This window comes from Colwellia sp. MB02u-9, assembly GCF_014077085.1.
Classification (GTDB): Bacteria; Pseudomonadota; Gammaproteobacteria; order Enterobacterales; family Alteromonadaceae; genus Cognaticolwellia.
Window position 1 is genome coordinate 57672 of sequence record NZ_JACGVF010000100.1, and the last position, 57671, is coordinate 115342.

Consider the following 57671-nt stretch of genomic DNA (forward strand, 5'->3'; position numbering starts at 1 on the left):
CCGCCAGGACCTGCACCTAAAACTACTACTTGAGTTTTAATATCGTTACTCATGCTAACCTCAAAAATTTATGTGTTTATTGCTGGTGTTGCCAGCCTATATTTGCCGAGCTTTTATTAACAGCATTAACCATTAATATTTTCAGCATATTACTCTATTGTACTTGTTTGCGATCTTACTTAAAGCGCACAAAGATCGCCATCTTTAAATCAGTAAATATGTGCAAAAAATGGGTAAAGTGAAAATTAATTACTTTACCCACTTTATCTTATCTCACTGACTTATTCAGGTAACTTATAAAATGAGTTTTCTGATGTCACTCATTACGCCCGCTAGGTGCACAGTAAACCGCGCCGCTAACGCGCCGTCAATTACACGATGGTCGTAGGACATAGACAATGGCAACATTAACTTAGGCTCAAAGTCTTTACCATTCCACTTAGGTTTCATTTCTGATTTAGAAACACCTAAAATTGCTACTTCTGGCGCGTTAACAATTGGCGTAAATGCTGTACCACCAATACCGCCAAGGCTTGAAATAGTAAAACAACCGCCTTGCATATCATTTGCTTTTAGCTTGCCGTCACGTGCTTTCATGCTGATTTCAAGTAATTCACGTGATAACTGGTGAATACCTTTTTGATCAACATCACGTACCACGGGCACAACCAAGCCATTAGGTGTATCAACTGCCACACCAATGTGAATATACTTTTTAAGGATCAAGCTTTCACCATCGGCACTCAAACTAGAGTTAAATACTGGGAAAGTACGCAGTGCATCTGCCGCCGCTTTTAAAATAAACACCAGTGGCGTAATTTTAAAACCCAGCTTTTGCTTTTCACAAATAACGTTTTGCTCTTTGCGGAACGCTTCAACATTCGTGATATCAGCTTCATCAAATTGGGTTACATGTGGAATAGTGACCCAGTTACGATGTAAAAATGGTCCAGAGATTTTCTGAATACGTGTTAGTGCTTTTGTTTCAACTTCACCAAACTTAGAGAAATCAATTTGTTTCGCGCTAACAACTTGTAAACCACCTTCTCCAGACGCTACTGAACTACCCGCATTTGCTTTTGGACGAGACAATTCATATTTAACATATGACTGCACATCTTCTTTTAAAATACGCTTTTTACGACCAGTACCTTTAACTAATGATAAATCAACACCAAATTCACGTGCTAAACGACGAATTGAAGGTGAAGTATAAATAGCACCCGCATTGGTTAGACCCACTTGTGGATGATGTGGCACTGGCGCTGGCTTTTTAGCCGCAGGTGCTGCTACAGGAGCGGCCACTGGAGCCGCTACTGGCTCTGCTACAGGCTCATCAACATCAACAGGTGCACCCGATGCACCCGATGAAGTTTCAAGTTTAATAACAATAGAGCCTTGCTTAACTTTATCACCGGTATTAATGAAAACTTCTTTTACCGTCCCGGCATGCGGTGACGGTACATCCATAGTCGCTTTATCAGTTTCTAGGGTGATCAAGCCATCTTCAGCTTCAATAACATCACCAACAGCCACCAAAACTTCAATAACGTCAACTTCACCATCTTCACCAATATCAGGTACTAGGATGTCGATAACTTCACTACTGGCAGCCGCAACAGGCGCTTTTTCTGGCGTTGGCTCGGCTGCAGGTGCTTCTTCTTTTGCTGCTTCAGCTTCTGGCTCAGCTGCAACTTCTGCTGGTGCTTCCGTCGATGCTGTTGCCGTACCTTTCATCTCGGCAATCACATCACCTTCTTTGATCTTATCGCCCACTTTAACTGACAGGGCAACAAGTTCACCAGCAAACGGAGCTGGAATATCCATTGAGGCTTTATCTGTTTCAACGGTAATAATACCTTCGTCAGCCTCTAAACTATCGCCGACTGCAAAGCATATTTCGATAACTTCTACTTCATCGCCACCGACATCTGGGACTAGAATTTTTTCAATATCAGACATTTGTTAATTCCTTATCTAGTCTTAATTACGCGTAAAGCGGGTTAAGTTTGTCAGCGTTAATATTAAAGCGTTTAATCGCTTCACTTACCACAGCGTGTTTAATATCACCACGGTTAGCCAATTCATAAAGTGCAGCAACAACAATGTAGTTTTGATCCACTTCAAAATGTTGACGCAAATTATCACGGCTGTCACTACGACCAAAACCGTCAGTACCTAGAACACGATACTCAGTATTGATATAAGCACGTACTTGATCAGAATAGTTTTTAACATAATCAGTTGCGGCAATCGCTGGGCCTTTATCGCTCGTAATCACCTTAGAGATATAGGCTGTTTGTTGCTTACTTTCTGGGTGTAACATATTCCAGCGCGTTACTGCTTGGCCTTCACGGGCTAATTCATTAAACGAAGTTACTGAATAAACGTCACTTGATACACCATAGTCTGCTGACAAAATTTGTGCGGCTTGACGCACTTTTTGTAAAATAGTACCTGAGCCCATTAATTGCACATTCGCTTTAGCTTTTTTAGCTTCAACGCGTTCAAGTTGGTAAATACCTTTAATGATTTCATCTTCAACCGTTTTGTTTTCTGGCATAGCCGGATGTTGATAGTTTTCATTCATTAGCGTTAAGTAGAAGAAAATATTTTCATTTTCTTCATACATACGACGTAAACCTTCACGCACAATAACGGCAATTTCATAACCGTAAGTTGGATCGTAAGTCACACAGTTAGGAATTAAACCCGCTTGTACGTGTGAATGACCATCTTGATGTTGTAAACCTTCACCATTAAGCGTGGTTCTACCGGCAGTAGCACCTAATAAGAAACCGCGCGTTTGGCTATCAGCCGCAGCCCATGCTAAATCACCCACACGTTGGAAACCAAACATTGAGTAGTAAATGTAGAATGGAATAGTAGTCGCGTTACAGGTTGAATAAGAAGTACCTGAAGCAACCCAAGACGCCATAGCACCTAGCTCGTTAATCCCTTCTTGTAACACTTGGCCTTTCTTGTCTTCACGGTAATAAGCGACTTGGTCAGCATCTTGTGGCACATATTTTTGACCTTCGCTAGCATAAATACCTACTTGGCGGAATAAACCTTCCATACCAAAAGTACGCGCTTCGTCAGGAATAATAGGCACAATACGCTTACCAATTTTCTTGTCTTTTAATAAGCTGTTAAGTACCCGAACAAAAGTCATGGTTGAAGATACTTCACGTTCACCTGAGCCTTTTAAAATCGGCTCAAATATTTTTAATGCTGGAATATCAAGTGACTCTTCGGCTTGCTGACGACGTGCAGGTAATGAACCGCCTAAGGCTTCTCGGCGTGCTTTCATGTACTGAAATTCTTCACTTTCTTCTGAGAACTTGAAAAAAGGTAAATCAGCAATATTTTCATCACTAACTGGAATATTGAAACGATCACGGTAATGCTTAAGCGAATCAAGGTCCATTTTCTTCACGTTATGGGCAATATTTAAGGCTTCACCTGAAGCACCTAAACCAAAACCTTTAACCGTTTTAGCTAAGATAACGGTTGGGCGACCCTTAGTGTTTTGGGCTTTTTTATAAGCCGCATAAACTTTCACTGGATCATGACCACCGCGGTTTAAACGGTAAATATCTTCATCTGACATATTCGCCACTAGTGCAGCAGTTTCAGGGTATTTATTGAAGAAGTTCTCCCGGGTGTATTTACCGCCTTTGGCTTTACAGTTTTGGTATTCACCGTCAACGGTTTCACTCATTAACTGTAATAATTTACCTGAAGTGTCACGGGCAATTAACGCATCCCAGTAAGAACCCCAAATAACTTTTACCACTTCCCAGCCTGCGCCGCGAAATGTGCCTTCAAGCTCTTGAATAATTTTACCGTTACCACGAACAGGGCCATCTAAGCGCTGTAAGTTACAGTTAATAATAAAGGTTAAATTATCTAAACCTTCACGTGTTGCTAAACCAATAGCTCCTAGTGATTCAGGCTCATCTGTTTCACCGTCACCTAGGAAACAATAAACCCGTTGGTCTGAACAGTCTTTAATACCACGGTCAGTTAAATATTTAAGAAAACGTGCGGTATAAATAGCTTGTAGTGGACCTAAGCCCATTGAAACCGTAGGAAACTGCCAAAAGTCTGGCATTAAATGCGGATGAGGATATGACGATAAGCCTTTGCCATCACACTCTTGGCGGAAATTATTCATTTGCTCTTCGGTTAATCGTCCTTCCATAAAAGCACGAGCATAAATACCTGGAGAGATATGACCTTGGGCAAAAATAAAGTCGCCACCATCTTTTTCAGAAGCGGCTTTAAAGAAATGGTTAAAGCCAACATCGTATAACATAGCAGAAGACGCAAAGCTGCCAATATGGCCACCTAGGTCTAAATCTTTTTTAGAGGCACGTAATACCAACACTAACGCATTCCAACGAATAGCAGCACGAATACGTGCCTCTATGGTTTGGTCAGCCGGCATATGCGGCTCTAACCCTGGAGGAATGGTGTTTACATAAGCCGTTTTGGCGTCAAACGGTAAATGTGTACCGCTACGACGGGCTCTATCGATTAACTTTTCAAGTAGAAAATGAGCGCGTTCCGGCCCTTCGTTTTCTAACACAGACTCCATTGATTCTAACCATTCTTGGGTTTCCATTGAATCAATATCTAGATTTGGGAGCTCAGACATAATTACTTAGTCTCCAGTTGTTGTTTGTTAAGTAAATTGAGTGGTTTAAAGATAGCTGTTATTAAACAGATAACGTTAATTCGTAGTAATTTTTTATCACACCTATACCGTTCAAGTAATAAATCATGCACTTGGCAAGCATTCATTTTTTAATTGCTGACAGTTTTCGGTCGTTTCATTCTGCGTATTGAGCGTTCCATACGACTATTTTCCTGCGACATTTTTAATAGCACTTCTTCAATGAAGGCTAAATGGCGATGGCTAGCTCCCCAAGCAATTTGGGGCTTGCCACTGACAATCGCACTCATTAAACGTGTACGATAATCAGATATCTGGCTAAACACGTCAGGTCGCTTAGCCAATATAGTTAAATTCTTCTCAATGTTGTCAATCAACAATGGCGCCATACTCTGGGCTAAATGCAGAATAACCGCATTGTGGCTCGCGGCGCATATAGCAATGTAAAAACCAAAAACCGCTTCAGCTTCAAGCCGGTAATTGTCATCCAATTGCGCGGTGCCAATACTGTCATGTTTCCGCTGAATTTCTTCAAAATCAGCTTGAGTACCACGCATAGCCGCATAATAGGCTGACATACCCTCAATACCATGGCGAAACTCTAATAAATCAAATTGCGATTCTTTATTGTTCGCCATTAGGGCAAATAGTGGGTCTGACAGTCCGCTTAAAATCTTATCACTAACATAAGTGCCGCCACCTTGACGACGAGTGACTAAATTTTTTGCTTCTAACTTTTGCATGGCTTCACGTAACGAAGGACGGGAAACATCAAACTGTTTAGCCAGTTCTCGCTCTGCTGGTAATTTTTCGCCCGGCTTCACACTACCTTCTAGGATCATAGTCTCAAGCTGAGCCAAAATAATATCTGACAACTTAGCTTGCTTTACCGGCTTTTTAATACTCGGAATTGACATATAAAATCCTTTGTTATTGCACTATTAGGTATCTAAAGCCACTGGCTTTACTTCCAAATACCTTGGTCAATTGGTCTTACCAATTTGATAATTTCGAATATAATGTAACAAATGCCTTTAGCGTTGTAAACACTGTGGGTGATTTATAATCAATTACGCGACTTAAGTAGTTTCGTGATACCGGTGTAGCAGCGTGAATAAACGATTTCGATTTCACTTTGTGGAAATGAAAATTATAATAGGTAGTTTTATGTTCTAAGCGGTAAGTTTTGAGCTGTCAGCTATCAGTAACAAGAGTGTAGCTATATGGGTAGACGATTAAACTTGGCTTTGGTTTTAAGCTGACAGCTGAGCACTGACAGCTTAAAACTTTTCTCTTTTCTTTAATTAAATTTAAAGCTAAGAAATAATACCGGTTAAGGTTAATACCGCTATTACCGCTAGAAATAGTAACAAGGTACGTTTGGCTAATTTTACTAATAAACAAGGCCCTGCAGTATAGTCATCCGCGTCAACCATAAAGTCTTCCGACATTTGAGCAACACTTATTAAGACTTGGCTTGGCGTTTTTTCAAATTCAAATAAGTTATCTATCCAAGCCGGCATGGCTTTTGAGAAATGGCCAACAAACATATAACCAAAAGCAACTAGCCTAACCGGTAGCCAATCAACCCAAAATAATAATTGTTGCGTTGCTTTATCACCGTCATCGCCGTCGTCAATAGCCCGCTCTTCGCTATCTTCATCCTCAACATCCGCAGCAGAGCTTTCTGCGTTAACACTTTCATTTACCGTAGTTAATAGGCGATAAAACAATGCACCTGCCGCACCGAATAAAACGAAAAACAGCATAACCGCGATAAAGTAACGATAATTTAACCAAACCATTGTTTGGCCAAAGTCCATGTCAGCAATATTTTTATCTTGTTGTAGTTGCAAGTGATGCAACTCACAACTAGTTAATTCACCTTTAAAAGCTGATTGTAAATAGCTTTTATAAGCCTCGCGCGTTTTCATGCAGCCAAAGCAGACAATCAATATTAAGGTGGAGGCAATTAAATACAGTAAAGCGTTATCCACTTGTGCCAATAGAAAATGACAACCTAGTACAGGAATAAAAATTACTGCATAACTTAACAGTGCAGAATGTCGATAATTAGCCAGCAACTTAGTCTGTTTAATTACCGCCATATATCGTTGGTACAAGGTATTAAATTGCCAAGCACTTGACGACAAGTAACGCTCAGCAGCTAGTGCAATTAACAAACTAATTAAGCTCATTTTTAATTATCCTATGTTTTTAAAAAAATTTGGCTCTTCAGCTACGCTTTAGCTGTAAGTCTTAAGCTGTCAGCTATTAGTTACTCCCAACCCAAAGTTGGTATTTTTTTACTGACGGCTGACAGCTAACAGCTTCAAACTGACCGCTTTTGTATTAATAATGTTCTAAAACTTGGCCAATCAAACGCGGGCCCAGGGTCTGTTTTACGGCCCGGCGCAATGTCACAATGACCAACAATGTTATTTTCTAAGCCGGCATAAGTGCCGATCAAGCTATGACTCACGCGGCTAAGCTGTTGATATTGTACTTCAGTATAAGGAATATCGTCAGTACCTTCTAGCTCAATACCAATTGAAAAGTCATTACACTTTTCTCGACCTTGATAACACGACAGGCCAGCGTGCCAAGCTTTATCGTTAAACGAAACATATTGCACAATATTGCCGTCACGCTGAATAAGGCAATGCGCCGATACACGTAGGCGGTATATACTTTCAAAGTAAGGATCTATGCTTGGGTCTAAATTACCCAGAAAAAAATCAGTGATGTGGTCAGCGCCAAATTGCCCCGGTGGCAATGAAATATTGTGCACAACCAATAAACTCACGGCTTCATTTTCGGCTCTAGGCTCAAAGTGGCTCGACGGTTGAATTTCAACGCCACTGAGCCAACCCTTTTTAATGCTCAGTTCAGCGCTATTTTTTCGATCATTTGACAAAGATGACATACAATAATTCACCGATTGTTTATCCTGATACTATTACATAGTAAAGTGGACAACAGAACAAGATATACCAAACAGATTAACCTAAGAGTTGGACATAAATGACTGAAAATGACACAACAGCAAATTTTGGCAAAGGTTTTGTCTGGATAGCTTGGGTGCTTGGCATCGCCTTATTAGTTTTTATTTTTCAAGACTTGTTAGACGGACAATATAATCCCAATCAAGACCCTAAGCTTTCAATGCAAGCCAATGGTAAAGCCGCCGTTACCTTAGAACAAAACCGCCAAGGGCATTATGTAACCAACGGGGCCATTAATGGCCGCCAGGTTACCTTTTTACTTGATACTGGCGCAACACAAGTGTCAATTCCGGCCCATATTGCAGAAAACCTAGCCCTGCAAGCGCAAGGGCAACAACGTGTGCAAACCGCTAATGGCATTATTACCGTCTTTACCACGCAAATAAACGAGTTACGCATAGGTAATATTTATTTGTATGATATAGCAGCAAATATTAACCCCAGCATGGCGGCTGATGAAATTCTATTGGGCATGAGCGCGCTAAAAAGAGTAGAATTTAGCCAAACCGGAAAACAACTAATTTTACGAGAGCAGCTTTAAATGTTACCAGCCTCATTATTACACGACATCAGCAAAACCGTTACCTGGGCATTATGTGAAGACCTAGGCGTTAATACCTACCAAGAACTCGCCGCTAGCCGTGATATAACCGCCGAACTTATTCCGTTAGAAAACCAAGCGGTAGCTAACATTATTAGTCGCGATGCCTGTGTTATATGCGGCGTTGCTTGGGTAAATGAAGTGTTTAAACAACTTGATAACATTTACCACACCAGCACCAAAATCACTTGGTTTGTTAACGATGGCGAAAGCGTAAAAGCCAATACCACCTTATTTGAATTAACGGGTAATGCGCGTATTTTATTAACCGGTGAACGCACCGCCTTAAACTTTTTACAAAGCCTTTCAGGTACCGCAACCGTTACTAGCAGTTTTGTTAAACACTTGTCAGGCACCACCACTAAGCTACTTGATACCCGTAAAACCTTACCTGGTTTGCGTAGTGCACAAAAATACGCGGTAACTTGCGGTGGTGGGGTCAATCATAGAATTGGCTTGTTTGATGCCTTTTTAATTAAAGAAAATCACATTGCCGCTTGTGGCGGTATTGAAAAAGCCATCAAAACCGCACGCATCAACCATAGTGATAAAACAGTAGAAGTGGAAGTTGAGAACATTGAAGAGCTAACGCAAGCATTAAATGCCGGTAGCGATATCATTATGTTGGACAACTTTAGCCCGCAGATGATTGAACAAGCAGTGCAATTAACCGCAGACATATCGGCCGGTAAAACCAAGTTAGAAGTGTCGGGTAATATGACACTGGCAACATTAACAGATTATGCAAAATCAGGCGTCGACTTTATCTCGGTAGGGGCATTAACCAAACACGTACAGGCGGTTGATCTGTCAATGCGTTTTTGTTAAAACGAAAAAAAATAAAATAAAGTAAAGTTATTAGCTTTCAGTTCAAAGCGGTCAGTTTAAAACTAAAGCCAAGTTAATCGCTAGTGAATACCGCTAAGTCCTAATGACTGATAGCTGATAGCTGATAGCTGATAGCTTAAAAATATATTTATAAGTTATTAAATAGCGTTAAAATTAGTCATATAGCCTTAAAAAGACAAATATTTTAAAAAAAATTTCACAAGTAATTTACATTTAGTCTTTTTTACCGCAATATAAATTTAGCAAATATAATCAGATATGGAATTAATAATGAAAAAACTAAATACAATCAAAAAAGCACAAGGTTTTACCCTAATTGAATTAATGATCGTGGTCGCGATTATCGGTATTTTAGCCGCGGTAGCATTACCGGCTTATCAAACATATACTAAGAAAGCTAAATTTTCTGAAGTAATTCTTGCTTCATCAATCTACAAAACGGCTACTGAAGTAGCCGTTCAAACGAAATCAAAAATTGCAGGTACTCCACCAGTTGCGACAGCACTTGTTGTAACCGATTTAGATGCTGGCGAATTTGGTATCCCAGTAGCGAATGACCCCGGCGCAATTGCTGGTCCACACGTTGCATCTGCTGGCATGACAGACGGCGTAATCACTATTTCAGGTGCAACTACAGTTGATAGTGCTACTTATACCTTAACGGCGACTATAGCTAATGGTGGTGTTTCTTGGGTACAAGGTGGTACTTGTTTAACAAAAGCAATGTGTTAATCCTCACCTTAAGCTAATCATAAAAAGCTCCGTAAGGGGCTTTTTTTATCTTAAATTTTATAACAATTGTTTTTTTCCTTAACTAAATAGTTACACTGTAACTGTTGGTCATTACTGAGTTTTAGAGATTTATGAAAGGACTGCATCAACAATCTAGCCTACTCTCTGCGCTATCTAAGCATAACGTTGTTCCTACTGAAAAAGCAGGGAAAATTAGTGCTGACTTTATTCGGCAAAACAAGCCTTTTTTGCGCTATTTAGTTGAAGACAAAGAGATTAATGCTAAAGATATTGCTAGCACCTTATCGCGTAGTTTTGGTTGTCCATTAATCGACTTAGATCATTTTGATACCTCGATAATTCCTGATGGTATACGTAACGAAAAACTGATCCGTAAACACAACGCCCTGCCGTTATATTTACGTGGCAAAGTGTTATTTGTTGCTATGTCTGATCCCACTAACCTTGATGCCCTAGAAGAAATTCAGTTTAATACTGGCTATGCGACCGAGTTAGTCATTGCCAACGAAACCGCTTTAAGCAATTGCATTGAAAAACTATTAGAAGCCGACAGTGATGCGCTAGATATTTCTGATATCGACGCGAAAGAACTAGCTGGCATGGATGTTCAAGAAGAGCGAAAAGAAGAGGAAAACATTGGCCTTGGCGATAAAGAAGACGCGCCCATTGTGGTCTATATCAATAAAATACTGCTCGACGCCATTCGCAAAGGTGCGTCAGATTTACATTTTGAACCTTATGAAAAGTCTTACCGCATTCGTTTTCGTATTGACGGTATTTTAAACGAGGTGGCTAGGCCTCCAGTATCACTAGCCGCACGAATGGCCGCACGTTTAAAGGTGATGTCAAAATTAGATATTGCTGAACGTCGTGTGCCACAAGATGGCCGTATTAAATTAGCCTTATCTAAAAAGAAGTCGATTGATTTTCGTGTCAGCACCCTACCCACCATGTGGGGCGAAAAAGTGGTTATGCGTATTCTTGACTCGTCAAGTGCCATGTTAGGCATCGACATGCTAGGCTATGCGCCCAAGCAAAAGCAAATTTACATGGATGCCTTAGCACAACCACAAGGTATGATTTTAGTTACGGGGCCAACTGGCTCAGGTAAAACAGTTTCACTTTATACCGGCTTAAATATTTTAAACACCGAAGAGCGAAATATCTCTACCGCCGAAGATCCCGTTGAAATTAACCTTGAAGGCGTTAACCAAGTACAAATTAATACCCGCGCCGGTTTAACCTTTCCCAGTGCATTACGCTCATTTTTACGCCAAGATCCCGACATTGTCATGGTTGGTGAAATTCGTGATTTAGAAACCGCAGAAATTGCCATTAAAGCCGCGCAAACCGGTCACTTAGTCTTATCAACATTACATACTAACTCAGCCGCAGAAACCTTAACCCGTTTATTAAATATGGGTGTGCCGTCATACAACGTTGCTAGTTCTGTCACCATTATTATCGCTCAGCGATTGGCTCGACGATTATGTACCCAATGCAAAGCAGAAGAGCACATACCTGAAAGTGAACTGCTCGCTCAAGGTTTTTTACCTGAGCAAGTTAGCGAGATAAAATTATTTAAACCCGTGGGTTGCGATTTTTGCACCGGCGGCTATAAAGGTCGAGTGGGTATCTATGAAGTGATAAAAATTAGTGACATTACCGCGAACTTAATTATGAACGGCGCTAACTCCTTAGATATTGCCGCCCAATGCCAACGTGAAGGCTACAATAATTTACGCCAGTCAGGGCTTGAAAAAGCCGCTTTAGGGGTAACCAGTTTAGAAGAAGTTAATCGGGTAACCAACGCCTAAGCATTTTACTGCTACGCCACTTAACATTATAATATTACTGGTTGTTTGATAACGGTCAGCCTTATTTATTACCCCCTTAGCTAATAGATGCTGTTCGCTAACCTGCGATCCCTGGCTAAAAATTGCCAAGTGTAGCCAATAGCGATAAGCTCAATGTGACTATAACAATGATAAGAATTAACCTAGCGCTATGGCTAGCAATAAGCTAACCATAGCTAGGTAATAACTAGACAATAACTAAAGCATAACTAGACCATAACTAGACCATAACTAAACAATAAAAAAATTAGGTTAAGCCCATGGCTGTTTCTTCAACAGTAAAAGTAAAAAACAAAAAAACTAAAGTTAAAGCGCTTGATGTTTATAAATGGCAAGGGCTAAACCGCAAAGGTAAAAAAATCAATGGTGAGCTTAATGCCACCAGCATCTTAGAGCTTAAAGCCCAGCTGCGTAAGCAAGGTATAACCCCAGGTAAAATCAGCAAAAAAGCTAAACCTTTATTTGGGCTGGGCGGCGATAAAAAAATCATGCCGGTTGATATTGCCGTGCTTACTCGCCAAATTGCCACCATGTTATCGGCTGGCGTACCCTTAGTGCAAACCATTGAAATGATCGGCTCTGGCCACAACAATGGTAATATGCAAAAATTACTCGCCACTATAGGTCACAAATTACAGTCGGGTATCCCACTGTCTGAGTGCTTGCGTGAGCACCCAAAATATTTTGATGATTTATATTGTGATTTAGTTAACTCAGGCGAACAATCTGGTTCACTTGAAACTATCTATGAACGCATTGCGACCTATAAAGAAAAGGCAGAAGCACTAAAAGCAAAAATCAAAAAAGCCATGACTTATCCTATTTCTGTTTTAGTTATCGCTTTTATTGTTACCTCAGTTTTATTGATTTTTGTGGTGCCGGTATTCCAAGACATTTTTGCTAGTTTTGGTGCAGAACTACCCGGCTTTACGTTACTGGTTATTGCGATATCAGAATTTATGCAGGCATATTGGTATTTTGGTCTTGCCGGGCTATTTGTTGGCAGTTACTTCTTTAAAAAAGCCCATACCAATAGTCTGACTTTTCGCGATAGCGTTGATAGAAAAATATTAAAAATTCCTGTTATTGGTAGCGTGCTAAAAAAAGCAGCTGTTGCTCGTTATGCCAGAACCTTATCAACCACCTTTGCCGCTGGTGTACCTTTACCTGATGCGTTAGAGTCTGCTGCCGGCGCCTCAGGTAATGCGGTATTTCGTGAGGCTATTTTAGAGATTCGCGCTGAAGTCACCTCAGGTATGCAAATGAACTTAGCCATGCGCAATTGTGCTATTTTTCCTGATATGGTGGTGCAAATGGTCGCCATTGGTGAAGAGTCTGGCTCAGTTGACGATATGCTGGCGAAAGTGGCTACGGTTTATGAGCAAGAAGTTGACAATGCGGTGGACAATTTAACCACACTGCTTGAACCTATGATTATGGCGGTGCTAGGTGTGGTTATCGGGGGCTTAATTATTGCCATGTATTTACCTATTTTTCAAATTGGTATGGTGGTATAAGTTACCTTAAAGCACTGGCCATAGACATTGCTATAGACATTGCCATTTACTTAACACAATGAAATTAAAGCGATGCTTGTCATCGTTTTTTTGTTCACTTGGCATTATTTAATCAAAGCCATTAACATAAATCATCTACATTTTGAGGCCTATTCTTTTGACTGACTTTATTACACTAATGACCCACTCACCCGCATTTTTCTATGGTGTTGTCATCGTTTTTTCATTACTAATAGGGAGCTTTTTAAATGTGGTTATTTATCGCTTACCTAAAATACTAGAACAAGGTTGGAAAAGAGAATGTCGTGAATTTTTAGCTGATGAACTCGCTAAACCCGTCAAGCCGGTAGAAGCGATTATTACCCTGTCAACGCCAAGTTCTAGCTGCCCCTCTTGCCAACATAAAATTCGTTTTTACGAAAATATTCCTGTCATAAGTTGGTTATGTTTACGCGGTAAATGCAGTCAATGTCAGGAGAAAATAGCGCGGCGTTATCCGTTAATTGAATTAACTACTGCGCTATTAAGTGTGGTTATTGCCGCCCACTATGGCGTTACCTTCACCACACTTATGCTATTAGTATTAACTTGGGGCTTAATTTGTTTAACCTTAATTGATCTTGATCACATGCTATTACCTGATCAAATAACGCTGCCATTAATATGGCTAGGACTATTGGTTAACATTAATGGCAGTATTGTGCCATTAAACGAAGCGGTTATTGGCGCGGTTGCCGGTTACTTGAGCTTGTTTAGTATATTTTGGTTATTTAAGTTAATGACCGGCAAGGAAGGTATGGGCCATGGCGATTTTAAACTGGTGGCGCTTTTTGGTGCTTGGTTAGGCTGGCAGTTATTACCCTTACTGATTTTAATGGCCTCAGCCGTTGGCGCTGTTATTGGCATTAGCCTAATAGTATTTAAAAATCACCAGCGAGAGCAAGTGATCCCCTTTGGCCCCTATTTAGCGGTTGCAGGTTGGATAACGCTACTCTGGGGTAATGGCATTTGGTCTTGGTATTTAAGTACATTGACTTAACAAGCGCTCGAAGACAGGAAAAAGCTGTCAGTAAAAGAAGCTTTCAGTGAAAACAATCGCCTCTAGACGGTTAGGTGACACTGATAGCTGACAGCTTCAAACTTAAAGCTTAAACAGGAATTATTTATGTCTGAATTTATTGTAGGCTTAACCGGCGGCATTGGCAGTGGCAAGACCACCGTCAGTGATATTTTCGCCGAGTTAAACATCGACATTATCGATGCAGATATTGCCGCCCGTATTGTTGTGCAGCCCGGCAGTAAAGCACTATTAGCGATTAAAGCGCATTTCGGCGCTGACTATATTGCTGATAATGGCGAACTTAACCGAGCAAAACTGCGCAGCCGAATTTTTAGTCAGCCTCAAGATAAAGCTTGGTTAAATAATTTATTACACCCGTTAATTCGAGCAGAAATAGTCAGCCAAATAGCGCAGGCCAAAAGCAGCTATTGCCTATTAGTGGCGCCCTTGCTGCTAGAAAATAATTTACATAAAATGGTCAACCGCGTTTTAGTGGTTAATGTTGACGAAGCAAGCCAAGTTGAACGCACCCTAGCGCGTGATCCAAGTTCAGCGACAGAAATCAAGCGTATTATAGCGAGCCAAATGCCGAGTGAACAACGCCTAAGCTTTGCTGATGACATCATCAATAATCAGCATAAAAGTCTTGAAGATATTCGCCAACAGGTGATAATTTTAGATAAAAAATACCAGTTATTATCTGCTAGCACTTTCCACTCTAGCCTTGATAAGTAAGCCTTTGGGCAGTGTTTTTGATAAAAAAATTCGCCATTTTACCAAGCTGTGCGTACTATAAAGACATCACTCACTCATTTTCAAAAAAAGTTTCTAATTAATGACCGCTATACTGTATGAACATCCGCTCAATGAGCGTATTCGTAATTATTTAAAACTTGAGCAATTATTTGTCCAAGCTTCAGACTGCTTACAATACAATATGGCCACTAGTCACAGTGTGTTTTTTAATGCTTTATTTGCCATTTTAGATACCGTTGATCGTAATGATATACGTGGTGACTTGATTAAAGACTTAGAAAAACTAGAACAAAATTTAGTGCTTTGGTCACAAATTCCAGATATTAATAGCGCCGCGCTCGAAGATAACTTAAAACAAACGGTTGCCCTCTCCAGCCAATTAAAAGTCCCTAGCCCTAAGTGGTTGCAATTCAAAGATGATAAATTTTTGATGGCGTTAAAGCAGCGTTTCGCGATTCAGGGCGGCAGTTCGCGCTTTGATCTACCACAATTACAGTTTTGGTTAAGCCAACCAAGCGCTGAAGTTGAAGCACAATGTCGCCATTGGCTGTCGCTACTGGCACAAATTAGTGCCGCTTTATCACTGGTGCTAAAGTTTGTTCGTCAACGGACGCAGTTCAAGGAAGTAACAACCGATAGTGGCTTTTACCAAGACAATGGCGAAGGGTTAATATTATTACGTATCAAGATTGCGGATCATCTACCTTTTTATCCCATCATTAGTGGTAACCGTTTTCGCTACTCAATACGCTTTATGACGCCCTGCAATGAAAGCGGCCGTAAATACGCCAAGCAAACAACCCACTTCCAGTTGGCTCGGTGTAAATAAACAGAGTTAATAGTTTTAAGCTGTCAGCTATCAGTATCGACATAGTTGTTAGTTTTAAGCTGCTAGCTTTTAACTGACAGCTTAAAACTGAAAGCTTATCGCTTCCCCTAGCCGCTTAAGTAAAATTCTCTTATAATGACATAACAATTTTAAGTTAGTAGTAATTCTTATGACACTAAAAGTAGCTTGTCCCACTTGTAAAAAAGAAGTCATTTGGCAAGAAGAAAGTCAATATCGTCCATTTTGTTGTAAACGTTGCCAGTTAATCGATATTGGTGATTGGGCTGACGAGAATCATAAAATTAGCCAACCCGTGCAAGGTGCTGTTGAGTTAAATGAAGAGATGCTCGATGCTTTAGAAGCCGAATTTTTACAACATAACAAATTCTTTGTTGAACCTGAGTAATAGCCATTTGATTAATTAAGTGATCCCCTTTTTATCTGCAAAAATGGATAGATACCAGGCATAAAATTTAATAAGGCGTTATTCACCTTATTAAATTTATAACGCCGTAGCTTTGCATTTTAACTATTAAAAATGCACAGCTAATTAATCAACTTAGTAAAATATAGCTTACTTAACATAAGCGCTGTTAATGTTAATAGTGCCGCTATTGTTAGAGTGGATCAACGATAAAATATTATTGATAATTTTTTATCAGCTTTTCAATAATGGCTTGATTAGCCGCCGGAAAGTTTAAAGTAGCGAACTCGGCTAAACTAAACCAACCTGATTGCTGCCCTTCTAAAGCTTTTTCTTGGCCGTTAAAGTTATCAACAACAAATACGTCTAGTAACACTTTTTTATCGCCGTAATCATGGCTGATTTGCATTAATGGTGTACACGTCAGGGTTTCAATGGCGACTTCTTCTTTTAGCTCTCTGTGAAGCGCTTGATGAACAGTTTCATTTTCTTCAACTTTGCCACCGGGAAATTCCCACTTGCCACCCTGATGACTATCAGCTAATCGTTTAGTGAGAAAAAACTTATGATCTTGCTTGATCACCCCAACCGCCACATGCACAATTTTTGTCATTATTTATCCTAAATACCTATCTAATACTTATCTAATACTTATCTAATACTTATCTAATACTAGGTTAATTTATTATCTGCGCATTTTTAAACGCTGAAGTAAAAACTAGCTCATTTAATTAATCAAACGTGTATAAAAGATTATACCCGCTGCAGATACTTGCTAGCACATCATGTTGATCGCCAGCTTAATAGTTGACGGACTGAAGTCCGACCTACAAAAAAACGGCCCTACACCACATACCACCCGTAGATCCTATCAGCTGCACTTTAGTCCATTAAACTACAGGCTATTTCAACTGCATTGAAACACAAAACAACCATGCCTCAAAAATGAGCATGTCTGCACATTGTCACTCTTTCACCTGGCGTGCAAGCATACACTAATGCCGTGCAGCCATGGATCGGTAGTAACGGCCATGTGATTGTGACACACCCTCATCCTGAAAATAAAAATGCCAGTCAAGTGACTGGCATTTATCAACAATTTACTTGTTGAGTGCTTAGGTTAATTTACCGTGGCACTGCTTATATTTCTTACCTGAGTTACATGGGCAAGGTTCATTTCGACCCACACGTGGCAAGGTTGCTTGTTCTGGCGCTGAAGCTGATTCATGCTTAAACTCTTTGGGCAATTCATCGGCTTTTCTATGTTGCTCTTCAACAGCTTCAACATCAGATTCTGCTCTGATTTGTACCTTACTTAAGATACCAATAACGTCGTATTTTAAGTTATCAAGCAACTCAGCAAACAATTCAAACGACTCACGTTTAAATTCTTGTTTCGGGTTCTTTTGCGCGTAACCACGTAAATGAATACCTTGACGTAAATGATCCATCGCCGCTAGGTGCTCTTTCCAATGCGAGTCTAAGCTTTGCAACATAACAGCTTTTTCAAATTGACGTAAAACCTCAGCACCCACCATTTCTTCTTTGGCTGCATAACTGGCATCAACTGTATCTAAGATTTTTTCACGTAAAGTGTCTTCATGCAAATTACTGTCTTCTTCTAGCCATTTTGCAATAGGTAGTTCAAGCGTAAGTTCGCCTTTAAAGCGCTCTTCTAAGCCAGTAATATCCCACATTTCTTCTAACGATTGTGGCGGAATATGTTGGCCAATTAGGCCATTAACCACGTCAGCACGGATAGCGGTAATCACATCAGCAATATCGGCTTCATCCATTAATTCATTACGTTGTTCGTAAATAACTTTACGTTGATCATTTGAAACATCATCAAATTCAAGTAATTGCTTACGAATGTCAAAGTTACGACCTTCAACTTTACGCTGCGCGTTTTCAATACTCTTAGTTACCCAAGGGTGTTCAATAGCTTCGCCGTGCTCCATGCCAAGTTTACGCATCATGTTGCCGATACGCTCTGAAGCAAAAATTCGCATCAAACTATCTTCCATTGACAGGTAAAAACGTGTTGAACCCGCATCACCTTGGCGACCCGAACGACCACGCAATTGGTTATCAATACGACGAGATTCATGACGTTCTGTCGCAACAATGTGTAAACCACCGGCGGCTAATACTTTGTCATGCTCTACTTGCCAAGCCGCTTTAACTTCAGCAATTTTCTCTTCACTGGGATTATTTAGCTTTTCAAGTGTAGTGGTTAAGTTACCACCCAGTACTATATCGGTACCACGACCCGCCATGTTAGTGGCAATAGTCACGGCGGAAATTTTCCCGGCATCAGCAACAATTTCAGCTTCTTGTTGATGAAATTTAGCGTTAAGTACTTTGTGCTTAATTTTTTCTTTCTTTAAGAATGACGACAAAAATTCTGAAGTTTCAATACTGATGGTACCCACCAATACCGGTTGCCCACGCTTAACACAATCTTTAATATCTTCTAAAATGGCTTCAAACTTTTCTTCACCTGTTAAGTAAATTAAATCAGGTAAATCTTTACGTACCATTGGCTGGTTTGTTGGGATAACTACGGTTTCTAAAGCATAAATATGATTAAACTCAAACGCTTCAGTGTCGGCTGTACCTGTCATTCCTGACAGTTTATTGTAAATACGGAAAAAGTTTTGGAAGGTAATTGACGCCAGTGTTTGATTTTCGTTTTGAATATCTACACCTTCTTTTGCTTCAACAGCTTGATGTAAACCTTCTGACCAACGACGACCTTCCATTGTACGTCCGGTATGCTCGTCAACAATAACAATTTCGCCGTCTTTTACGATGTAATCAACGTCTCTTTGAAATAGCTTATGTGCACGTAACGCTGCCATAACATGATGTAATAAGGTAATGTTTGCTGCTGAGAAAAGTGAGTCTCCTTGCTGCATCAAGCCTTTTTCGAGCATGATTTCTTCGATACGAACTTGACCAAGCTCAGTTAAATAAATTTGCTTGGCTTTTTCATCGATAGTGAAGTCACCGGTACTTTCTTCACCTTCTTTATCTTCTTCTTCCTGTTGTACTAGTGTCGGTACAACGAGGTTGATATTACGGTAAAGCGCTGAGCTATCTTCTGCTTGGCCAGAAATAATGAGCGGTGTACGTGCTTCATCAATTAATATCGAGTCAACTTCATCGATAACCGCAAAATTTAACGGTTTTTGTGCCCGCTCTTCTGGTGAAAAAGCCATGTTATCACGCAGATAATCAAAGCCGAATTCGTTGTTAGTACCGTAGGTAACATCCGAATTATAAGCGGCTTGCTTATCTTCTGGTGCCATACCCGCGACATTACAACCCACCGTCATGCCTAAAAATTCAAATAATGCCCGATTCCAGTCGCCATCTCGCTTAGCAAGATAGTCATTGACCGTAATTACATGCACACCTTTACCGGTTAGTGCATTTAAATAAGACGGTAAGGTGGCGGTAAGTGTTTTACCCTCACCGGTACGCATTTCCGCTATTTTACCAGAATTGAGCACCATGCCGCCGATCATTTGCACGTCAAAATGACGCATACCAAATACCCGTTTACTCGCTTCGCGTACTACCGCAAAAGCTTCAGGAAGCAGAGCGTCAAGCTCTTCGCCTTGTGCAATACGTTCTTTAAACTCAGGTGTTTTTGCTTTTAGTTCTTCATCACTGAGTGCCTCAAAAACCGGCTCTAGGGCATTAATCTTACTTACTTCTTTTTGCATTTGTTTAAGCAATCGATCATTTCGACTACCAAACAGTTTTGTCATTATATTTACAAACATCGTGTTAAACCATATTGAGAAGAATATCTTCAACTGAAAATAAAATGATCGGTTGAGCCGATCACATAAACTTGCTTAGTATTGTAATGCCAGTTCTATTTTAAACAACTGAAATTAGAGCAAAAGTTATTATTTTGCATTATTTTGCTTTGCGATAAACATATTTTCTTGGATCTATTTGTCGGTTATTACGTAAAATTTCGTAGTGTACGTGCGGCCCTGTCGAGCGCCCTGTACTGCCCATTTTCGCAATAACTTGACCTTTGTTAACTACATCACCAACGGATACTGCTATGGTTTTATTATGACCGTAGCGAGTTTTTAAACCATCACCATGATTAATCTCAATTAAATTACCATAACCGTAACGAGAACTCGCCCAACTTACCACACCTGATGCCGTGGCAATAATGTCATCATTTTCACTGCCCGCAAAATCAACACCTTTATGCATGGCAGGTTTACCATTAAAAGGGTCTTTACGTAATCCGAAATACGATGACAACCAACCCTTAGTAATTGGTCGACCAGATAAATACCGAGTATTCTCTATATGGTGTCCAAAACTAACAGATTCAAGCATTTTTAATTGTTTTTCTTCATGTTCGAGTGTTTCTGCCAATGTATCTATACCTTGGCTCAATTCGGCTAAACTTTTTTGCTTAACACTATCGGCCTGATACATTGGGCCACCGCTAGGCGGCGCTTGTTGAAAATTAAACTCATTGTCTGGAATGCTAGCTTCTTCTGCTAAGCGATCGCCTAAAGCATTTAACCTCAATACTTGGCTTTGTAATTCGGCCAATTTCATGGTTACTGCGGTTACTTGGCTGTTGACTTTAAGGTTATCAATAGTGGGTAAACTTGACAGGAGATAAGCCGGATTTTGTGGTACGTCATCTGCTGAAGCAATTAAATGCACAATGAGGCCAGAAACCAAGGCAAAGACAACGAGAGCAGATAACCAATGCAGCTTATTTAGCTTCATTGAAAATCTAACGTTCTTTCCACGGTATAGTAATGTTAAACTCATATTTCATTTATCGTTTGTTCAGAGCTGACTTATGGCACGAAAATCTAGAATCCCCACAGACATGTCAGCGCTGTTTAATTCAACGTCAGGCACTTTGGCACAAATAGCCGCAAAAACCAACTCTTTAACCGTATTGTCGGACATTGTACGCCAAATTTGCCCCGACCTACCAGCCGATGTCTTCAAAATAGCCAATTTCAAAGCCAATGCTATTATTATTGAGGTAAAATCAGCTGTTTGGAGCCAACGTTTACAATTTGAAAGAATGAATATTTGCCGTGAACTAGCCCAAGTGACCAACAATGAGTTTAATCAAATAGAGATAAAGATCACGCCTTTTCGACATAAAGTTCCCGAAAAAACGGTTATCCCCAACGCTATTAATTCAACAATTTCAGCTGCTACTGCCGCAGATTTATTAAAAATAGCGGCAACTGCGCCCGAGAGTTTACGTAAGAAACTCGAAAAACTGGCTGCACACGCTAATAAATAGTTTGATATACGCAACTTACTTATCACTCTTAAGCTTATCCATCACTTTTAGGAATGTACTTTAGCCATAGCTTATTGCAGCAGTAACACTGATATAAGCAATAAAGGTTATATTTCTTTGTGCAATATTCATTAATATTGGCTGTTCAGCTGCCACCGTTAAGACATCAAGCCGAGGGATTAACGTCCAGCCTAGATTGAGACTACGAACGATTTCTCGGTGTTTTGGTGCTTGCAGGTGATATTACAGCCTTGAGCTAGATTTTGTAGGTCGGACTTTAGTCCGTCAACCGTTCAGCGAACACATAACCTAATGTTCAAAAATCCAACAAAGCAGTAAAGTAAAAGCAGTTTTCTTTTAGTTGCCATTGTCAGCTAAAAAATCAAAGCTATTTATAGCTCAGCATTTATGTCGTCAGACTGGTAAAATTTAGCCATATCTATGCCTCCTTCACAGATATGTCAACGCAACATAAACATACCCTTCATCGACCTGGATGGCTGCACTAACGCTGTGGAGCTAGGTTCTTACACGGATGTAAGTCAGTAGAGTGATGCAGAAGTAATTACCGAGATGGCTATGAACATCTGAACATAAAAAAACCAGTACATTGACTGGTTTAATTTATGGGACTTTGCGATTAAACGGCAGTATTAAAAAGCAGCCGCATTAATCTCTTGAAATTCAATAGGTGATTCAATCGTATCTTCGTACGTAACCCATTCAAAACAATCAACTTGTTTAAATACTTCGCGTAACAACATGTTATTGAGAGCATGGCCAGATTTAAAGGCATTAAGTTCACCTAAAATACTCACACCACCCATATACAAGTCGCCAATGGCATCAAGAATTTTATGTTTTACAAATTCGTCGTCATAGCGCAGGTCATCTTTATTAAGCATACGGTATTCGTCTAGCACGATGGCATTTTCTAAGCTGCCACCCAAGGCTAAATTATGAGAGCGTAAAAACTCAATGTCTTTCATAAAGCCAAAAGTACGCGCACGACTAATTTCTTTGATAAATGAACAGCTTGAAAGGTCCATACTCATCGATTGACAAGTATTAACAATCACAGGGTGTTCAAATTCAATTGCAAAATTGACTCGAAAGCCTTCATAAGGCTTTAGTTCGGCCCATTTATCGCCTTCTTCAACACGTATTGCTTTTGTAATACGTAAAAAACGTTTAGCAACATTTAACGTTTCAATGCCAACCGACTGAATTAAGTAAACAAAGGGTAAAGCACTGCCATCCATAATTGGAATTTCAGATGAGTCAACCTCAACAATAAGGTTGTCAATACCTAAGCCTGCAACAGCAGAAAGCAAGTGTTCGACGGTGGAAATCTGAACACCTTGCTCATTCACTAAACACGTACATAAGGTAGTTTCGCCCACAGCTTCCGGTGTCGCGGGGATATCGACAACGGGATCTAAATCAACTCGGCGAAAAATAATACCGGTGTTAGCGGGTGCAGGACGGAGAGTAATCTGCACCTTTTCACCTTTATGTAGCCCTACACCAATAGCAGAGACACTTTCTTTTAACGTACGTTGTTTAATCATAAATAGCCTTCTTAAGCCTATATTTTTGTATCAATTAGCCGCCACTGAATATGCGGAGACGTAATATATCAAAAAAGCCTAACAAAATCAAAATTCCAAATTTTTAGCAGTATTCAATTAGCTTCACTAACACGTATTAATCTGCTTGTTTGCGTAAAAATGCTGGAATATCTAAATAATCATCAAGCTCTGTTGCTGTTACTCTTTGCGCTTGAGCATTTGCTTCTGGCATAGTGACCGGGTTTGACGATAACTCTGGCTGCGCGCTTGGTGTATAATCACCACCAACCACTTGTGGCTCTGCTATCGGTGTTGGGTTAACTAGCGTAATATCAGGCTTGCGATCCGCACCAATACCCGTGGCAACAACCGTGACTCGTAGTTCATCTGTCATTTCTGGGTCAATAACTGCACCAACAACAACTGTGGCGTTTTCAGAAGAAAAGGCTTTAACGGCATTACCAACAGTTTCAAACTCATCAATACTAATATCCATACCGGCTGTAATATTAACCAATATGCCACGAGCTCCTGCCAAATCAACGTCTTCAAGTAATGGACTTGAAATTGCAGCTTCTGCTGCCTCTTCTGCACGATCCGGACCTGATGCTGTACCTGAGCCCATCATCGCTGTGCCCATTTCAGACATCACGGTTCTAACATCGGCAAAATCAACGTTTATGAGTCCCGGACGAGTAATAAGTTCAGCAATACCTTGAACTGCGCCTAATAAAACATCATTGGCTGCTTTAAAAGCATCTAACAAGCTGGTTCCAGGCCCTAATACTTTTAATAGTTTCTCATTAGGAATAGTGATCAGTGAATCAACACTTTTTGATAAAAACTCAATGCCTTGATCGGCATAATTCATCCGTTTTTTGCCTTCAAATGGAAATGGCTTAGTCACTACCGCAACGGTCAAAATACCCATTTCTTTCGCTATTTCAGCAACCACAGGCGCGGCGCCTGTGCCTGTACCTCCGCCCATACCTGCGGCGATAAACACCATATCTGCACCTTTAAGTGCTTCTTTGATGGTTTCTCTGTCTTCTTCTGCACTAAGACGACCAATTTCAGGGTTAGCGCCAGCGCCTAGACCTTTGGTAACATTATGGCCTAGTTGCAAAGTCACATCAGCGCCCGAATTGCGTAGTGCTTGTGAATCGGTATTTGCGGTGATAAATTCAACACCTTCTATGGTTTGTAACACCATATGTTCTACCGCATTGCCACCACCACCACCAACACCGATGACTTTGATGATTGCTTCTTCGTTATGATCTTCCATTAATTCAAACATTTTATTATCTCCAATTTTTGTTACGTTTTGTTCCACCAAAACTCTTTTTACTTTCTAAGACCTAGGCCATTAAATGATTGGCATGGGTCTAACTAGCCGCCAAAGCAGCTAATTAAAATTCACCTTTAAACCAAGCGAGTACTTTAGAGCCGATGCTCCTGACTGATTCACTTTTCTTTTGCTCTTTATTTTTTTGCTGATGCGCCTGCATACCATAATGCAGCAAGCCAACTACCGTTGAATATGTGGGGTCGTTGACATACTCTTTCAATCCACAAACATCAAAAGGCTTGGCAACGCGTGCTGGCATTTGAAACACTTCTTCTGCAAATTCAACCACACCTTCCATTTTGGCTGTACCGCCGGTTAACACGTAACCTGCAGCAATTTGATCTTCTAAACCAGATTCACGTAATTCCTCTTGGATCAGTTCAAATAATTCCTGATACCTAGGCTCAACAACTTCTGCTAATGTATGACGTGACATAGACCGCGCAGGACGTCCACCGACACTAGGGACTTCAATGTTTTCTTCCATACTCACCATTTGGCGTAATGCGCAAGCATACTGAACTTTAATGTCTTCCGCGTGGCTTAATGGCGTGCGGAAAATTTTTGCAATGTCGCTAGTCACTTGGTTGCCCGCTACGGGAATTACCGCGGTATGGCGTAAAGCTCCGCCGGTAAAAACCGCGATATCCATGGTGCCGGCGCCCATGTCAACAATACAAATACCCAGCTCTTTTTCATCATCTGTTAATATTGCATAACTAGAAGCTAGCGCCGAAAAAATCAGTTGATCCGCTTTTAAATCGCAACGTTCAACACATTTAACAATATTTTTTGCCATGTCATTGGCACAAGTCACGATATGAACTTTCGCTTCCATTCGTACGCCTGACATACCAATCGGGCTTTTAATGCCGTCTTGACAGTCAATGCTATATTCTTGTGGCAAAACATGTAGCATGCGACGTTCTGCAGAAATAGGTACTGAACGGGCGGTATGAATAACGTTATCAACGTCATCTTGCATAACTTCTTTGTCGTTAATAGGCACCATACCGTTCTCATTTTGACAACTAATATGCTTACCAGAAATACCCAAATATACCGAGGTAATATGGCAGTCAGCCATCAATTCTGCTTCATTGATAGCCCGTTGAATTGACTGAATAACTAGGTTTAAATCATTAACGCCACCTTTATCCATACCACGTGCCGGTTGATTACCAACACCAACAATACTCAGCTGGTTGTCAAGCGTGATTTCACCAACGGCTACTGAAATTTTTGACGTTCCAATATCTAATCCAACCACTAAATTTCTTTCAGTTATTTTTGGCATTAAGGCTAAACTCTTTCTTTATTATTCGCGGCTTTCCAACCAACGGCTAGACCAGTATCGTATCTCAGATCAACATAATCGACTTGTTGATCCTGCTTTTTATTCAATTTTATTTCCGGATAAATATCCATAAAACGCTGTATGCGTTCTACACGATTATCACGTCCTAAATTAATGGTGACACCATCATTTAAGATTAACTGCCAAGCAAAACGCTCAGTTAGTACTAATTCATCAATGGCTAATTGGCTAAAATCTAATAGCTTGTTCAAGTTTATAAAGTTCTCTAAGGCTATTTGTTCACTGCCTTCTGGACCAAAAAATGCCGGTAACTGTTTCACCAGACGCTGCACATCAGCCTGAAACGCTTTGCCATTAGCGTTAAGTAGAAAATCACCATTCCAGTGGGCAATAGGTTTTTGGTCAACAACATAAATCTTCAATTCATCCGGCCATTTTTTCCGTACTGAAACGGAATAAACCCATGGCAACTTAGCCACTTTTTGCTGAACATCATTAACATCTAAGTTGAAAAAATTGCCTAAATTAACTTGTTCTATCGCACGTTCAATATCTAAACGCGTGGTATATGGCATTTCACCGGCAATCGCAATTGAGGTAACCGGCGCTGACTCTTCTGAACTTAAATTTTTGTTCAGAAAAATACCGAAGGATAATATAGCGACAATAACAGCAACGAAAAACGCAACACCTAGCCAAAATGACCAGTGTAAGTTTGCTACTTCTTCCTTTAAAGGCAGTTGTTTGTCTATTGCCGCAACCATATTTTACAAAGCCCCTTGTGCGCTTATAGCGACAATTTCTGTCACTAATTCACTAAAGCTTAAGCCGTGAACTTTAGCGGCTTTGGGTACTAATGACGTTTCTGTCATACCAGGTACGGTGTTAACTTCCAATATCTGCCATTGATTTTGGCCATTGCGCATAATATCTACCCGGCCCCAACCTTTTGCTCCGGTGGCATTAAAAGCTCGCAAGGCGATATTTTGTACCTCTGCCTCATCATCTGCTGATAATGAACACGGACAATGATATTGCGTACTAGTTGATTTATATTTCGCATCGTAGTCATAAAAATCGTGCGGCGTTTCCATATGAATCACTGGCAAAGGTGTTTGGCCCAGAATGGCGACAGTATACTCAGGGCCTTGCACCCAAGCTTCTACTAATACTTGTTGGTCGTAGTTAAACGCGGCCATAAGTGCTTGATGCAATTCTTCGCTATTATTTGCCTTTGACATGCCAATACTTGAGCCTTCATTGGCCGGTTTAACCATAACAACAGCGCCTAACTGCTGTGAAATTTTTGCCGCGTCACCCATTTGATAGTCAGTTTTACTGACAATGGCAAAGGCAGGCGTAGGTAAGTTCATCGCTTGAAATACTTGCTTACTACGAATTTTGTCCATTGATAGTGCAGAGCCAAGCACATCAGAGCCGGTGTAAGGTATATTCATATATTGCAGCGCACCTTGCACACAACCGTCTTCGCCACCACGACCATGTAAGGCAATAAAAACACGGTCAATATCCAGTGTTGCTAAATCACTTAAGCAATAATTTTGGGTATCAATTAATTGCACATTAAAACCGGCTTCGGTTAAGCCTTTTGCAACCGCTTTACCAGAATTTAGCGATATCGCTCTTTCTGCTGATGTACCACCATATAAGACGGCTAATTTTTGCTCGATTAAAGGCTTCATCATAGTGCCACCGTTAATTTTTTATCTGTCGCTAAATTACTGGCAATAGTACCGATATTTCCAGCACCTTGCGTAATAACCATGTCGTTGTCACGTAACTGCGCTGCCAATAATTCAGCTAACTTGTCACTGTCGCTGACATAAATCGGTTCAATTTGGCCGCGTTGACGAATACTGCGCGCTAAACTTTTACTGTCGGCATTGGCAATCGGCGTTTCACCCGCACCATAAACATCAAGTAAAAATAAGCAATCTACTTCAGATAACACTTCGACAAAGTCTTCATAAAGATCACGAGTACGCGAATAGCGATGGGGTTGAAATACCATCACCAGGCGTTTTTCAGGCCAGCCATTTCGCATGGCCGCTATAGTGGCTTTAACTTCTGTTGGGTGATGACCATAATCATCTATGAACATCATTTCGCCTTGCTCAGTGCGTAAAGTTGCTAATTGTTCAAAGCGTCGACCAATACCAGCAAAGTTTTGTAAAGCTTGCTGAATAGCGTTATCGGCAACACCTTCATCAATAGCAACGGCCACACCTGCTAAGGCGTTTAACACATTGTGCTCACCTGGCAAATTAACGCTAATGGCTAAGGGTGCGTAGTCTTTGCGCTCAACAACAAATGAACTAACGCCGGCTGATTGTTGATATTGCGTGGCTCTTACATCAGCATCTTGACAAAAACCATAGGTAATAACCTGACGACTAATACGTGGTAATATTTCTCGCACCGCTGGATTATCTAAACACACCACGGCTAAACCATAAAAAGGTAAGTTGTGGAGAAACTCAATATAGGTGTCTTTAAGTTTCTCAAAATCACCTTGATAAGTCTCCATATGGTCTTCGTCGATATTGGTGATCACAGAAACCATAGGTTGTAGATGTAAGAAAGACGCATCGCTTTCATCCGCTTCTGCGATCAAATAACGGCTACTGCCTAAACGCGCATTGGTGCCCGCGCTATTAAGTAAGCCCCCAATCACAAAAGTGGGGTCTAAATTTGCCTGAGCAAAAATACTGGCAATTAAACTTGTAGTGGTGGTTTTACCATGGGTGCCCGCAATGGCAATACCGTGGCGAAAACGCATCAGCTCTGCCAACATTTCAGCGCGACGCACTACAGGAATACGTTGTTGATGTGCAGCAAGTAGCTCTGGATTTTCAGCATTAATCGCTGTTGACACCACAATAACGCTCGCATCGTTTACGTTATCTTGATGGTGACCTAAGGTGATTTTTGCACCCAAGGATGTTAAGCGCTTAACGACTTGGTTTTCACCAATGTCAGATCCGGTAATTTGATAACCTTCATTTAGCAAAACTTCAGCGATACCACCCATACCCGCACCACCAATACCAACAAAGTGGATGGTTTTAACCCGACGCATTTCCGGCATCCTGTTACTGGCATTATTTGATGTTGTATTGTGTAATCTTGCATCGCTGTTACTTGCTGTTGTCATTGCTTTACTCATGTTTTTGCCACCTCAATACAAGCTGTTGCTACCAGGTTAGTGGCATCAGCATGGGCAGCGTTGTGTGCAGCTTTAGACATCTGCTGCAGCACTTTGTCGGATATAAACAAACTATTAAGCATTTGCCCTAGTGTGGTGCCGTTAAATTCTTTTTGGACAATTAACTTTGCCGCGCCACAGTTAACCAAATACATAGCGTTCTTGGTTTGATGATCATCAACCGCATGCGGCAAAGGTACGAATATAGCGGGCTTTGCTGCCATCGCTAATTCAGACACAGTGAGTGCGCCCGCTCGGCAAATCACTACGTCAGCCCATTTATAGGCTGCTGCCATATCATCAATAAACTCTGTTACCTTAACCTTCTCTTCTGGTAAACCGTAATCTTGATAACTTTTTAACACTGACTGTTCATTGCCGCCACCGGTTTGATGCCACACATCAATACTTTGTACTTTAATTTGCTTCATCGCTTGTGGCACAACATCATTGAGTATTTTCGCGCCTAAACTGCCACCCACAACTAATACTTTTTTGCTGGTGGCCGGTTTTTCAGGCATCACGGTTTCAATAGCGATAATCTCGCTACGCAATGGGTTGCCAACCACCTTTGAGGTGACTCGATTGCTAAATGCGCCCGGAAACGCACTTAACGTTCTGGTGGCTAGATACGACAGAAAGCGATTACTCATGCCCGCAACGGCATTTTGTTCATGTAATACCAAGGGAATACCTAATAGCCATGCTGCCACACCACCCGGTGCACTGGCATAGCCGCCCATCCCAAGCACCGCATCAGGCTTAACCTTGCGCAGTATTTGAATTGACTGCAGTACAGATTGCAAAATTTTAAACGGTGTTTTCAACCACGTTTGCCAGTTTTTATTACGTACGCCAGACATATTGATAAATGAAATGGGAAAACCATTTTTTGGTACCAATTCCGCTTCCATACGCTCAGCGGTACCAAGCCAATGGATGTTCCAGCCTTGTTTTACTAGGGCTTGTGCAACCGCAATACCTGGAAATATATGACCACCGGTTCCACCTGCCATCACTAGCAGGGTTGGGCGCTTTACTTCATGACTTGTCTGTTCAGTCATTTTCGCTCTCAATAATTTTTGTTTGATGCACTTTTCTGGGTTTCTTATTGCTGTCTTTATGATCACCAGTCGTGCGACTAGTGGCTTGAATACTTTGCAAGCGAATTTCGTGGTCAATGCGAATCAAAATCACTACAGCAAGGGTCATAATAATCATTGAACTACCACCATAACTAATCAGCGGCATTGTTAAGCCTTTGGTTGGTACTACGCCTGCACTCGCGCCGATATTAACCGCTGCTTGAAAGCAAAACCAGATACCAATGGCATAGGCAAAAAAACCTTCAAAATACTTTTCTTGATTAACCGCTTTTCGACCTAGCAGTAAAGCTTTAAAAACCAAGGTCATACTTAACATTAAAATAACACTAATACCGATAAAACCAAACTCTTCTGCCAATACAGCCATAACAAAATCCGTATGTGCCTCAGGCAAATACTCTAATTTTTGTACGCTATTACCTAAGCCTTGACCAAATGTTTCACCGCGACCATAAGCCATCAGTGATTGAGTTAACTGATAACCACTACCAAAAGGGTCTTTCCATGGGTCGAGAAAGCCGGTTACCCGTGCCCAACGATAAGGCGAGAAATACGCTAACATGGTCAATAAAGTGATACCTACACCTGAAATAGCAATAAACTGCCATAATTTTGCACCGGCTAAAAACAACAAACCAAACGTGGTAACAAACATCACAATAATGGTGCCTAAATCAGGCTGCATTAATAACAAGGCACTTAATAGACCAAAAACCATTAAAGGCTTGGCAAAGCCTTTAATATTTTCCATTACCTCATTACGGCGCCTAACTAAGTAAGCAGACAAATAACAAAAGAAAAAAAGTTTAGCCGGCTCTGCAGCTTGTACCGTTATCGGTCCGACGCTAATCCAACGGGTAGCACCATTCACATTTCGGCCAACAACTAAAACAACCACAAGTAAAATAACAGCGATTAGCAGCAACTTACTGCTGTATTCATGCCAACGATGCATAGGTATTTGCAAGGTAAAGGCGGCAACACCCAGACTGAGTATGATATAAATCATATGACGGACAATAAAATGAAACGGGTTGTCAAATAAACGTTCAGCAATCGGCATTGATGAACTTGCTACCATAATTAACCCTATGATATACATACTAAATGCAAGTATTATGTAGCTACGGTCAAAGGTCTCTACCCTTCTTTCATCGGTTTGCAACCATGGCGGTAAGGCCCATTGTGATAAATTAGCAAAGGATAGCGACATTACCTTTGCTCCTGATGCGTTAATACTGAGGTGATAAATACCACGCCCCGTTCAACGTAGTTAGCAAACATATCTAAACTGGCACAGGCGGGGGAGAGTAAAACCATATCGCCGGCCTTTGCCTGTGTTCTGGCCAGTGTTACTGCTGCGGCTAGCGAATCAACGTGCGAGGTTTTATCGGCTTGGCTTGGTAAGCGTAATGCGGCAATGGCAGGTCCGTCTTTGCCGAGCGTGATCAAGTAATCTACGTGTTGAGTTAAGGCTTGAGATAATGGAGAAAAATCAGCACCTTTACCATCACCGCCGGCAATTAAAATCAGTTTATTCGCGGATAAGGTGGGCGCTAATCCTTCAATGGCGGCCAGTGTTGCGCCAACATTGGTGGCTTTTGAGTCATTAATCCAACGAATACCATCGTTTGTTTCAATCACTTCACAACGATGTGCTAAGCCTTTAAAGGTCATTAAACTGGCCAACATAGCTTTTAAATCCCAACCGGCACATTTTCCTAACGCCAATACGGCTAAATAATTTAACGCATTATGAAGACCTTGTAATGGCAATTCAGCTAAAGAACATAATGCCTGCTCACCTAACATTAAGTGGCTGATACCCTGATACTCTGCAAGACCAAAATCGCCATTTTGTGCGGGGTCGCTACCAAAACTTAACCGCTGACTATCGCCATAGCAGGCTTTAGGCAGAGTAGCCTTGTCATCACGGTTATAAAGCGCATAGCTACAGTGTTGATAAATGCTTTGTTTGATTGCGCCATAATTTTCAAGGGTTTTGTGACGATCTAAATGATCATCACTTAAGTTCAATACAGTGGCGGCCAATGCCTTCATACTTTTTACGGTTTCAAGCTGAAAACTTGATAGCTCTAACACAATAAAATCGGCAACGTCTTGATCTATTTGATCCAGGACTGGCAAACCAATATTGCCACCTAACTGCACGCGGTAACCTAAGGCATTACCAACATAATTTAACATGGAAACAACGGTAGATTTACCATTGGAGCCAGTCACCGCTAAGATCGGCGTATCACTTAATCGGCAAAACAATTCAATATCACCAATAACATCACAATTTTCAGCCATGGCGTTACGAATAGCCGGCTCAGCCATATTAATGCCAGGGCTAACAATCAAAATATCGGCTTGGGCTATTAATGCTTGCTCCCAATGGCCAAGCACTAAGGTATTATCAGCAAATTGCTGTTTAAAATCACCGGGAGAAATAGGCATTGCTCGGCTGTCGTTTACAGCAAAAAAAATTTGATGGCGATGTAAAAAGCGCGCGCACGACAAGCCCGTGATCCCAATACCTAAGATCACGATTCGCTTATTGGCTAATTGCGTCGTTACCGACTGGTGCAATTGTTTATTCACGCGTCTATTTTTACCTTAATTTCAAGGTTGCTAATCCAACCAAGACTAAGACTAAAGAAATTATCCAAAAGCGCACAATCACTCTTGGCTCGGGCCAACCTTTTAACTCATAATGATGATGAATGGGCGCCATACGAAAAATTCGTTGCCCGCGCAACTTGTATGAGCCTACCTGCAAAATAACCGAGAGCGTTTCTATTACAAAAACGCCGCCCATAATAAATAGCACTAACTCTTGCCTAACTAAGACAGCAATAACGCCTAGCGCAGCGCCTAAAGCAAGCGAGCCAACATCACCCATAAAAACTTGCGCAGGGTAAGTGTTAAACCATAAAAAACCTAAACCTGCACCAACAATAGCGGTACAAACCACCACAAGTTCACTCGCTAAAGCAATGTGTGGAATATGTAAATACTCAGAAAAATTGGCATTACCTGTCATATAAGCAAATATCGCAAACGCACCTGCCACCATAATAGTTGGCACAATCGCTAAACCATCAAGACCGTCTGTTAAGTTAACAGCATTACTGGTGCCAACAATCACGAAATAGACTAAGCCGATATAAAGCAAACCTAACTGGGGCAACACATCTTTAACGAAGGGAATTAATAACGTGGTTTCTTCAGGGCCTTGAGCAAACTGGTATAAAAATATAGCGGTTGCTAAGCCGACTACGGTTTGCCAAAAATACTTCCAACGGGCAATTAACCCATTGGAGTCTTTGCGAATAACTTTACGGTAATCATCAACAAAACCAATCAAGCCAAAGCTGACCAACACAAACAACACCACCCAAACATAGGTATTGGTTAAGTCAGCCCACAATAAAACGCTGACCACAATTGACGCTAAGATTAGCAGCCCGCCCATGGTTGGCGTACCCGATTTTACTAAATGACTTTCTGGACCATCGTCACGAATCGTTTGGCCAATCTGCATATTTTGCAGAGCGCGGATCAATTTAGGACCAAAATATAACGAGATAATCAAGGCGGTAAGCGTTGATATGATCGCTCTAAAGGTTAAATAAGAAAAAACATTAAAGAATGAATAATACGGGGTGAGATACTCACCTAACCAAAGTAACATTATGCCTGCTCCTGCATAGTCTGACTGTTATGCCATTTAATAATATCAGCCACTACGTATTCCATATGAGCACTGCGCGAACCTTTAACTAATAATGTCACTTGCTGTTCTTCATCTTGAAGTAACTGTTGTAAACGTGACATGAGTTTTTCTTTGCTACTAAAATGTTGTGCCTGTGTATTGCGCCCTCGATAAAAAGCGTCAGAGGCATTTTGACTTAATACGCCTAAGGTTAACAAATCATCAATCTCTTTACTTTTTGCATGTTCACCCACTTCTTGATGGTAACGACGTGCTTCACCACCTAATTCCCCCATATCACCGAGAATAAGTATCCTGCGCCCTGGGTAGCTCGCCAATAAATCTGACGCGGCATTTATTGATTCAACATTGGCGTTATAGCTATCGTCGATTAGCTTAATTTTGCTACTCAGTTGATGTAGATTCAAACGCCCTTTCACCGCAGCCATAGCAGCTAAACCTAAGCGAATATCATCTAAACTGGCACCAAACTCTAACGCTATCGTTGCAGCCGCAACCGCATTGCAGACGTTATGGTGGCCTGGCACAGTGAGTTCAATATAAGTATTACCGATTGGCGTTATTAACTGAAAACTCGCACAGCCGTTATCATCTAAAACTTCTTGATGACTATAACAATCTGCACTACCTTGACAGGAAAAACGCCGTACTTGTTTGTCAGTTAAACGCCATTGCCACTTATCCGCCCACGGGGTGTCTTGGTTATAAATCGCCACACCACCGGCGGTTAAGCCAGAAAAAATTTCACCTTTCGCTCGGGCGACTCCACATAAATCGCCAAAGCCCTCTAAATGGGCCGCGGCGATATTATTAATCATGGCAACATCTGGCTTGACCAGCGCAGCAGTATAAGCAATTTCGCCAATATGATTAGCGCCTAATTCGACCACCGCAAAGTCATGTTTTTGCTCTAGTCGTAATAAGGTCAACGGCACACCGATATCGTTATTAAAATTTCCTTTTGTGGCTAACACATTGCCTAAACGATTTAAAATCGCCGCCACCATTTCTTTTACCGTGGTTTTACCGCTACTGCCGGTGATTGCCACGGTTTTTGGCGCCACTTTTGCTTTAACATAAGCCGCAATGTCGCCTAATGCTTGATGGGTGTCTTTCACCACTATTTGCGCAATATTAAGCTTGGCTTGAGCTTGCTGAACAATAACAGCGCTACAGCCAAGTTCGCTGGCTTGAGTTAAAAATTTGTGACCATCAAAATTTGGTCCGTGCAAGGCTAAAAAAACATCACCGGCCTTTAATGCTCGACTGTCGGTACTAATGGCATTAATGGTAAGATTTTCACCGATCAATTGGCCGTTAACAGCTTGCGATAACTCAGTTAAGGATAACGAGATCATAACGTTAGCTCTTTTTCTAGTGAGTAGAATGCTTTTACAATGGCGCGTTCATCATAATGACGTTTTTCATTGCCAAAAATGATGTAGTCTTCATGGCCTTTACCAGCACAAAGAATGACATCATCAGCATCTGCTTGTTTTAATGCCATTAATACCGCGGTTTTTCTGTCTAATATTTTTTCAAAGCGAGTTGTTTTTCCTAAGCCAGCAATAATATCGGCGGCAATAGCCTCAGGGTTTTCGCTGCGTGGATTGTCGTTGGTAATGATGATGTGATCGGCTTTACTTTCTGCCACCTTCGCCATCAATGCCCGCTTACCCACATCACGGTCACCACCACAGCCAAACACTAGCCATAACTTGCCATGACAGTGCAAACGACAGGCGTCTAACGCACTAGATAATGCGTCGGGGGTATGAGCATAATCGACCACAGTGGTCGCTTTACCCGCAGACGAAAAGGCTTCCATACGGCCCATAATTGGCACTAGTTGGCTAATCGCGCTAACAATAGTGGTTAGTGCTATATTTTCGACCATCAATACGGCAATCGCCGCTAAAAGATTTTCAACATTAAAATCACCTAACAACTGACTACGAACTTCAGCTTGGCCTTGCTCAGTGTTGAGCGTGAAACTAACACCCTTAGTGTGATGCTCAACATTAAATGCTTGGGCAAAGCGCGGAAAGTTAGCGATATTTTCACCTCGACCATAAACCACAACAGGCTGTAATTTTGGCCAATGGGCTAACCAACTTTGCGCTTGGGGGTCATCACCATTAATAACGGCAACTTGCTTACCATCACAGCTAAATATTGCTCGCTTAGCCGCCGCATATTCGGTCATGGTTTGATGATAATCTAAATGATCACGGCTTAAATTAGTGAAAACGGCGGTGTTAAATAGGCTTGCACTGACGCGTTTTTGCGCTAGGGCGTGTGATGATACTTCCATTGCTACATCGGTAATTTTTTCTTCCGCAAATAACGCCAGTAGTTGATGCAGCTCTGTCGCACTCGGCGTCGTGTTTTCAATGCTTGTTAAGTGCGCAAGCTTGCCAGCACCATTAGTGCCGATAACCGCACAATTTTTCTGACAAGCATCTAATAAGTTGGCAATAATTTGGCTGGTACTGGTTTTGCCATTAGTGCCGGTAATACCAATGATATTTAAATATTGCTGGGGCGCGTTATAAAACGCTTTTGCTAGCTCGAATAACTCATGGTTAAGTTGAAAGTAACTTAACAGGGGTATCGCATTACCTGATGCCTGTTGACACCAAGTGAGTTGACCATGCTCTGATGACTCGGTAGTTTCTTGCAATATCATCGCACAATTTGTGGCCAGCGCCTGAACAATATATTCGCGGCCATCGCGTAAGCTGCCAATAACCGCACAGAATACATCACCGGCAATAAGTGCTCGTGTATCGTTGACTAAATTAGCCTTAGTAACACTAGCTTGCTGATTAAAAGTCGCTTTAAGTTGAGTCAAATCATTTGCTGTTAGCGATATTTCACCCAAACTTAATACTGCCTCGATAGCAGCAAAGTTTATGGCTTGATTTGAAACCGTTAAAGCGTGATCAGACATGATCATGCTCCTTAGTTGAACTTTTCGCTTTTTGCTCTGCTTGCACCGAAGATACTCGCGTGTTGTCATCAGGCGGCACATTAAGTAGTCGTAGTGTGCCCTTCATAATTCGTGAAAAAACTGGCGCAGCCACTTCACCGCCATGATATAAATCACCGCCTGGATCATTAATCACCACTACCACGGCAATTTCGGGATCTGAGATCGGTGCTATACCGGCAAACAGGCCAACATAATCATCACCATAACCACCGGCAAAGGCTTTAATCGCAGTACCACTTTTACCGCCCACGCGATAACCATCAACTTTTGCAACGGTATAGTGTTGATTAACCACATTTTCCAGCAACTCGACAACATTTTGACTATTTTCAGCTGAGAAAATACGTTCATGTTTTTGCTTCGCTAGCGATGCTGCATCTTGCTTTAAAATCGTTAAGGGCATTTTAATACCGCCATTGGCTAATGTGGTGTAAAAACGCGCCAACTGAATAGGGGTAATGGCTACGCCGTGGCCCCAAGACAAAGTAGCTAACTCAAATTTTGACCAACGCGGCCTATCGTGCATCATGCCCGAACTTTCACCGACCAGGCCAGTACCTGTGTCTTCAGAAAAGCCCGCGTCAAAAAATTTATCGATAAGGTAATTTTTTGGTACAGATAACGCCAACTTAGTGGTGCCCATATTAGAAGAATGTACTAATAATTCTGATAGGGTAATTTTGCCAAGGTAACGTGGATCAGAGACACGACTGCCACCTAAGCGCATCCAACCGGGATAAGTGTCAATAATGCTATCTTTTTTTATACTGCCAAATTCCAAGGCGGTTAATACCGTTAGTGGCTTCATGGTTGAACCCGGCTCATAAATATCGGTAATAGCGCGGTTACGAAAACGATGAATGGCAACACCAGAGCGATTATTTGGGTTATATGACGGGCTGTTTACTAGCGCTAAAACTTCACCGGTATTGACATTGGTGACCACTGCCGAACCTGATGTAGCTTTAAACGCCTTCACTGCGCCCTTTAATTCACGATAAGCGAGTGCTTGAATACGTTGATCTATACTCAAGGTGATTTTTTCTGGTGGCGTAGCCGCTTTGACCGACAATATTTCTATTTTTCGACCTTTGGCGTCTTTACGATATTGTTTCTCGCCATTTTCGCCCGTCAGCAGTTGATCATAAACGCGCTCAACTCCTTCAATGCCTTTATCATCAACATTGGTGAAGCCAACGAGATGAGCACTTATTTCACCCGCCGGATAAAAGCGTTTAGATTCTTTGCGCAAATGAATGCCAGGAATTTTCAATTCTTGAATGTAAACCGCCATAGCGGGGGCAACTTTACGTTCAATATAAACAAAACGTTTACTTGCGTTTTCAGTTACCCTTGCTTTTAATTCACTAACCTCTTGGCCCAAGACATCAGCCAAAGCCTGCCAATGTTTTGTCATAGACAAGGCATTAGTATCAAAAATAATTTTAGGATCAGCCCAAACGGTTTCTACTGGCACACTAATGGCTAACTCATGACCATTACGGTCAACAATCGAGCCTCGTTGCACCGTTTTAGTATTGGTACGCAACGAGCGATTGTCGCCCTGTTTTTTCAACATGTCGGGTTCAAACACTTGAATGTAGGCGGTACGGGTCATCAAGCCAGCATAAATAAGCACAACAGCAGCTAGCACAACGTAAAAACGCCATGCTACCGTGTTTGGATTATGTTGTGCTGGTTTTTTCATTGCCATACCCGTGGTAATAAATCATGGTAATTTAATAATAACTTCCGAGCTTGCATCTGGCCTTGTCATATTAAGTTGCTTTGCTGCACTGCTTTCTATCGCGCTGTGTTCGGCTAAGCTGTTTTGTTCTAGTAATAAGTTGCGCCATTCAATTTCTAAGGCGTCACGTTCGGTTAATAAAATTTCAATTTTACTGGTTGTTTGTCGATTTAAGTGGGTAAAATAAACCACTGAAAACGCTGATATCAACACCAATAATAAAACGCCATAAGTGGCTAAATGACGTTGAATGTCATACCAGATATCAAAAAACAACACTACTTTTTTGGTTGCCATACTAACGCACCATGATTAGCGCGCCAGTCTCTGTGCAACCCTTAATACTGAGCTGCGAGAGCGAACATTCTCTTCCACTTCATCTTTACTGGGCTTTAATCTGCGACCAATTAAGCTCAAGTTTTTACCCTTGTTCAATTCTTCTTCGCTAATGGGTAGGCCCCGTGGCACTTTTCTGCCTTGCGAATGCTTTTTCATAAACTGTTTCACTAACCGATCTTCGAGCGAGTGAAAACTAATCACCACCAAACGACCATCGGTGGCCAATACCGACAAAGACGCAGACAGTACTTTTTCAATTTGCTCTAACTCACTATTAATATAAATGCGAATCGCTTGAAAACTACGTGTTGCAGGATGCTTTTTCATTTCCCTTTGTGGTGCTGTTTTCTTAATTAACTGTGCTAATTGTCCGGTACGTGTCAGCGCCGTTTCTTCACGCTCGTCAACAATGGCATTAGCAATTCGCCAAGCATGTTTTTCTTCACCAAAAGTTCTTAGCACCCAAGTAATATCTTCAACGTCGGCCACTGCTATCCACTCGGCAGCTGTTTGGCCACGTGTGGTATCCATTCGCATATCGAGTGGGCCGTCTTTCATAAAACTAAAACCACGTTCTGCTTCATCAAGTTGCGGAGAAGACACGCCAAGATCAAGTAAAATGCCGTCTATTTTTTCAGTTAACTCATGTTTCTCAACAATCATCTGTAAGTCAGCAAAACCATGATGTTCGATAATAAAACGCTTATCGGCGGCATATTTTTTTGCCGCTTCTATCGCGGTTAGATCTCTGTCTATCGCGATCAAGCGTCCGTTAGGACCTAAATTATCAAGAATTAAACCTGAATGTCCGCCACGACCGAAGGTACAGTCGATATAAGTACCCTCTGGTTTTATCGCCAATCCAGAGATTGACTCGGCCAGTAAAACTGAAATATGTGCATTATCATGTTGCATTATAAATTTATCAACGCCATCTAGTTATCATAATTTTCATTGAACGATTTATCATAAAGATAAATCAAGTAATCGGTCAGTGAGCTCTGTTTCACCTGACTGAATTTGTGCAATGCCTTGCTGCATTTGGTTTTGCCAAGCGCTATCATTCCAGATTTCAAACTTTCTCAACTGACCGACCAACATCAAGTTTTTTTTCAAGCCTGCATGTTGGCGCAGTGGGCCATTAATTAATAAACGGCCACTTTTATCGATTTCGCAATCTGAGGCATTACCTAATAACACTTGTTGTAATAAACGCTCTTGTGGATTCATACTCGACAATTCACAAAGCTTTAATTCTATTTCTTCCCATTCGGGTAGTGGATATAACAATAAACACGGATGTTGAATATCTACAGTGCAGACCATTTTTCCTTGGCAATCAGCAAATAGCTCCTCGCGATACCGCGTAGGTATAGTGATCCTATTTTTGCTGTCGAGTGTTATTGCACTAGTGCCTCTGAACATAATCTACTTTATTATCCACTTTAATTGTTTTGGGATCACCTACGATCCACTAATTCCCACTTTTTACCACATTGTTACAGTTTAGTGAGTAAAGTAAACTTATGTCAAGTAAAGTTTTTGCAAATCCATAGCGCTGAATGCCTGTAAATAAAGGCTTTGAGGGAAGTGAATGAAATTGTGCACTTTTGTGGATCTGACGCCCAATGTAGACTGAAAATTAATTTTTTGTAACTAAAAAAGTCATTCTAGTGTCAACAATTAGTGACAATAAACCCACTTTTTTCATCTGGCAAAAATCTGCCTATTTAAGTGGCGCGGGTATATAAGTTAAAGTTTTCGCCCTTTAACTTGATCGCTAGTTTATCACCTAAGGCAAATAGTTCTGGGCTATAAAAGCTCAATTGTGAGAAGACTAGTGCGCTATCTTGCTCAATACTACTGAGTAAATAGTGATAGCCTTGTTCAGTTACGCCGATATGTTCAACGATGACATTACTGCCCTGTTCTTCGCATAACTCGATATTATTGGGTTTAACCAATAATTGGTAACTAAGTGTCGAGTCTTTCTTGTTGTCTACTGGTGCATTAACGATAGCACTAGGCGCTAATTGGCCAATTAGGCTGGTTACTTTCGCGTGATTATAATCCGCCAGTAGTGCTACCGGCAGCCAACTACCCAGTTGTAAAAAGTCAGCTACTTGCCAACTATTAGGCTGCTGGCAAACCTGAGCAGGAGGGCCAATTTGTAGCACCTTACCTTGATGCATAACGGCAATTTTATCCGCAAAGGTGAACACTTCATCTTTATTATGAGTAACAAAAATAGCGGTCATACCCAAACGCTTTAATAACTGCCTGATTTCAATCATTAATTCATTACGTAACCTAGCATCAATATTTGAAAAAGGTTCATCAAGTAATAATAAGCTAGGTTGTGGAGCTAAAGCACGGGCGATAGCGACTCTTTGCTGCTGGCCACCAGATAATTGATGCGGGTAACCTTGTCCAAATTCAGTTAATTCAAGTAAAGTCAGTAACTCTTTACATCGTTTTGCTTGCTCTGTTTTTGTTAATTTTTTCAGGCCAAAGCAAATATTTTCATTAACGCTAAGATGAGGGAACAAAGCATAGTCTTGAAATATCATCCCGATATTACGCTGTTCTGCCGGCAACATGGCTGCAGTACTGATTTTTATTTGCTGATTATTACTGGTGTTAATTTCAATGGTGCCGGCACTTTGTGCGACAAAACCCGCTAAGGTGTTTAGTAAGGTTGTTTTGCCACAACCACTGGGGCCAACCAGTCCTAATATTTCACCTTTAGCCAATGATAAATCAACTTGCGTTAAAATCACTTTTGTTTGTAATTCAACGGCTAAATTTTCAATATTAATCAGTGGTTTCACTGGGTGTCCTTCTGGCGGTTGAGAATAATAATCGGCAATAAGCCAAACAAGACAATTAAGATAGCGCCTAACGCACCCTGCTCTAAACGTTCATCTGAGATAAGCTGATATATTTGCGTACTCAAGGTTTCAAAGTTAAAGGGTCGTAATAACAGTACCGCAGGTAGCTCTTTCATGGCTTCAACAAAAACTAACAACCAAGCCACCAAAATAGATGATTTTAATAACGGCAGATGAACACGAAAAATTGCTGACAAGGTAGTTACACCTAAGCTCGCTGGTGCTAAATCAAGTGATTTTGGGATTTGCTCTATACCCGCGCTAATAGTGCCGTTGGCAATAGCTGAAAACCTGACGATATAAGCAAAGACAATAGCAAAAACCGTACCTGACAATATTAATCCAGGCGCGGCAAAACCTAACGCCTTAGCCACGTCGTTAATAGCATGATCTAATGGGCCAAAAGTGGCGAGCATGGCCATTGCAAGCACAGTACCTGGAATAGCATAACCAAAACCAGAAATTTGCACTGGCAACATCCGAAACCGGCTTTGATGTAAACGTTGAAATAAAGCCAGTATCAAGGCAATGAACGTGGCGATGGTCGCTGTATAAGTCGCAATTTCAATACTGTTTTTACCGGTAGCAATTAATGCAACAAGCTGTTGATAATCGGCATAATCTATCACCATTACTAGCAATAGAATAACCGGCAATAAAAAACCAGCAAAGACTAAAAACCAACAGAATATACTGCCAATGATTTGCTGAGCAACACTAAGCTGCTTACGCTGGTGTTGGGTATTTGGCCGGCTTGATTGATGTCGCTGCCCCGCTCTAGCGCGTTGCTCTGCAACAACAATAAATAAAATAAATAACATCAACACACTGGCTAATGCGTTAGCGGCAGCAAAATCATTGTAGCCAAGCCAAGTATCATAAATAGCTGTGGTTAATGTACTGACAGCAAAATATTGCACAGTGGCAAAGTCGGCTAATGTTTCCATAGTGACTAGCGCTAATGACACGGCAATAGCCGGACGAGCTAAAGGTAAAGTCATCTGAAAAAAACTTTGTCGCTCGGTACAACCTAATAACCGACTTGCTCTTAACAAGTTACGGTCTTGTTGCTCAAAAGCGGTGCGTGTCAACATGTACACATAAGGAAACATGACCAAGGCAATAACAACAGCTGCACCACCTAGGGTTCTAATATCAAAAAAGTAATAATCATTGGGTGATTGCCAATCAAACCACGCGCGCAATAAACGTTGCACAGGGCCAGCATAATCAAATAAATCGGTATATAAATAAGCGACTAAATACGCAGGCATTGCGAGCGGTAACATCAGCAACCATCTTAACTGCTTGCCCATAACAATATTAGTTTGGCTAATAAGCGCGGCTGCCGGCACACCAAAGCAAAATGATAACAAGGCCACCAACACTCCAAGTACCAAGGTATTACGGATATATTCAGGTAATACCGTCGCCCATAAATGGCTAAAAAGATCGCTGGACGCATTAATGCTGCCCAATAACATCACCACAATTGGCGACATTAAGGCTAAAGCAAAAAACCAGCTGAAGAATTTCCAACTGGTGTTTTTATTACCGGTGAGCACGAGGCGAGAACTTAATGATAAGCGCTATAAATCAAATTTTGCTTTATCCAGTAAAATCAAAGCGGCTTTACGGTGTTTAGCCATAGTTTCTAGCGGTAAACTGTCGGCTTTGAACTCTCCCCAAGCAGCGACTAATTTAGACGGTTTTACCCCTGGGCGTACAGGATATTCCATGTTGGTTTCCGCATACATTTTTTGCGCCGGCGCTGATACTAAAAAATTCATTAATGCTAATGCATTGGCTTTATTTGGCGCATATTTTGCCATCGCCATGCCGGAAATATTAACATGGGCACCACGATTATTTTGATTCGGGAAGTTAATATAAACCGCCTCAGCCCAAAGCTTTTGTTTTTCATCTTTGAGCATATTACCAAAGTAATAACTATTACCTAACGAGATGTCACATAAGTTTTGGTGAATGGCTTGCACTTGTGCACGATCACTGCCTTGTGGTTTACGCGCTAAATTGGCTTTAAATTTTTGTAACCAAGTCAGCGTATCTGCTTCACCGTGTTCTGCAATCATAGATGCCACTAAAGCAACATTGTAAGGGTGCTTACCACTGCGTGTACAAATTCGACCTTGGTATTTTTCATCAGCAAGATCTTCATAATTGAAGTCAATTTTACCTAATCTTTTTGCTGAGTAAATATTTCGTACCCGTGTAGTTAACGCATACCAAGTATTGTCAGCCGCTTTAAATTGCGCAGGAATTGCCGCACTTAATTCAGCAGATTGAGCCGGCTGTAATAAGCCATTATCTTTTAATTCAATTAAACGGCTAATGTCTGTGGTTAATAAGATATCTGCCGGACTGTATTCACCTTCACGTGTTAGGCGTTCGGCCATACCTTTTTTGGCAAAAACCACATTAACCTTAATACCGCTTGCTTTAGTGAATTCATTAAATAGAGGTTCAACCAGAAACGGTTGACGGTAAGAGTAAACATTAACCTCGTCAGTTGCTGCCACATTAAAACTTGCCGCTAAAAGTGCAACTAATACCAAAGGAGAAAACCAGATTTTATTCAACGTGAAGCCCGCCTAAATAATCAAAAATTTGATGAATTTATATTTTCTGTCAGACTAATCAAGATACTGATCACTGTCAAGGTTTTTGAGAATTATTCTCATTCAGCTTTCATGCGATTTTTCCTAAAATCTTACTAAATCAGAAAGATAAAAAGTTGTTTAGGAAAACTCATCAGCATGACCGCTTATCTATTGGTTATTGGCTAACTTTAGCCTGCAAAAAAGCCTGAGCTGATGCATTGAGGCAACGATTAGAAATATAGTGTCTAAATGAATTATGACTAATTAACCAACCCTGATCTGTGGGTGTTATTCGCTCTATATCGCTAAATTTCATCTTGTTGTCGTTATAAAATGACGATATATGCACACTGTCTGCATCAATTTTTAAGCTCACCTCAGCTTTCGCCACTTTACTTAACATCTGACGTGCCACCCACCAGGCTTTTTTATAGCGACTGCTGACAATCTCTAACAAGCCTAAAGAGAAAATAAACCAAGCGGCATATGGATTAAGTTCAGAAAACATCACCAACAATGCACCTATCATTAGCAAAAATGCACCTTTACGATATAGCGCAACGAAAGTTGGCGCGGGTACCGATTCATCATAGCATTCACTAAAATGAGATTTGTCTAATATAAATGTTGTTTGGTAACTAAAGGGCTGAGTCATATTACAGTTATGTTTAATGAAGTTATCCGCATTTTACCAATATTTTGGCATTATACCAATGCCATTAAGTTGCTGATTTTGTTGTGCGCAGGAAAAATAAACTAAAGCGGTTCACTTTATTTCTAATCTGGCGTTTATCCCTGCTCTACTTCAGGAGCCAGTGTCGAAGTTAGGCTAGGAAATCAGCTTAAAGGGTGATTAATAAAATCACGACTAAAGCTGTTGATTTATCATCCGCTTTATCAACATAACTTTGTTAGCATAACAGCGGCATCAACAAAATTTAGGCAACAAAAAACCGCGTTAAACGCGGTTTTTAAAGCAAAATTTATAACAAATTAGCCGTTGATATAATCAACACCTTCTTTGATATCAGCTTTTAATGTTGCAAGCATGTCATCTTTTGCTTTTTGTTCAAATGCACTTAGCTCGCCGTAAGGTAATATTTCAGCAATACCATTAACGCCTAAACGAATTGGGTGAGCAAAATATGCCGCATCGCCGCCTTCAACGTCTACGTAAGCGTAATCAACAACATCTTCACCTTGTAAACCTTTAACTAAAGATAAACAAAAACGAGCAGCAGCAGCGCCCATTGAAAGTGTAGCAGAACCACCACCCGCTTTAGCATTGACGACTTCAGTACCGGCATTTTGAATGCGAGGTGTTAAAGCCGCAACTTCTTCATCAGAGAAAGTCACACCTTGAACTTGTGAAAGCAATGGTAAAATTGTGGTACCTGAATGGCCACCAATTACTGGAATTTTAACTTCACTTACGTTCAAGCCTTTTAATTCAGCAATGAAAGCTTCAGAGCGAATAACGTCAAGCGTTGTAACACCAAAAACGCGGTTTTTATCGTAAGTACCGGCTTTTTTGAAAACTTCAGCAACAATTGGCACAGTACCGTTTACTGGATTAGTAATAATACCGACTAGCGCTTTAGGGCAATTTGCAACAATGCCTTCTGCTAAGGTTTTAATAATACCGGCATTAACAGCAAATAAGTCTGCACGGTCCATACCAGGTTTACGTGGCATGCCGGCTGGAATAATAACAATATCAGCTCCAGTAAGGGCACCGGCTAGATCATCAGCACCAAAACCAGCAACTTTTACTGCTGTTGGGATGTGTGATAAGTCAACGGCAACACCTGGAACAACTGGTGCAACGTCATATAAAGATAACTCAGAACCCGCAGGTAATTGAGTTTTTAATAGTAAAGATAACGCTTGGCCAATACCACCAGCAGCGCCTAGCACAGCAACTTTCATTCGATGTCTCCAGAAATTTGAGTAATTACGTAATAATTTGTCGGCCAAAAGATATAGTAAAAATGGCCAAAAAACAATGATTTTACCAAACAGATTAACTTATTGTACAACTTAGCGCCTCTGAATGAATTTAGCTCAAGCAAAATATTTTATAGATAATTATGCTTGTATTTACCCTCTGAGTCGCCTGACCTAGGGTATTCATTTAGCGGTATATTAGATTTATTTTCAAGCTTATAAGTTTACAACTAAATACCCAAATGGCCAGTTTATAAGACTTATGTTCGGTATTATTAATTTTAATAAAGATCCCCACACACAGCTTCCATCTTGAACTATAAACCTGTGCCGCTAACCTTGCATGCTCAATAACTTAGCAAAATGGCTATAACCCTATACGGTTAAATTTGTTTTCTGCACGACTTAACTTAGCCGGCTCAGACTTAAATTAACTTAGTAAACTTAACAGACTTAATAGAGTTGGTAGACTGAGGATTATTAACCTGTATTGCCTTATAAGGATAACGTATAATAAAAATTATGAAATAATACTTAGGTCTTAAGTAGGTATTATATATCAATAATAGTCGACCCTAATTTTTATCAAGTAGTGGACCTATATGAGCGGACAACAAAAACAAGAAGCTTTAGTACAAGCATTCAAAGATTTATTAAAGCAAGAACAATTTAGTTCACAAGCTGATATTGCCGAAGCCTTAAAATCTCAAGGCTTTGAAAATATTAGTCAGTCGAAAGTATCGCGTATGCTAAGCAAGTTTGGTGCGGTACGAACCCGTAATGCCCGGCAAGAAATGGTTTATTGCTTGCCGGCAGAATTGGGTATGCCTACGGCTAAAAGCCCACTCAAACAATTAGTACTCGATATTGAGCACAATGACGTTATGGTGATTATTCGAACGAGTCCTGGTGCGGCGCAATTAATCGCGCGCTTGCTCGACAGTTTAAGTAAAAGTGATGGTGTACTTGGTACTATTGCTGGTGATGATACTATTTTTATTGCCCCGACTGACGTTAAAGCAATAAAACAAACCATTGTTAGGCTTGAAGCATTATTTTTGAAAAACTTAACTTAAGTCTTTAATTCAGGATGGGGTTTACTTATTGAGTTTAATTCTTAGGTTTAATTAGGTGTCGCTCAACGCTATATTTATCTGCCAAACAATATAGCGTTGGCACTAAAATGCCCAGTATTAGTGACCAAGCTGTGCCAAAACATTTAAGCTAGGTACAAAAAATGCAGCCCCCGTTTCCGCTTGTGTATACTTGAGTAGATGATCACTATGGCCATGAGCATCACCAGCAATCATACTTTTTAGCATTAATTCAAAAGGCTCAGGCGAGTGACAATAAGCGACGAAGAACAAGCCTTGCAGCTTCATATCACCATACGGCATACTTTGGCGTAATATTTCAAGGCTATTGCCTGCACTGTCTTTTAAATTAACCCGCTTAATATGCGAAGATGGCGCTTTATTTTCTTCTGAATACTCTTCATTGTTCACTTTAGTACGTGAGAAAACGTCTTCTTGCTCTTTAACTTCCAATGAGTTCCACAAATTTAAGTTATGGCGATAACGCTGGATATGCAGATAACTACCCGCAGAAAATTCGGCATCTTGTGCGTCGGTGATCAGCGCAACACGACGACGGTGATGGCCTTGTGGATTTTCAGTGCCATCAACAAAGCCGGTTAAGTCTCGGCCATCTAAAAAGCGAAACGCTCGAACTTGCTCAACCAATTCAACACTATCTGCTAATAACTGACAAACTTTTGTCGCAACAATATGATTTACGTCAGCTCGGTCACCACGAATTTCGATATAAAGATCATAGTTATTTGCTGGAGCGGTGCGGTCTTCTATCGCCATTTCTGGAAATTGACGTAAATGCTTAGGCCGTCCTTGCGGGTAAAGTTCATCCCAAAAGTTTGTGCCAATCGCAATAACGCCCGCTAAATTGGCTTCTGAAAAACGGTCAGCATATTTATCAAATAAGGCGGGTAAACGCGATAGTGCTTTACGTAAAAATAAATTTTTATCATCTAACGCATTAAATAATAAATAATATCCGTGAAGGCTGGGCTCTGCACAAACACCAAACTGCTCTCTTGCCATCTAACAATCCACTCATAAACATATCGGTTAATAACTTAATCTTACACACTTTATGACTAATGGTAGTAGAACTTTGATAAATATTTCAAACTCTTGCTCTGTTATAAATAATCAAACTGAGTGTTGAGCCATTAAAATAATAAAAGCCTGTGTAAGTTAAGACACAGGCTTTTTAATGTTTTAATCGCTTTATTAACCTAAGTTATTTAGCCACGAGTAAACTCTGGATAGGCTTCCATACCACAATCAGATTGATCACAACCTTCATATTCTTCGTCTTCGCTGACTCTGATACCGATAACTTTTTTCAGCACAAACCAGACTACAAAACTAGTAGAAAACACCCAAACAAAAATGGTTGCAGCACCAATTAATTGCCCGCTAAAGCTTGATGCACTATTGGTTAATGGCACTAATAATAAGCCCAGTAAACCAACCACGCCGTGTACTGAGATAGCACCCACCGGATCATCAATTTTTATTTTATCTAAGCTGATAATGGATAACACCACCACAATACCTGCAATAGCGCCAAACAAGGTGGCCTGAATAGGTGTTGGTGTTGATGGCTCAGCCGTAATAACCACTAGCCCTGCCAAAGCACCATTTAACGCCATAGTTAAATCTGCTTTTTTAAAGAGCAATTTAGCTAGAACTAACGCCGAGATTGCACCTGCCGCTGCTGCTGCATTGGTATTTAGAAATACCATAGCGACTGAGTGTGAACTCGAAATATCGCCAAGTTTTAATACTGAACCACCGTTAAAGCCAAACCAACCCATCCATAAAATAAAGGTTCCTAACGTTGCCATTGGCAGGTTTGAGCCTGGTATTGCGTTTATTTGGCCATTTTTACCATATTTACCTTTACGTGCTCCTAACAGTAAAACACCCGCTAATGCCGCGGCTGCACCTGCCATATGTACGATACCCGAGCCAGCAAAGTCAGAAAAACCCAGTTCAGATAGAGTATATAAACCAAAAACAGCATTACCGCCCCAAGTCCAGCTACCTTCCATTGGGTATATAACGCCGGTTAACACTACCGCAAAGGCTAAAAAGGCCCATAGTTTCATGCGCTCAGCTACTGCACCAGAGACAATTGACATAGCAGTGGCAACAAAAACTACTTGGAAAAAGAAATCAGATGCCGCCGAATATATTGCTGCACCGGTAAAGCCATCTTCTCGTGCTGAAAAGTCTTCTAATACCTTGGCGGGATCTACCGTTTCAATACCGGATAAGAACATGCCGCCGCCATACATAATGTCGTAACCAACAAATAAGTACATCATGCAAGAAATCGCATAGAGCGCGACATTTTTAGTCAAAATTTCTGTGGTATTTTTGGCTCGAACTAAACCGGCTTCTAACATTGAGAAGCCTGCCGCCATCCACATTACCAAGGCGCCACAAATGAGGAAATAAAAGGTATCCATTGCGTACTGAAGTTGAAAAATATTTTGTTCCATGATTTTGCTCCTATATCGCTTCTACGTCTTGTTCACCAGTACGAATTCGCACGGCATGCTCAAGGTCATAAACAAATATTTTGCCATCACCAATTTTACCGGTATGTGCTGCTTCTGCGATGGCATCAACTAACCGTTGCACAACATCATCATTGACCGCAATTTCAAGTTTCACTTTCGGGAGAAAATCTACTTGATATTCAGCTCCCCGATATAATTCGGTATGCCCTTTCTGGCGACCAAAACCTTTTACTTCACTGACCGTTAGGCCTTCAATGCCTATTTCAGAAATAGCCTCTCTGACGCTATCAAGCTTGAATGGTTTTATAATTGCACTTACTAGTTTCATGTTGTTATTCCCTAATTATTATTAACTAATACTTATCAATCTTCATGCCAATTAAAATACTGTATAAAAACAATTAGATAGGAATTTACAGCTTGATACTGCCGCACCAGGATAGTGCGTATGAAATTTATTTGTCAGCTACTGGTGCAATATTTTCAGCAAGAAAAATTAGCCCCTCTCCATGAAAACAGAGCTAAATGAGTAAGGCTTAATAGCTAGATTTTTGTACAAACTGATATGTCAGGCATTAATGTAAAAACTAAAGACCTAATGGCATTAAGCTAAAGGGGGAGGTTTCAGTGAGGTATTCAATGAGGCATTAAAGGCTGATATTAAGCAGAATTGTTGAAGTTTTCAGTGAGGGATAAAAGCTGATACTCAAGCAGCCGTTGAGGCTTTTTCAAACCAAAATTTCATTAAAAAAATGTCGGCGCTAGCGCTTTCTTAATGGCTAGAGACTGGTATTAATACTTATATTGATACATGTAAAGTATCAATATAAGTTGTGATTAATGTCGCTATAAACAATGAAATGGCATAACCATTAAAAAATCATTGCCGCGCCTGGATTGATAATGGCCAACATACTTAAACGCTCTAAGTCACAAAAATTGATCGCCTCTTGTATCGTGTTTTCATCTATCGGTAATTGCTGCAAGGCATCTTCGCTTAATAACAACTCAATAGGGTGTGAGCTACAATCAAACTGGCTCAACATAATGCGTTTTGCTAGATACAAGAGTTTAATTTCATCTGTGCTGTAAGAGAAATCGCTATTATCTTGATTACGAATAGGTTCGATAATGCTGTACGGTAATTGCCATTGCTTTAAAAGTTCAGCGCTGCATTCACCGTAAGTAAAACCAAGTTCATGATGTTGCTTTTCCCAAGGGAGCTGTGGTGAAGAAAAATTGTTAGCCGCTAATATTTTTTCTGGCGATATTTGCTGAACAACAAGCTCACCCAAGTTATGTAGTAACCCGATAATAAACAAGCGTTCAGCATTGGGGATATTAAGTTTGCTGCCGATATATTTGATAATGAGCGCACAATCCACACTTTTACACCAAAAGTCATCTAAATAGTCCTGTTCAACATTGACTTTTTTAAAGGTGCGGTTAGTAAAAAAAGCTATCACTAAATTATAAACTTCAGTAATGCCCAACACGAGTAAGGCTTTAGAGATAGTATCAATTTTTCCTGGATAATTAAAAAATGAGCTATTAGCAAGTTTTAAAATGGTTGCCACTAATGCCGGGTCCAAAAGAATAACATCAGCAATATCGTCAATCGTTGACTGTTCATCATCAATCAACTCTTTAATGCGGACAAAAGAATCTGAAAGTACAAATATTTCACCGGCTGCTTTTGCATAATCGTTCACATTCTTCATAATGACCCTCACATCTCTTTTATCGCTATAACTCACGTAGCGGTAAAATTAAACCGCCCCGTAATAGTTAAAATATAATCTATCCTAGGTAAATTGATTATCCTTGGCAATAATTAACTTACCTGCAAACTAACATGATATGACGTAAATTTACGTAAATTAATCACACCGGTTTCAAAAATCAAATATTGCCCTTTTATCCCGAGTAAAACACCTGAAACTTCGGGCGTTTTATCAAAATTAAAAGATGATATTTTTGTTAAATATTGCTTAACGGGGAAATGCAGGTTAACCACATCCTCATCCAACTCAGTCACGGCATCAGCACCATATTTTAAGCTAACACTTGCCAATTTTTCGGCGATTTTAGGCTTGAGTTCTTCAGCAATAACTTTTAAATCTATCGCTTCTGCACTGCCTTTAAGCATCGCCCGCCAATTGGTTTTATCCGCAATAAATTCAGCTAAAGCAACTTCTAATAGCCCTGATTGTAAGCGAGTGCTGACTTTAAAGATAGGTAATGCCTGAGTAGCACCCTGGTCAATCCAACGCGTTGGAATTTGTGTATGACGGGTAATGCCAACCTTTAAACCTGAGGTATTGGCGAGATAGACATAATGCGGGATCATACAATTACTTTCGCCCCATTCTGGCTCTCGACAAGTGCCTTGTTCAAAGTGGCAAGTTTCTGGTTTCATAATACACATGTCACATTGCGCAAGTTTTTGCATACAAGGAAAACAATAACCTTGAGCATAACTTTTTTTGACTTTTCTGCCACAATGCTGACAATCTATATGACCACTAAAATTCAGCGTTAGGTGCTTGCCTATTAGGGGATTTAACTCAACTTCTTGCTCACCGAGCACCATACGGTAATTTACCGTACCATCTACCGCTAAATCCGCACGCATTTTGCGTAAAGCACCTGTTTCTGTTTGCAACATATCTCAACCTATTATTTTTTCAGGCACCAATAGTATAAAAATCACCAACTAGCAGCCAGTATTAATTCATTTTTATCTCGAATCTCAACAAAAAAATTGCGAAAATGCATCATTAGCTCTCTGATCAGACTTTATTACTATGTGGTACGTTTATTTTCTTCGTTGTGCCGACAATAGCCTTTATGCGGGTATTACCACCTCACTTGAACGACGGGTACTTGAGCACAACGAATGTAACAAAAAAGCGGCAAAATATACCCGAGCTCGCCGTCCGGTAACTTTAGCTTACGCTGAATCTCAACCAAATCGACAGCAAGCAAGTCGTCGCGAGTATCAGCTTAAGCAACTTAGCAAACATAATAAAGAACAACTCGTTTATAACTATTCGCTGCAGCTGTTAGCTTAAAGGCCTTAGTTTTACTGGTCTGCTTTGTCAGTTAAATATTAATAAGCTTCGATTTTGACTAAGCATACTGATAGAATAGCACCGATTTCAATAGCTTAAAGTGATGACAAGACTCCATGTTTTTAGAGAATTATTGCCGAATTTCGGATGATAAAATTAGTTTCACACGTCAACAGGCGAGTGATTTTGCTAAACAAATTGCTGACGATTTTAATCCTCTACATGACATAAACGCTAAACGCTTTTGTGTTCCAGGTGACTTACTGTTTTCATTAATATTAGAGCGCGCAGGATTGCACCAAGAAATGAGCTTTAGATTTTCTGGTATGGTCACAGACGCCACTACCTTAAATATTCCAACAGAAATCAACAGCACCGCGCGTATTACTGACGATAAGCAAAAAGAATATTTGAATATGTCGGTGGCCGGTAATCACACAAAAAACAGCCAATCGATTGAAGCGTTAACGCGCGCTTATGTTGAATTTTCAGGACATACTTTTCCACATATTTTGGTCGACTTAATGCAAAAAAATAAGGTGATGATCAACCCAACTCGCCCTATGGTTATGTACGAAAGTATGTCTATTAAACTGGATAATCTTGATTTTCAAGATATCACCTTACGTTTATCTTCAACCACTTTAGCGATAGAAGGCAAACGCGGTAACGCCTGTTTATCATTTGATTTAGTTTCACAAGAAAAAATCATCGGCCACGGTAAAAAGTTCATGCTACTAAGTGGCTTGCGAGACTACTGCCAAGAGACCATTGATAGTATTGTCACGCAATATAATCATACTAAAGCCCAGTATATCGCCCAGAAAAATTAACACTATATAATAAAAGTGAGTCATTGAAATTAAAGCTAATGACTCACTTTTATTAGCGTTTAAATTAAGCACTATGCAAGCCGTTACAATCACATCTCACCTGCTATTAACGACGTAATTTTCTCCCCAACCAAGACAAACCTTGATCTGTTTTTACTGCTGCTTGACGAAAATAGCGCTGGCTTTTTTTTAAGCCTATTTTTGCCCACGGGTATTCCAAACTTAACATCGCTAAACCCAGCGGTATAAAAATCATTGCAGGGCCAGGCAGTAAGATAAAAACCATACCGAGCAATAAGCATAAAAAACCTAGCATAATGCTTGCGATGCGCTTTATTTTTAACAGTCTATTTTTTTGCATACTTTACGCCCTCTTTACTGTTAACTTGTCTATTTAACAAGCCTATTTAACAATCCTACTTAACAAGTTAAGAGCAAAAGCCGTTCCAAAAATAATTATCATTAGTTATCAAATAACTAAATTCAAAATACCTTGAAGTCATGAGACTCAAGTGGTGTAAAAGACAATCCATTAGTGAATATTACAAACACAAGCTTAATAGCTTTTTTCAAATTCAGTTTGCTGGCTACGCTTGTCTTCAACACATTTAGCAAAATCTTGTATAGATTTTGGTCGAGCACACTTTTTCGCTGGTTGATAAAATACCAGCCAAGCCTGTAACTGTTCACCTTGATATTTTGAACGCATCACTAGAGGGTTATTGCTAGCAAAAGGCACTAAAGCTTTACTATTTTTGTATAGCTTAAGGGCAGCGGATTGACTACGGTTTTTATTTTGTGCTTTCTTACTAGCGAGCTTTTGCTTTGATTTTTTCTCTCGCTTAGACTTGGATTTGGATTTGGACTTAGCTTTAAGTTTACCGGTTTCACAGCGCCACCATCTATCGCGTGCTTTAGCTTCTTTGCTCGACAAACTATGACTGCGTTTATGTGTATTGGCTTGGCGTTGTTGCGCTTGAATATTATCGAGTTTTTGACGATAGTCTTGGCAGTGTTTTTTCCCCGCTGTCGCCGAAAATGAAGCGCATAAAAGCATCAACATTAGGCTAGAAAGCATTATCCGTTTCATCGACTATCATCCATTAAATTCTATTTTATGCAAAAGTGTAGTCAACATTGAAGAAATTTCGACCTTAAATAGTTGTTTTCCTAAAGTATTGTTTAAGTGTTTTTTAAGTAAGTAAGCAAACGAATAGCCCTAAATGCTGAAATGCTTCTATACTGTCTTTAAAACTGCCCAAGATATTCGTTTTGATCATTTGGGCTCAGATACTAAAAAGGAACAAGGATGTTTCAAGCAACCACATATCAAAAAATTTTCTGCTTTAACTTTTTAATCTTCGTATTGCCCTGCGTACTTGCTCAGCAAGCAAACCTAGAAATAAAAAAGCCACAAAAGCCTCAGCTACAGCTTGCTACTAAATATCAGCAGAGCGCGGTTATTGAAGATTACTGGGTAAGCGAGAAGTTAGACGGTGTACGCGGATACTGGACTGGACAACAACTATTAACCCGCAATGGCAATGTTTTGTCACCACCGGGTTGGTTTATTGAACATTGGCCTAACATACCTATGGGGGGTGAACTTTGGAGCGGCCGAGGACAATTTGCCCAAATCAGCGCCTGTGTTCGACGTAAACACTCAGATGGAAAATGCTGGAAAAAGCTTAAATTAATGCTTTTCGACTTACCCAATCACAGCGCTGATTTTACTCAGCGTATTGTGACCATGAAGCAATTGATAGCAAGTAATAGCTCGCCTTACCTCGCGATGATTAAGCAAAAAAAGCTCGCCAGTAATATGGCCTTGTATGATCTGTTGGATGACACTGTTGCTCATAATGGCGAAGGCTTAATGCTGCACCTAGCATCAGCAAATTATCAAAGTGGCCGTAGCAAGAACCTATTAAAACTAAAAATATATCAAGACGCTGAAGCGCTAGTCATTGCGCATACGCTAGGTAAAGGAAAATACCAAGGTTTACTGGGCGCCGTTAAAGTAAAAACCCCCGAAGGTATCACTTTTAAAATAGGCACAGGTTTTTCCGATCAGCAGCGCCAGCAACCACCTAAAATTGGCAGCATAATAACCTATAAATACATTGGTAAAACACAACGGGGTGTGCCAAAGTTTGCCAGCTTTCTTCGCATTAAAAATCAACATTAGTCGCACAAATCAATTTAACCAATCTAAGGCGCATTAAATTATGGAGTTTCATTTATGGCTATCACTCGTGGTTATTTGTATTCTTGGTGCCCTTTCACCAGGCCCAAGCTTGGCCGTAGTGATTAAAAACACTTTAAATGGTGGTGCAGGCCAAGGTTATGCCACCGCCATCAGTCACGGCTTAGGTGTGGCGTTATATGCGGCAATAACCGCAACAGGTATCGGTCTGCTTATCGTGCAATCACCCATGTTGTTTTCAGCCATAAAATACGCTGGTGCGGCTTTTCTTTTGTATTTGGGTATTAAAGCGCTAATGAGTAAACAACAAAACATTCAGTTTGTCCAACAAGGTAAAACAATAGATCCAACCATTAATGGTTGGCGAGATGGTTTTTTGATTGCTTTTTTGAACCCTAAATTAGCGATTTTTTTTCTCGCTTTATTTAGTCAGTTTGTTGATCCTAACGCAGGTTGGCAGCAAAAAGCTGTGATGACCGCCACTGTCGGCATTATTGATATGCTGTGGTATGTCATTATTGCTTTTATGATGTCACGCGGGCCTATTTTAGAAAAATTAAAAGCCAATAGTCATCTGGTAGACAAGGTTACCGGTAGCTTTTTGATTTTATTGGCCGCACGCGTGGTGTTAAATTAAGACTACCTAAAGTGGACAAATGTTCACTAGCTGAGACAAATAATAATAAGGTTTGCTTGACCCTAAACTAGACAAGCAAACTAGACAGGAAAAAGTTGAAATTTATGCGCTCGGTTTATATATAAAATACAAACATTTAAGCCCTTTACCTTGATGCGCTTCTTTAAATACTGCGGGTGACTTAAGTTGATATTGAAAAATGCACTCAGGGCATTCTCTTGCAACCTCAGCCATTAAAAAATCCACATTAAGATCAGGGGAATTTAAGCACAACAATACATCACCATTGTCTGACATTAGCTCAGGCAAGCGACGAATAATTTTCTTATAGTCTCTGACAATATCAACACTCCCTTTTTGAAAAGATGGCGGATCGCACACTAATAACTGATACGGTCCATACCTTTTCAGGCGTCCATAAGACTTAAAAATGTCAACACCTTCAAAAATAACTTTGCTGAGATCTTGTTGGTTTAATCTGTGGTTTTCTCGACCTTTAGTTAATGAGCTTTTGCTCATGTCAACGTTCACCACTTTACTGGCGTTACCAGCCAATGCCGCAACAGAAAAAGCACAAGTATAAGAGAATAAATTTAATACCTGCTTATTTTCACTATGCTTTTGAACCCAGTCTCGGCCATTACGCATATCCAAAAACAAACCCGAATTTTGCGCTTTACCTAAACTAATATGGTATTTCAAACCATACTCTACAGCACACAAGTCAGTGACTTCCTGCCCCCAGAGCAATTCACATGGAGCAAATTGACGGCAGCGGTATTGCACTTGAATTGATTGACACTTAT

53 protein-coding genes (2 of these 53 cut by a window edge) are annotated in these 57671 nt (G+C 40.6%); 15 read left to right on the forward strand and 38 right to left on the reverse strand.

Going from position 1 to position 57671, the window contains the following annotated elements:
• The 6 genes from lpdA to ampD all read right to left on the reverse strand — a co-directional run.
• Positions 1–53, reverse strand: partial view of a dihydrolipoyl dehydrogenase gene (gene lpdA / locus H4J65_RS16410; protein WP_182136457.1) — the start only. 1378 nt of this gene lie to the left of the window's left edge; 53 of the gene's 1431 nt are visible here — the first part of the coding sequence; it begins with the start codon at positions 51–53; its stop codon lies off the left edge, out of view.
• A gap of 241 nt (positions 54–294) precedes the next feature.
• Positions 295–1962: a dihydrolipoyllysine-residue acetyltransferase gene (gene aceF / locus H4J65_RS16415; RefSeq protein ID WP_182198848.1), complete on the reverse strand. Its 1668-nt coding sequence runs from the start codon at positions 1960–1962 to the stop codon at positions 295–297.
• A 25-nt stretch (positions 1963–1987) separates the two neighbouring features.
• A complete protein-coding gene (gene aceE / locus H4J65_RS16420; protein WP_182136459.1) occupies positions 1988–4663 on the reverse strand; it encodes a pyruvate dehydrogenase (acetyl-transferring), homodimeric type in 2676 nt (891 codons plus the stop codon).
• Positions 4664–4812: 149 nt separating this feature from the next.
• Positions 4813–5583, reverse strand: a complete 771-nt coding sequence (gene pdhR, locus H4J65_RS16425) for a pyruvate dehydrogenase complex transcriptional repressor PdhR (protein ID WP_182136565.1) — start codon at positions 5581–5583, stop codon at positions 4813–4815.
• A gap of 414 nt (positions 5584–5997) precedes the next feature.
• The gene (ampE, locus tag H4J65_RS16430; RefSeq protein ID WP_182198849.1) at positions 5998–6879 is read right to left on the reverse strand and encodes a beta-lactamase regulator AmpE; all 882 of its coding nucleotides are present in this window, start codon (positions 6877–6879) and stop codon (positions 5998–6000) included.
• 134 nt (positions 6880–7013) lie between these two features.
• Positions 7014–7607, reverse strand: a complete 594-nt coding sequence (gene ampD, locus H4J65_RS16435) for a 1,6-anhydro-N-acetylmuramyl-L-alanine amidase AmpD (protein ID WP_220465182.1) — start codon at positions 7605–7607, stop codon at positions 7014–7016.
• 98 nt (positions 7608–7705) lie between these two features.
• On the opposite strand from ampD, the gene H4J65_RS16440 reads away from it, so the two are divergent.
• The 9 genes from H4J65_RS16440 to yacG all read left to right on the forward strand — a co-directional run bounded on the left by H4J65_RS16440 (position 7706) and on the right by yacG (position 16313).
• Positions 7706–8227 carry a TIGR02281 family clan AA aspartic protease gene (locus tag H4J65_RS16440; RefSeq protein ID WP_182136461.1) on the forward strand — a complete coding sequence of 174 codons (522 nt, stop codon included), beginning with the start codon at positions 7706–7708 and terminating at the stop codon, positions 8225–8227.
• Positions 8228–9115: a carboxylating nicotinate-nucleotide diphosphorylase gene (gene nadC, locus H4J65_RS16445; RefSeq protein WP_182198850.1), complete on the forward strand. Its 888-nt coding sequence runs from the start codon at positions 8228–8230 to the stop codon at positions 9113–9115.
• 291 nt (positions 9116–9406) lie between these two features.
• The gene (locus H4J65_RS16450; protein ID WP_220465183.1) at positions 9407–9868 is read left to right on the forward strand and encodes a prepilin-type N-terminal cleavage/methylation domain-containing protein; all 462 of its coding nucleotides are present in this window, start codon (positions 9407–9409) and stop codon (positions 9866–9868) included.
• Positions 9869–9999: 131 nt separating this feature from the next.
• The gene (pilB, locus tag H4J65_RS16455) at positions 10000–11706 is read left to right on the forward strand and encodes a type IV-A pilus assembly ATPase PilB (protein ID WP_182198851.1); all 1707 of its coding nucleotides are present in this window, start codon (positions 10000–10002) and stop codon (positions 11704–11706) included.
• 299 nt (positions 11707–12005) lie between these two features.
• Positions 12006–13262, forward strand: a complete 1257-nt coding sequence (locus tag H4J65_RS16460; protein WP_182198852.1) for a type II secretion system F family protein — start codon at positions 12006–12008, stop codon at positions 13260–13262.
• Positions 13263–13419: 157 nt separating this feature from the next.
• Positions 13420–14301, forward strand: a complete 882-nt coding sequence (locus H4J65_RS16465; RefSeq protein ID WP_310649948.1) for an A24 family peptidase — start codon at positions 13420–13422, stop codon at positions 14299–14301.
• A gap of 126 nt (positions 14302–14427) precedes the next feature.
• Positions 14428–15057, forward strand: coding sequence for a dephospho-CoA kinase (coaE, locus tag H4J65_RS16470; protein WP_182198853.1), 630 nt, complete (start codon positions 14428–14430; stop codon positions 15055–15057).
• A gap of 100 nt (positions 15058–15157) precedes the next feature.
• The gene (zapD, locus tag H4J65_RS16475) at positions 15158–15907 is read left to right on the forward strand and encodes a cell division protein ZapD (protein ID WP_182183990.1); all 750 of its coding nucleotides are present in this window, start codon (positions 15158–15160) and stop codon (positions 15905–15907) included.
• Positions 15908–16076: 169 nt separating this feature from the next.
• Complete coding sequence (gene yacG, locus H4J65_RS16480) at positions 16077–16313, forward strand: DNA gyrase inhibitor YacG (protein WP_182136586.1); 237 nt, start codon at positions 16077–16079, stop codon at positions 16311–16313.
• A 235-nt stretch (positions 16314–16548) separates the two neighbouring features.
• On the opposite strand, the gene mutT is transcribed toward yacG, so the two are convergent.
• The 3 genes from mutT to H4J65_RS16495 all read right to left on the reverse strand — a co-directional run bounded on the left by mutT (position 16549) and on the right by H4J65_RS16495 (position 21113).
• A complete protein-coding gene (mutT, locus tag H4J65_RS16485; RefSeq protein WP_182198854.1) occupies positions 16549–16944 on the reverse strand; it encodes an 8-oxo-dGTP diphosphatase MutT in 396 nt (131 codons plus the stop codon).
• Between the two features lie 502 nt (positions 16945–17446).
• Complete coding sequence (gene secA, locus H4J65_RS16490; RefSeq protein ID WP_182183982.1) at positions 17447–20125, reverse strand: preprotein translocase subunit SecA; 2679 nt, start codon at positions 20123–20125, stop codon at positions 17447–17449.
• Between the two features lie 139 nt (positions 20126–20264).
• Positions 20265–21113 (reverse strand): M23 family metallopeptidase, encoded by an 849-nt coding sequence (locus H4J65_RS16495; RefSeq protein WP_259364544.1) that lies wholly within the window; start codon positions 21111–21113, stop codon positions 20265–20267.
• Between the two features lie 76 nt (positions 21114–21189).
• Between H4J65_RS16495 and H4J65_RS16500 the strand changes: the two genes are divergently transcribed.
• Positions 21190–21651 carry a DUF721 domain-containing protein gene (locus H4J65_RS16500; RefSeq protein ID WP_182183977.1) on the forward strand — a complete coding sequence of 154 codons (462 nt, stop codon included), beginning with the start codon at positions 21190–21192 and terminating at the stop codon, positions 21649–21651.
• Positions 21652–22304: 653 nt separating this feature from the next.
• Here the strand turns inward: H4J65_RS16500 and lpxC are convergent.
• From lpxC to mdh, 21 genes are all read right to left on the reverse strand, one after another.
• A complete protein-coding gene (gene lpxC, locus H4J65_RS16505; RefSeq protein WP_182136592.1) occupies positions 22305–23222 on the reverse strand; it encodes a UDP-3-O-acyl-N-acetylglucosamine deacetylase in 918 nt (305 codons plus the stop codon).
• A 136-nt stretch (positions 23223–23358) separates the two neighbouring features.
• Entirely contained in the window at positions 23359–24522 is a 1164-nt protein-coding gene (gene ftsZ / locus H4J65_RS16510) for a cell division protein FtsZ (protein ID WP_182136713.1), read from the reverse strand.
• A 112-nt stretch (positions 24523–24634) separates the two neighbouring features.
• Positions 24635–25870 carry a cell division protein FtsA gene (gene ftsA / locus H4J65_RS16515; RefSeq protein ID WP_182136593.1) on the reverse strand — a complete coding sequence of 412 codons (1236 nt, stop codon included), beginning with the start codon at positions 25868–25870 and terminating at the stop codon, positions 24635–24637.
• Positions 25871–25875: 5 nt separating this feature from the next.
• The gene (locus tag H4J65_RS16520) at positions 25876–26655 is read right to left on the reverse strand and encodes a cell division protein FtsQ/DivIB (RefSeq protein ID WP_182198855.1); all 780 of its coding nucleotides are present in this window, start codon (positions 26653–26655) and stop codon (positions 25876–25878) included.
• Between the two features lie 3 nt (positions 26656–26658).
• Positions 26659–27594: a D-alanine--D-alanine ligase gene (locus tag H4J65_RS16525; protein WP_259364548.1), complete on the reverse strand. Its 936-nt coding sequence runs from the start codon at positions 27592–27594 to the stop codon at positions 26659–26661.
• Entirely contained in the window at positions 27594–29000 is a 1407-nt protein-coding gene (murC, locus tag H4J65_RS16530; RefSeq protein ID WP_220465187.1) for a UDP-N-acetylmuramate--L-alanine ligase, read from the reverse strand. The genes H4J65_RS16525 and murC overlap by 1 nt, the downstream gene beginning before the upstream one ends.
• Positions 29001–29074: 74 nt before the next feature.
• Complete coding sequence (gene murG, locus H4J65_RS16535) at positions 29075–30181, reverse strand: undecaprenyldiphospho-muramoylpentapeptide beta-N-acetylglucosaminyltransferase (RefSeq protein ID WP_182136596.1); 1107 nt, start codon at positions 30179–30181, stop codon at positions 29075–29077.
• A complete protein-coding gene (gene ftsW / locus H4J65_RS16540; protein ID WP_182198856.1) occupies positions 30174–31436 on the reverse strand; it encodes a cell division protein FtsW in 1263 nt (420 codons plus the stop codon). The genes murG and ftsW overlap by 8 nt, the downstream gene beginning before the upstream one ends.
• Entirely contained in the window at positions 31436–32830 is a 1395-nt protein-coding gene (murD, locus tag H4J65_RS16545) for a UDP-N-acetylmuramoyl-L-alanine--D-glutamate ligase (protein ID WP_310649949.1), read from the reverse strand. The genes ftsW and murD overlap by 1 nt, the downstream gene beginning before the upstream one ends.
• A 10-nt stretch (positions 32831–32840) precedes the next feature.
• On the reverse strand, positions 32841–33923 hold the full coding sequence (gene mraY, locus H4J65_RS16550; protein ID WP_182136598.1) for a phospho-N-acetylmuramoyl-pentapeptide-transferase: 1083 nt from the start codon (positions 33921–33923) through the stop codon (positions 32841–32843).
• Positions 33923–35323, reverse strand: coding sequence for a UDP-N-acetylmuramoyl-tripeptide--D-alanyl-D-alanine ligase (gene murF / locus H4J65_RS16555; protein ID WP_182198857.1), 1401 nt, complete (start codon positions 35321–35323; stop codon positions 33923–33925). Before murF ends, mraY begins: the two co-directional genes overlap by 1 nt.
• On the reverse strand, positions 35320–36918 hold the full coding sequence (locus H4J65_RS16560) for a UDP-N-acetylmuramoyl-L-alanyl-D-glutamate--2,6-diaminopimelate ligase (protein WP_182198858.1): 1599 nt from the start codon (positions 36916–36918) through the stop codon (positions 35320–35322). The genes murF and H4J65_RS16560 overlap by 4 nt, the downstream gene beginning before the upstream one ends.
• Positions 36911–38674, reverse strand: a complete 1764-nt coding sequence (locus tag H4J65_RS16565) for a penicillin-binding transpeptidase domain-containing protein (RefSeq protein WP_182198859.1) — start codon at positions 38672–38674, stop codon at positions 36911–36913. The genes H4J65_RS16560 and H4J65_RS16565 overlap by 8 nt, the downstream gene beginning before the upstream one ends.
• 15 nt (positions 38675–38689) lie before the next feature.
• On the reverse strand, positions 38690–39004 hold the full coding sequence (gene ftsL / locus H4J65_RS16570) for a cell division protein FtsL (protein ID WP_182136602.1): 315 nt from the start codon (positions 39002–39004) through the stop codon (positions 38690–38692).
• Between the two features lie 15 nt (positions 39005–39019).
• Entirely contained in the window at positions 39020–39961 is a 942-nt protein-coding gene (rsmH, locus tag H4J65_RS16575) for a 16S rRNA (cytosine(1402)-N(4))-methyltransferase RsmH (RefSeq protein ID WP_182136603.1), read from the reverse strand.
• A 51-nt stretch (positions 39962–40012) separates the two neighbouring features.
• A complete protein-coding gene (gene mraZ / locus H4J65_RS16580) occupies positions 40013–40471 on the reverse strand; it encodes a division/cell wall cluster transcriptional repressor MraZ (protein ID WP_182136604.1) in 459 nt (152 codons plus the stop codon).
• 305 nt (positions 40472–40776) lie between these two features.
• A complete protein-coding gene (locus H4J65_RS16585) occupies positions 40777–41877 on the reverse strand; it encodes an ABC transporter ATP-binding protein (protein ID WP_182198860.1) in 1101 nt (366 codons plus the stop codon).
• Complete coding sequence (locus tag H4J65_RS16590; protein ID WP_310649951.1) at positions 41874–43502, reverse strand: iron ABC transporter permease; 1629 nt, start codon at positions 43500–43502, stop codon at positions 41874–41876. The genes H4J65_RS16585 and H4J65_RS16590 overlap by 4 nt, the downstream gene beginning before the upstream one ends.
• Before the next feature lie 24 nt (positions 43503–43526).
• A complete protein-coding gene (locus H4J65_RS16595) occupies positions 43527–44528 on the reverse strand; it encodes an extracellular solute-binding protein (protein WP_182184088.1) in 1002 nt (333 codons plus the stop codon).
• A gap of 205 nt (positions 44529–44733) precedes the next feature.
• Entirely contained in the window at positions 44734–45213 is a 480-nt protein-coding gene (locus H4J65_RS16600) for a YcxB family protein (RefSeq protein WP_182198861.1), read from the reverse strand.
• Between the two features lie 338 nt (positions 45214–45551).
• Positions 45552–46487 (reverse strand): malate dehydrogenase, encoded by a 936-nt coding sequence (gene mdh, locus H4J65_RS16605; RefSeq protein WP_182136607.1) that lies wholly within the window; start codon positions 46485–46487, stop codon positions 45552–45554.
• Positions 46488–47107: 620 nt separating this feature from the next.
• On the opposite strand from mdh, the gene argR reads away from it, so the two are divergent.
• Complete coding sequence (gene argR / locus H4J65_RS16610) at positions 47108–47581, forward strand: transcriptional regulator ArgR (RefSeq protein WP_182136608.1); 474 nt, start codon at positions 47108–47110, stop codon at positions 47579–47581.
• A 117-nt stretch (positions 47582–47698) separates the two neighbouring features.
• On the opposite strand, the gene H4J65_RS16615 is transcribed toward argR, so the two are convergent.
• The 5 genes from H4J65_RS16615 to H4J65_RS16635 all read right to left on the reverse strand — a co-directional run bounded on the left by H4J65_RS16615 (position 47699) and on the right by H4J65_RS16635 (position 52750).
• Positions 47699–48622, reverse strand: a complete 924-nt coding sequence (locus H4J65_RS16615) for a Dyp-type peroxidase (protein ID WP_182136609.1) — start codon at positions 48620–48622, stop codon at positions 47699–47701.
• Positions 48623–48828: 206 nt separating this feature from the next.
• A complete protein-coding gene (locus tag H4J65_RS16620) occupies positions 48829–50094 on the reverse strand; it encodes an ammonium transporter (protein ID WP_182198862.1) in 1266 nt (421 codons plus the stop codon).
• Between the two features lie 10 nt (positions 50095–50104).
• On the reverse strand, positions 50105–50443 hold the full coding sequence (locus H4J65_RS16625) for a P-II family nitrogen regulator (RefSeq protein WP_182136611.1): 339 nt from the start codon (positions 50441–50443) through the stop codon (positions 50105–50107).
• A gap of 544 nt (positions 50444–50987) precedes the next feature.
• Positions 50988–51836, reverse strand: a complete 849-nt coding sequence (locus H4J65_RS16630; RefSeq protein WP_182198863.1) for an HDOD domain-containing protein — start codon at positions 51834–51836, stop codon at positions 50988–50990.
• Between the two features lie 113 nt (positions 51837–51949).
• Positions 51950–52750, reverse strand: a complete 801-nt coding sequence (locus H4J65_RS16635; protein WP_404851956.1) for a DUF2797 domain-containing protein — start codon at positions 52748–52750, stop codon at positions 51950–51952.
• A gap of 172 nt (positions 52751–52922) precedes the next feature.
• Between H4J65_RS16635 and H4J65_RS16640 the strand changes: the two genes are divergently transcribed.
• Together H4J65_RS16640 and H4J65_RS16645 are read left to right on the forward strand one after the other, a co-directional pair.
• Positions 52923–53189 (forward strand): GIY-YIG nuclease family protein, encoded by a 267-nt coding sequence (locus tag H4J65_RS16640; protein ID WP_182136614.1) that lies wholly within the window; start codon positions 52923–52925, stop codon positions 53187–53189.
• 116 nt (positions 53190–53305) lie between these two features.
• Positions 53306–54022, forward strand: a complete 717-nt coding sequence (locus tag H4J65_RS16645) for a DUF3581 family protein (protein WP_182198865.1) — start codon at positions 53306–53308, stop codon at positions 54020–54022.
• 106 nt (positions 54023–54128) lie between these two features.
• On the opposite strand, the gene H4J65_RS16650 is transcribed toward H4J65_RS16645, so the two are convergent.
• Both H4J65_RS16650 and H4J65_RS16655 read right to left on the reverse strand, forming a co-directional pair.
• On the reverse strand, positions 54129–54383 hold the full coding sequence (locus H4J65_RS16650) for a PGPGW domain-containing protein (RefSeq protein ID WP_182198866.1): 255 nt from the start codon (positions 54381–54383) through the stop codon (positions 54129–54131).
• Between the two features lie 195 nt (positions 54384–54578).
• Positions 54579–55112 (reverse strand): hypothetical protein, encoded by a 534-nt coding sequence (locus tag H4J65_RS16655; protein WP_182198867.1) that lies wholly within the window; start codon positions 55110–55112, stop codon positions 54579–54581.
• A 219-nt stretch (positions 55113–55331) separates the two neighbouring features.
• On the opposite strand from H4J65_RS16655, the gene H4J65_RS16660 reads away from it, so the two are divergent.
• Together H4J65_RS16660 and H4J65_RS16665 are read left to right on the forward strand one after the other, a co-directional pair.
• On the forward strand, positions 55332–56210 hold the full coding sequence (locus H4J65_RS16660) for a DNA ligase (RefSeq protein WP_182198868.1): 879 nt from the start codon (positions 55332–55334) through the stop codon (positions 56208–56210).
• 40 nt (positions 56211–56250) lie between these two features.
• Positions 56251–56865 (forward strand): LysE family translocator, encoded by a 615-nt coding sequence (locus tag H4J65_RS16665; protein WP_182183933.1) that lies wholly within the window; start codon positions 56251–56253, stop codon positions 56863–56865.
• Between the two features lie 102 nt (positions 56866–56967).
• Here H4J65_RS16665 and H4J65_RS16670 read toward each other — a convergent pair whose 3' ends face one another.
• Positions 56968–57671, reverse strand: partial view of a class I SAM-dependent methyltransferase gene (locus H4J65_RS16670; RefSeq protein WP_182198869.1) — the 3' portion only. 190 nt of this gene lie beyond the right edge of the window; 704 of the gene's 894 nt are visible here — the last part of the coding sequence; its start codon lies beyond the right edge, outside the window; the stop codon is at positions 56968–56970.

Coding starts and splice junctions, on each gene's coding strand:
- H4J65_RS16615 (WP_182136609.1), bottom strand. CDS start 48,622: ATGGCAAGAGAGCAGTTTGGTGTTTGTGCAGAGCCCAGCCTTCACGGA.
- coaE (WP_182198853.1), top strand. CDS start 14,428: ATGTCTGAATTTATTGTAGGCTTAACCGGCGGCATTGGCAGTGGCAAG.
- H4J65_RS16520 (WP_182198855.1), bottom strand. CDS start 26,655: ATGGTTGCGGCAATAGACAAACAACTGCCTTTAAAGGAAGAAGTAGCA.
- H4J65_RS16525 (WP_259364548.1), bottom strand. CDS start 27,594: ATGAAGCCTTTAATCGAGCAAAAATTAGCCGTCTTATATGGTGGTACA.
- mutT (WP_182198854.1), bottom strand. CDS start 16,944: ATGACAAAAATTGTGCATGTGGCGGTTGGGGTGATCAAGCAAGATCAT.
- argR (WP_182136608.1), top strand. CDS start 47,108: ATGAGCGGACAACAAAAACAAGAAGCTTTAGTACAAGCATTCAAAGAT.
- ftsW (WP_182198856.1), bottom strand. CDS start 31,436: ATGTCGCTATCCTTTGCTAATTTATCACAATGGGCCTTACCGCCATGG.
- mraZ (WP_182136604.1), bottom strand. CDS start 40,471: ATGTTCAGAGGCACTAGTGCAATAACACTCGACAGCAAAAATAGGATC.
- H4J65_RS16640 (WP_182136614.1), top strand. CDS start 52,923: ATGTGGTACGTTTATTTTCTTCGTTGTGCCGACAATAGCCTTTATGCG.
- H4J65_RS16560 (WP_182198858.1), bottom strand. CDS start 36,918: ATGTCTGATCACGCTTTAACGGTTTCAAATCAAGCCATAAACTTTGCT.
- ftsZ (WP_182136713.1), bottom strand. CDS start 24,522: ATGTTTGAATTAATGGAAGATCATAACGAAGAAGCAATCATCAAAGTC.
- ftsL (WP_182136602.1), bottom strand. CDS start 39,004: ATGGCAACCAAAAAAGTAGTGTTGTTTTTTGATATCTGGTATGACATT.
- secA (WP_182183982.1), bottom strand. CDS start 20,125: ATGTTTGTAAATATAATGACAAAACTGTTTGGTAGTCGAAATGATCGA.
- ampE (WP_182198849.1), bottom strand. CDS start 6,879: ATGAGCTTAATTAGTTTGTTAATTGCACTAGCTGCTGAGCGTTACTTG.
- H4J65_RS16495 (WP_259364544.1), bottom strand. CDS start 21,113: ATGAAGCTAAATAAGCTGCATTGGTTATCTGCTCTCGTTGTCTTTGCC.
- H4J65_RS16665 (WP_182183933.1), top strand. CDS start 56,251: ATGGAGTTTCATTTATGGCTATCACTCGTGGTTATTTGTATTCTTGGT.
- zapD (WP_182183990.1), top strand. CDS start 15,158: ATGACCGCTATACTGTATGAACATCCGCTCAATGAGCGTATTCGTAAT.
- murG (WP_182136596.1), bottom strand. CDS start 30,181: ATGACTGAACAGACAAGTCATGAAGTAAAGCGCCCAACCCTGCTAGTG.
- H4J65_RS16625 (WP_182136611.1), bottom strand. CDS start 50,443: ATGAAACTAGTAAGTGCAATTATAAAACCATTCAAGCTTGATAGCGTC.
- H4J65_RS16565 (WP_182198859.1), bottom strand. CDS start 38,674: ATGGCAATGAAAAAACCAGCACAACATAATCCAAACACGGTAGCATGG.
- H4J65_RS16660 (WP_182198868.1), top strand. CDS start 55,332: ATGTTTCAAGCAACCACATATCAAAAAATTTTCTGCTTTAACTTTTTA.
- H4J65_RS16630 (WP_182198863.1), bottom strand. CDS start 51,836: ATGAAGAATGTGAACGATTATGCAAAAGCAGCCGGTGAAATATTTGTA.
- lpxC (WP_182136592.1), bottom strand. CDS start 23,222: ATGATTAAACAACGTACGTTAAAAGAAAGTGTCTCTGCTATTGGTGTA.
- H4J65_RS16500 (WP_182183977.1), top strand. CDS start 21,190: ATGGCACGAAAATCTAGAATCCCCACAGACATGTCAGCGCTGTTTAAT.
- H4J65_RS16460 (WP_182198852.1), top strand. CDS start 12,006: ATGGCTGTTTCTTCAACAGTAAAAGTAAAAAACAAAAAAACTAAAGTT.
- aceF (WP_182198848.1), bottom strand. CDS start 1,962: ATGTCTGATATTGAAAAAATTCTAGTCCCAGATGTCGGTGGCGATGAA.
- aceE (WP_182136459.1), bottom strand. CDS start 4,663: ATGTCTGAGCTCCCAAATCTAGATATTGATTCAATGGAAACCCAAGAA.
- rsmH (WP_182136603.1), bottom strand. CDS start 39,961: ATGCAACATGATAATGCACATATTTCAGTTTTACTGGCCGAGTCAATC.
- H4J65_RS16645 (WP_182198865.1), top strand. CDS start 53,306: ATGTTTTTAGAGAATTATTGCCGAATTTCGGATGATAAAATTAGTTTC.
- murF (WP_182198857.1), bottom strand. CDS start 35,323: ATGATCTCGTTATCCTTAACTGAGTTATCGCAAGCTGTTAACGGCCAA.
- H4J65_RS16600 (WP_182198861.1), bottom strand. CDS start 45,213: ATGACTCAGCCCTTTAGTTACCAAACAACATTTATATTAGACAAATCT.
- H4J65_RS16620 (WP_182198862.1), bottom strand. CDS start 50,094: ATGGAACAAAATATTTTTCAACTTCAGTACGCAATGGATACCTTTTAT.
- H4J65_RS16655 (WP_182198867.1), bottom strand. CDS start 55,112: ATGAAACGGATAATGCTTTCTAGCCTAATGTTGATGCTTTTATGCGCT.
- H4J65_RS16450 (WP_220465183.1), top strand. CDS start 9,407: ATGAAAAAACTAAATACAATCAAAAAAGCACAAGGTTTTACCCTAATT.
- H4J65_RS16440 (WP_182136461.1), top strand. CDS start 7,706: ATGACTGAAAATGACACAACAGCAAATTTTGGCAAAGGTTTTGTCTGG.
- mraY (WP_182136598.1), bottom strand. CDS start 33,923: ATGTTACTTTGGTTAGGTGAGTATCTCACCCCGTATTATTCATTCTTT.
- H4J65_RS16635 (WP_404851956.1), bottom strand. CDS start 52,750: ATGCGTGCGGATTTAGCGGTAGATGGTACGGTAAATTACCGTATGGTG.
- murC (WP_220465187.1), bottom strand. CDS start 29,000: ATGCCGGAAATGCGTCGGGTTAAAACCATCCACTTTGTTGGTATTGGT.
- nadC (WP_182198850.1), top strand. CDS start 8,228: ATGTTACCAGCCTCATTATTACACGACATCAGCAAAACCGTTACCTGG.
- H4J65_RS16650 (WP_182198866.1), bottom strand. CDS start 54,383: ATGCAAAAAAATAGACTGTTAAAAATAAAGCGCATCGCAAGCATTATG.
- mdh (WP_182136607.1), bottom strand. CDS start 46,487: ATGAAAGTTGCTGTGCTAGGCGCTGCTGGTGGTATTGGCCAAGCGTTA.
- pilB (WP_182198851.1), top strand. CDS start 10,000: ATGAAAGGACTGCATCAACAATCTAGCCTACTCTCTGCGCTATCTAAG.
- ftsA (WP_182136593.1), bottom strand. CDS start 25,870: ATGCCAAAAATAACTGAAAGAAATTTAGTGGTTGGATTAGATATTGGA.
- ampD (WP_220465182.1), bottom strand. CDS start 7,607: ATGTCATCTTTGTCAAATGATCGAAAAAATAGCGCTGAACTGAGCATT.
- yacG (WP_182136586.1), top strand. CDS start 16,077: ATGACACTAAAAGTAGCTTGTCCCACTTGTAAAAAAGAAGTCATTTGG.